At 72.8% G+C, this 57671-nt stretch carries 49 protein-coding genes and 2 rRNA genes (2 of these 51 cut by a window edge); 40 read left to right on the top strand and 11 right to left on the bottom strand.

The annotated features are described in order from the left end of the window. A 23S ribosomal RNA gene (locus FHX31_RS04375) occupies positions 1 to 1160 on the top strand (it extends 1950 nt beyond the left edge of the window). 75 nt (positions 1161 to 1235) lie between these two features. Continuing rightward, positions 1236 to 1352: ribosomal RNA gene (rrf, locus tag FHX31_RS04380) — 5S ribosomal RNA — on the top strand. A gap of 676 nt (positions 1353 to 2028) precedes the next feature. On the opposite strand, the gene FHX31_RS04385 is transcribed toward rrf, so the two are convergent. Next, positions 2029 to 2706 carry a hypothetical protein gene (locus tag FHX31_RS04385; RefSeq protein ID WP_184975163.1) on the bottom strand — a complete coding sequence of 226 codons (678 nt, stop codon included), beginning with the start codon at positions 2704 to 2706 and terminating at the stop codon, positions 2029 to 2031. 69 nt (positions 2707 to 2775) lie between these two features. Between FHX31_RS04385 and FHX31_RS04390 the strand changes: the two genes are divergently transcribed. From FHX31_RS04390 to FHX31_RS04400, 3 genes are all read left to right on the top strand, one after another. Continuing rightward, positions 2776 to 5394: a valine--tRNA ligase gene (locus tag FHX31_RS04390; RefSeq protein WP_013475493.1), complete on the top strand. Its 2619-nt coding sequence runs from the start codon at positions 2776 to 2778 to the stop codon at positions 5392 to 5394. Positions 5395 to 5462: 68 nt separating this feature from the next. Then, the gene (locus FHX31_RS04395) at positions 5463 to 6734 is read left to right on the top strand and encodes a bifunctional folylpolyglutamate synthase/dihydrofolate synthase (RefSeq protein WP_221488380.1); all 1272 of its coding nucleotides are present in this window, start codon (positions 5463 to 5465) and stop codon (positions 6732 to 6734) included. Then, positions 6731 to 7300 (top strand): DUF4233 domain-containing protein, encoded by a 570-nt coding sequence (locus FHX31_RS04400; protein WP_387033571.1) that lies wholly within the window; start codon positions 6731 to 6733, stop codon positions 7298 to 7300. Before FHX31_RS04395 ends, FHX31_RS04400 begins: the two co-directional genes overlap by 4 nt. Before the next feature lie 72 nt (positions 7301 to 7372). Here FHX31_RS04400 and FHX31_RS04405 read toward each other — a convergent pair whose 3' ends face one another. Beyond that, on the bottom strand, positions 7373 to 8752 hold the full coding sequence (locus FHX31_RS04405; RefSeq protein ID WP_184975169.1) for a VOC family protein: 1380 nt from the start codon (positions 8750 to 8752) through the stop codon (positions 7373 to 7375). A 145-nt stretch (positions 8753 to 8897) separates the two neighbouring features. Between FHX31_RS04405 and ndk the strand changes: the two genes are divergently transcribed. Next, the gene (gene ndk, locus FHX31_RS04410; protein WP_013475497.1) at positions 8898 to 9323 is read left to right on the top strand and encodes a nucleoside-diphosphate kinase; all 426 of its coding nucleotides are present in this window, start codon (positions 8898 to 8900) and stop codon (positions 9321 to 9323) included. A gap of 60 nt (positions 9324 to 9383) precedes the next feature. Here ndk and FHX31_RS04415 read toward each other — a convergent pair whose 3' ends face one another. Continuing rightward, complete coding sequence (locus tag FHX31_RS04415; RefSeq protein ID WP_013288022.1) at positions 9384 to 9824, bottom strand: carboxymuconolactone decarboxylase family protein; 441 nt, start codon at positions 9822 to 9824, stop codon at positions 9384 to 9386. A 195-nt stretch (positions 9825 to 10019) separates the two neighbouring features. Here FHX31_RS04415 and FHX31_RS04420 point away from each other — a divergent pair, with 195 nt between their 5' ends. The 3 genes from FHX31_RS04420 to FHX31_RS04430 all read left to right on the top strand — a co-directional run bounded on the left by FHX31_RS04420 (position 10020) and on the right by FHX31_RS04430 (position 16013). Then, on the top strand, positions 10020 to 11579 hold the full coding sequence (locus FHX31_RS04420; protein WP_013475498.1) for an alkaline phosphatase D family protein: 1560 nt from the start codon (positions 10020 to 10022) through the stop codon (positions 11577 to 11579). A 398-nt stretch (positions 11580 to 11977) separates the two neighbouring features. Next, positions 11978 to 15148: an isoleucine--tRNA ligase gene (gene ileS / locus FHX31_RS04425; RefSeq protein WP_184975172.1), complete on the top strand. Its 3171-nt coding sequence runs from the start codon at positions 11978 to 11980 to the stop codon at positions 15146 to 15148. Positions 15149 to 15305: 157 nt separating this feature from the next. Further along, complete coding sequence (locus FHX31_RS04430; protein WP_013288019.1) at positions 15306 to 16013, top strand: lysophospholipid acyltransferase family protein; 708 nt, start codon at positions 15306 to 15308, stop codon at positions 16011 to 16013. Between the two features lie 4 nt (positions 16014 to 16017). Here FHX31_RS04430 and FHX31_RS04435 read toward each other — a convergent pair whose 3' ends face one another. Next, the gene (locus FHX31_RS04435) at positions 16018 to 17886 is read right to left on the bottom strand and encodes a hypothetical protein (protein ID WP_184975175.1); all 1869 of its coding nucleotides are present in this window, start codon (positions 17884 to 17886) and stop codon (positions 16018 to 16020) included. Positions 17887 to 18091: 205 nt separating this feature from the next. Here FHX31_RS04435 and FHX31_RS04440 point away from each other — a divergent pair, with 205 nt between their 5' ends. The 10 genes from FHX31_RS04440 (at position 18092) to FHX31_RS04485 (ending at position 31011) form a co-directional block, all read left to right on the top strand. Continuing rightward, a complete protein-coding gene (locus FHX31_RS04440; protein ID WP_013288017.1) occupies positions 18092 to 20077 on the top strand; it encodes a TIGR03960 family B12-binding radical SAM protein in 1986 nt (661 codons plus the stop codon). Positions 20078 to 20246: 169 nt separating this feature from the next. Next, positions 20247 to 20684 carry a hypothetical protein gene (locus FHX31_RS04445; RefSeq protein WP_013288016.1) on the top strand — a complete coding sequence of 146 codons (438 nt, stop codon included), beginning with the start codon at positions 20247 to 20249 and terminating at the stop codon, positions 20682 to 20684. A 13-nt stretch (positions 20685 to 20697) separates the two neighbouring features. Further along, positions 20698 to 22173, top strand: coding sequence for a hypothetical protein (locus FHX31_RS04450; RefSeq protein ID WP_184975178.1), 1476 nt, complete (start codon positions 20698 to 20700; stop codon positions 22171 to 22173). Positions 22174 to 22183: 10 nt separating this feature from the next. Beyond that, complete coding sequence (gene mycP, locus FHX31_RS04455; protein ID WP_184975181.1) at positions 22184 to 23626, top strand: type VII secretion-associated serine protease mycosin; 1443 nt, start codon at positions 22184 to 22186, stop codon at positions 23624 to 23626. Positions 23627 to 23957: 331 nt separating this feature from the next. Beyond that, positions 23958 to 24677 (top strand): TIGR03936 family radical SAM-associated protein, encoded by a 720-nt coding sequence (locus FHX31_RS04460; protein ID WP_083395316.1) that lies wholly within the window; start codon positions 23958 to 23960, stop codon positions 24675 to 24677. Positions 24678 to 24807: 130 nt separating this feature from the next. Continuing rightward, complete coding sequence (locus tag FHX31_RS04465) at positions 24808 to 28077, top strand: Rne/Rng family ribonuclease (protein ID WP_184975184.1); 3270 nt, start codon at positions 24808 to 24810, stop codon at positions 28075 to 28077. A 302-nt stretch (positions 28078 to 28379) separates the two neighbouring features. Then, positions 28380 to 28694, top strand: a complete 315-nt coding sequence (rplU, locus tag FHX31_RS04470) for a 50S ribosomal protein L21 (RefSeq protein ID WP_013288011.1) — start codon at positions 28380 to 28382, stop codon at positions 28692 to 28694. Positions 28695 to 28705: 11 nt separating this feature from the next. Beyond that, positions 28706 to 28960 carry a 50S ribosomal protein L27 gene (gene rpmA, locus FHX31_RS04475; protein WP_013288010.1) on the top strand — a complete coding sequence of 85 codons (255 nt, stop codon included), beginning with the start codon at positions 28706 to 28708 and terminating at the stop codon, positions 28958 to 28960. Positions 28961 to 29050: 90 nt separating this feature from the next. Next, the gene (obgE, locus tag FHX31_RS04480) at positions 29051 to 30502 is read left to right on the top strand and encodes a GTPase ObgE (protein WP_013288009.1); all 1452 of its coding nucleotides are present in this window, start codon (positions 29051 to 29053) and stop codon (positions 30500 to 30502) included. A gap of 59 nt (positions 30503 to 30561) precedes the next feature. Next, positions 30562 to 31011 (top strand): GNAT family N-acetyltransferase, encoded by a 450-nt coding sequence (locus FHX31_RS04485; protein WP_184975187.1) that lies wholly within the window; start codon positions 30562 to 30564, stop codon positions 31009 to 31011. 3 nt (positions 31012 to 31014) lie between these two features. Here FHX31_RS04485 and FHX31_RS04490 read toward each other — a convergent pair whose 3' ends face one another. Beyond that, a complete protein-coding gene (locus tag FHX31_RS04490; protein ID WP_184975191.1) occupies positions 31015 to 31674 on the bottom strand; it encodes a DUF6766 family protein in 660 nt (219 codons plus the stop codon). A gap of 85 nt (positions 31675 to 31759) precedes the next feature. Continuing rightward, the gene (locus FHX31_RS04495; protein WP_184975194.1) at positions 31760 to 32236 is read right to left on the bottom strand and encodes a DUF4383 domain-containing protein; all 477 of its coding nucleotides are present in this window, start codon (positions 32234 to 32236) and stop codon (positions 31760 to 31762) included. A 196-nt stretch (positions 32237 to 32432) separates the two neighbouring features. On the opposite strand from FHX31_RS04495, the gene FHX31_RS04500 reads away from it, so the two are divergent. Genes FHX31_RS04500 through FHX31_RS04510 form a run of 3 tightly spaced genes read left to right on the top strand, consistent with a single transcriptional unit; the run spans position 32433 to position 34337 of the window. Beyond that, positions 32433 to 33218, top strand: coding sequence for a hypothetical protein (locus FHX31_RS04500; protein WP_013288005.1), 786 nt, complete (start codon positions 32433 to 32435; stop codon positions 33216 to 33218). Between the two features lie 31 nt (positions 33219 to 33249). After that, positions 33250 to 33702, top strand: coding sequence for a phage holin family protein (locus FHX31_RS04505; RefSeq protein WP_013288004.1), 453 nt, complete (start codon positions 33250 to 33252; stop codon positions 33700 to 33702). Then, the gene (locus FHX31_RS04510) at positions 33699 to 34337 is read left to right on the top strand and encodes a DUF3618 domain-containing protein (RefSeq protein ID WP_013288003.1); all 639 of its coding nucleotides are present in this window, start codon (positions 33699 to 33701) and stop codon (positions 34335 to 34337) included. Before FHX31_RS04505 ends, FHX31_RS04510 begins: the two co-directional genes overlap by 4 nt. 64 nt (positions 34338 to 34401) lie before the next feature. On the opposite strand, the gene FHX31_RS04515 is transcribed toward FHX31_RS04510, so the two are convergent. Then, positions 34402 to 35487: a glycosyltransferase family 2 protein gene (locus FHX31_RS04515; RefSeq protein ID WP_091330975.1), complete on the bottom strand. Its 1086-nt coding sequence runs from the start codon at positions 35485 to 35487 to the stop codon at positions 34402 to 34404. 129 nt (positions 35488 to 35616) lie between these two features. Next, positions 35617 to 36900, bottom strand: coding sequence for a cytochrome P450 (locus FHX31_RS04520; RefSeq protein WP_184975197.1), 1284 nt, complete (start codon positions 36898 to 36900; stop codon positions 35617 to 35619). 238 nt (positions 36901 to 37138) lie between these two features. Between FHX31_RS04520 and FHX31_RS04525 the strand changes: the two genes are divergently transcribed. After that, a complete protein-coding gene (locus FHX31_RS04525; RefSeq protein WP_013288000.1) occupies positions 37139 to 37525 on the top strand; it encodes a hypothetical protein in 387 nt (128 codons plus the stop codon). A 7-nt stretch (positions 37526 to 37532) separates the two neighbouring features. On the opposite strand, the gene FHX31_RS04530 is transcribed toward FHX31_RS04525, so the two are convergent. Next, entirely contained in the window at positions 37533 to 37751 is a 219-nt protein-coding gene (locus FHX31_RS04530; protein WP_013287999.1) for a DUF397 domain-containing protein, read from the bottom strand. 66 nt (positions 37752 to 37817) lie between these two features. On the opposite strand from FHX31_RS04530, the gene pepN reads away from it, so the two are divergent. From pepN to FHX31_RS04580, 10 genes are all read left to right on the top strand, one after another. Further along, a complete protein-coding gene (gene pepN, locus FHX31_RS04535; RefSeq protein ID WP_184975200.1) occupies positions 37818 to 40334 on the top strand; it encodes an aminopeptidase N in 2517 nt (838 codons plus the stop codon). Between the two features lie 82 nt (positions 40335 to 40416). Further along, the gene (gene nadD, locus FHX31_RS04540) at positions 40417 to 41013 is read left to right on the top strand and encodes a nicotinate-nucleotide adenylyltransferase (RefSeq protein ID WP_013475510.1); all 597 of its coding nucleotides are present in this window, start codon (positions 40417 to 40419) and stop codon (positions 41011 to 41013) included. 110 nt (positions 41014 to 41123) lie between these two features. Continuing rightward, entirely contained in the window at positions 41124 to 41528 is a 405-nt protein-coding gene (rsfS, locus tag FHX31_RS04545; RefSeq protein ID WP_013287996.1) for a ribosome silencing factor, read from the top strand. Next, complete coding sequence (locus tag FHX31_RS04550) at positions 41525 to 42172, top strand: histidine phosphatase family protein (protein ID WP_013287995.1); 648 nt, start codon at positions 41525 to 41527, stop codon at positions 42170 to 42172. The genes rsfS and FHX31_RS04550 overlap by 4 nt, the downstream gene beginning before the upstream one ends. Positions 42173 to 42220: 48 nt before the next feature. After that, on the top strand, positions 42221 to 43072 hold the full coding sequence (locus tag FHX31_RS04555; protein ID WP_184975202.1) for a DegV family protein: 852 nt from the start codon (positions 42221 to 42223) through the stop codon (positions 43070 to 43072). Between the two features lie 9 nt (positions 43073 to 43081). Next, positions 43082 to 43858, top strand: coding sequence for an SDR family NAD(P)-dependent oxidoreductase (locus FHX31_RS04560; protein WP_184975206.1), 777 nt, complete (start codon positions 43082 to 43084; stop codon positions 43856 to 43858). A 502-nt stretch (positions 43859 to 44360) separates the two neighbouring features. After that, on the top strand, positions 44361 to 45146 hold the full coding sequence (locus FHX31_RS04565) for a ComEA family DNA-binding protein (RefSeq protein ID WP_402884216.1): 786 nt from the start codon (positions 44361 to 44363) through the stop codon (positions 45144 to 45146). A gap of 188 nt (positions 45147 to 45334) precedes the next feature. After that, positions 45335 to 47686 (top strand): ComEC/Rec2 family competence protein, encoded by a 2352-nt coding sequence (locus FHX31_RS04570; protein WP_184977747.1) that lies wholly within the window; start codon positions 45335 to 45337, stop codon positions 47684 to 47686. A 123-nt stretch (positions 47687 to 47809) separates the two neighbouring features. Next, positions 47810 to 48790, top strand: coding sequence for a DNA polymerase III subunit delta (gene holA / locus FHX31_RS04575; RefSeq protein ID WP_013287990.1), 981 nt, complete (start codon positions 47810 to 47812; stop codon positions 48788 to 48790). Continuing rightward, complete coding sequence (locus FHX31_RS04580) at positions 48787 to 49284, top strand: hypothetical protein (protein ID WP_013287989.1); 498 nt, start codon at positions 48787 to 48789, stop codon at positions 49282 to 49284. Before holA ends, FHX31_RS04580 begins: the two co-directional genes overlap by 4 nt. 463 nt (positions 49285 to 49747) lie before the next feature. Here FHX31_RS04580 and rpsT read toward each other — a convergent pair whose 3' ends face one another. Together rpsT and FHX31_RS04590 are read right to left on the bottom strand one after the other, a co-directional pair. Beyond that, positions 49748 to 50014: a 30S ribosomal protein S20 gene (rpsT, locus tag FHX31_RS04585; protein WP_013287988.1), complete on the bottom strand. Its 267-nt coding sequence runs from the start codon at positions 50012 to 50014 to the stop codon at positions 49748 to 49750. A 205-nt stretch (positions 50015 to 50219) separates the two neighbouring features. Further along, on the bottom strand, positions 50220 to 51224 hold the full coding sequence (locus FHX31_RS04590) for an aminoglycoside phosphotransferase family protein (RefSeq protein ID WP_091330981.1): 1005 nt from the start codon (positions 51222 to 51224) through the stop codon (positions 50220 to 50222). Positions 51225 to 51320: 96 nt separating this feature from the next. Here FHX31_RS04590 and FHX31_RS04595 point away from each other — a divergent pair, with 96 nt between their 5' ends. From FHX31_RS04595 to FHX31_RS04625, 7 genes are all read left to right on the top strand, one after another. Beyond that, positions 51321 to 51857, top strand: coding sequence for a DUF4240 domain-containing protein (locus FHX31_RS04595; protein ID WP_013287986.1), 537 nt, complete (start codon positions 51321 to 51323; stop codon positions 51855 to 51857). A 126-nt stretch (positions 51858 to 51983) separates the two neighbouring features. Further along, a complete protein-coding gene (gene lepA / locus FHX31_RS04600; protein ID WP_013287985.1) occupies positions 51984 to 53861 on the top strand; it encodes a translation elongation factor 4 in 1878 nt (625 codons plus the stop codon). Between the two features lie 222 nt (positions 53862 to 54083). After that, positions 54084 to 54371, top strand: a complete 288-nt coding sequence (locus FHX31_RS04605; protein ID WP_013287984.1) for a GlsB/YeaQ/YmgE family stress response membrane protein — start codon at positions 54084 to 54086, stop codon at positions 54369 to 54371. Positions 54372 to 54625: 254 nt separating this feature from the next. Then, complete coding sequence (locus tag FHX31_RS04610; protein WP_013287983.1) at positions 54626 to 54910, top strand: GlsB/YeaQ/YmgE family stress response membrane protein; 285 nt, start codon at positions 54626 to 54628, stop codon at positions 54908 to 54910. A 223-nt stretch (positions 54911 to 55133) separates the two neighbouring features. Then, on the top strand, positions 55134 to 56426 hold the full coding sequence (locus FHX31_RS04615; RefSeq protein WP_013287982.1) for a sugar ABC transporter substrate-binding protein: 1293 nt from the start codon (positions 55134 to 55136) through the stop codon (positions 56424 to 56426). Then, a complete protein-coding gene (locus FHX31_RS04620; RefSeq protein ID WP_013287981.1) occupies positions 56423 to 57409 on the top strand; it encodes a carbohydrate ABC transporter permease in 987 nt (328 codons plus the stop codon). The genes FHX31_RS04615 and FHX31_RS04620 overlap by 4 nt, the downstream gene beginning before the upstream one ends. Continuing rightward, positions 57406 to 57671 carry the 5' portion of a carbohydrate ABC transporter permease gene (locus FHX31_RS04625; RefSeq protein ID WP_013287980.1) on the top strand. Its footprint extends 568 nt past the window's final position, so 266 of the gene's 834 nt are visible here — the first part of the coding sequence; it begins with the start codon at positions 57406 to 57408; the stop codon falls past the right edge of the window. The genes FHX31_RS04620 and FHX31_RS04625 overlap by 4 nt, the downstream gene beginning before the upstream one ends.

Consider the following 57671-nt stretch of genomic DNA (forward strand, 5'->3'; position numbering starts at 1 on the left):
TATGGCCGCAGAGAGCAGGGGGAAGCGACTGTTTACTAAAAACACAGGTCCATGCGAAGAAGTAATTCGATGTATATGGACTGACGCCTGCCCGGTGCTGGAACGTTAAGGGGACCTGTTAGCTCTCACGAGCGAAGCGGAGAACTTAAGCGCCAGTAAACGGCGGTGGTAACTATAACCATCCTAAGGTAGCGAAATTCCTTGTCGGGTAAGTTCCGACCTGCACGAATGGCGTAACGACTTCCCCACTGTCTCAACCACAGGCCCGGCGAAATTGCATTACGAGTAAAGATGCTCGTTACGCGCGGCAGGACGGAAAGACCCCGGGACCTTTACTATAGCTTGACATTGGTATCTGAATTAGCTTGTGTAGGATAGGTGGGAGCCGGTGAAGTCCATACGCCAGTATGGGTGGAGGCAATCTTGAAATACCACTCTGGTTGATTTGGGTATCTAACTTCGGACCGTTATCCGGTTCAGGGACAGTGTCTGGTGGGTAGTTTAACTGGGGCGGTTGCCTCCTAAAGGGTAACGGAGGCGCCCAAAGGTTCCCTCAGCCTGGTTGGCAATCAGGTGTTGAGTGCAAGTGCACAAGGGAGCTTGACTGTGAGACTGACAGGTCGAGCAGGGACGAAAGTCGGGACTAGTGATCCGGCACTGGCATGTGGAAGCGGTGTCGCTCAACGGATAAAAGGTACCCCGGGGATAACAGGCTGATCTTCCCCAAGAGTCCATATCGACGGGATGGTTTGGCACCTCGATGTCGGCTCGTCGCATCCTGGGGCTGTAGCAGGTCCCAAGGGTTGGGCTGTTCGCCCATTAAAGCGGTACGCGAGCTGGGTTTAGAACGTCGTGAGACAGTTCGGTCCCTATCCGCCGTGCGCGTAGGATACTTGAGAAGGGCTGTCCCTAGTACGAGAGGACCGGGACGGACGAACCTCTGGTGTGCCAGTTGTCCCGCCAGGGGCACGGCTGGTTAGCTACGTTCGGAAGGGATAACCGCTGAAAGCATCTAAGCGGGAAGCTCGCTTCAAGATGAGGTATCCCACCCACATTTGTGGGGTAAGGCCCCCAGCTAGACGACTGGGTTGATAGGCCGGAAATGTAAGCCCGGTAACGGGTTCAGTTGACCGGTACTAATAGGCCGAGGACTTGACTACTAAGCTGCTACGCGTCCACTGTGCAACTCTGAACAAACCACCACCCATCAGGGTTGGTTGACATGTTCATAGAGTTACGGCGGTCATGGCGGAGGGGAAACGCCCGGTCACATTCCGAACCCGGAAGCTAAGCCCTCCAGCGCCGATGGTACTGCACTCGGGAGGGTGTGGGAGAGTAGGACACCGCCGGACAATCTTCCAATTCAGGGCCACCCCCACGCGGGGTGGCCCTGAATTGCGTTGCCCCCCGGAAAAACACCACCAGACCGGCCGCAAAGCCGGCCCCGGACGCGCGTGAGCGATGGACTGCCCACCCCGTTGCCCGCACTGCACCGGCTAGCCGTACCGCCCGCTACTTCCCGGAAACGCCGAACCAGGCCGCCACTTCCCCGAAGTAGCGGTGGTGAGGTGCCCCGGATCCAGCCACTTCCCCGAGCTGGCGAACCGGCCCACCACTTCCCCGAAGTGGCGGCGACGGACTGCCCGGCATCCGGCTACCTCGCCGAGATGGCGAACCAGCAGCAGGTTCCCCCAGCTGGCGTCAACGGAGTACCCCGGACCTAGCCACTTCGCCGAACTGGTGTGCCGGTCAGCACTACGCCGAAGTGGCGGCAACGGAATACCCCGGATCCAGCCACTACCCCGAACTGGCGAACCGGCCCACCACTTCCCCGAAGTGGCGACAACGGGACTGCCCGGCATCAGGTCATCCCCCGGGGGACAGGGAGGGCTGGGAGCCATTGGCCCGGAACTGGTGGCATGGGAGGGGACAGGGGGTCGCCGACACCGCGACGTGGCGGGGACGGGGCAGGGCGTGTGTGGGCACCTCGCCGTACCGGCGTGGACGAGTGAGCGCCGAGGTCGCGGGTCAGCGGCTCTGGACGGACTCGCGGATGTCGCGGAACAGGGCCGCGGCGTCGTCGACCCGGCGGCCCGGGAACATGCCCATCACGACGCTGCCGTGGTCGGCCCACCCGCACACCGCGAAGTCGCCACCGTCGCCGCTCGTCGTACCGCACTTCATCACGCCGCCCAGGCGGCCCGCGTCCACCTCGCGCAGCCCTGCCACCCGGCCTGTCTCGTCGGCCATCAGGCCGAACAGGGTGTCCAGGTCACGCTCGGGCTGCCAGAGCAGCGTGGTGCCGCCGAACAGCAGCACCGAACGCTTGGCGTCCCCGCCGTCGGAGTAGACGGCGCCGTAGCCGCGGTCCAGCTCAATGTCCGCGGCCAGTCCGTCGCGCAGGTAGTCGGCGGTGCTGCGGGCCCGCTCGCTGTCGTCGCGTACCAGCCCGGCCACCTCGGCCGGCTGGCCGAGAGTCGTGTCCTTCTGCTGGAGCACCTGCCAGCCGCCCAGCCCGAGCGCCCCCGCGCCGGCGAGCCCGGCCGCGAGGAGAGCGGCCATGACGATCTTCCGGCGTCGGGAGACGGGACGGCGTTCGGGCTCCTGCGCGGGATCGCGGCGGCTCAGCTCGATCGGCTCTTCGGTCAGCTCGAACGGATCGGAACCCCCGTCGACCGGGCGCTCGGTGAGATGCGCGTCGGACATGACCGCCACCGTACGCGAATCACAGGTGGTGCACGTCGGGTCCCCGAAAGCGCTCCGTAGACTTTCAGGGTGACCGAGAGACTGGATGCCCGCCGCCCCGACGCCCCGACCCTCGCCGGCCAGTACCAGCCCGGCGAGGTAGAGCAGCGACGGTACGAGCAGTGGGTAGCCGGTGGGCACTTCCGGGCGTCGGCGGACAGCGAGAAGCCGCCGTTCACCATCGTCATCCCGCCGCCGAACGTCACCGGCTCGCTGCACATGGGTCACGCGTTCGAGCACACGCTCATGGACGCACTCACCCGGCGCAAGAAGATGCAGGGCTACGAGGCGCTCTGGCTCCCGGGCATGGACCACGCCGGCATCGCCACCCAGAACCTGGTCGAGCGGCAGCTCGCCGGTGAGGGGCTGTCCCGGCACGACCTCGGGCGGGAGAAGTTCGTCGAGCGGGTCTGGCAGTGGAAGGCCGAGTCCGGCGGCGCGATCCTCGGCCAGATGCGCCGGCTGGGCGACGCGGTCGACTGGGACCGCGAGCGGTTCACCATGGACGAGGGCCTGTCCCGGGCCGTGCAGACCATGTTCAAGAAGCTCTTCGACGACGGGCTGATCTACCGGGCCAACCGGATCATCAACTGGTGCCCGCGCTGCCTCACCGCGCTGTCCGACATCGAGGTGGAGCACACCGACGACGAGGGCGAGCTGGTCTCGATCCGCTACGGCGACGAGGTCGTGGTGGCGACCACCCGGGCGGAGACCATGCTCGGCGACACCGCGGTGGCGGTGCACCCGGACGACGAGCGCTACCGGCACCTGATCGGCACCGAGGTGGAGCTGCCGCTCACCGACCGGCGGATCCCGATCGTCGCCGACGAGCACGTCGACCCGAGCTTCGGCACCGGCATGGTCAAGGTGACCCCGGCGCATGACCCGAACGACTTCGAGATCGGCCAGCGGCACGACCTGCCGTCGCTGACGATCATGGACGAGCGCGGCGTCATCACCGCGCCCGGCCCGTTCCAGGGCCTGGACCGGTACGAGGCCCGCCCGGCGATCGTCGCGGCGCTGCGCGAGCAGGGCCGGATCGTGGCCGAGAAGCGGCCGTACCTGCACGCGGTGGGGCACTGCTCGCGGTGCAAGACGACTGTCGAGCCGCGCCTGTCGTTGCAGTGGTTCGTCAACACCGCCCCGCTCGCGAAGGCCGCAGGTGACGCGGTGCGCGACGGCCGGGTGAAGATCGAGCCGGCCGAGCTGGCCAAGCGTTACTTCGCCTGGGTCGACAACATGCACGACTGGTGCATCTCCCGCCAGCTGTGGTGGGGCCACCGCATCCCCGTCTGGTACGGCCCGGACGGCGAGATCGTCTGCGTCGGCCCGGACGAGGAGCCGCCGTCCGGCGAGGGCTGGCGGCAGGACGAGGACGTACTGGACACCTGGTTCTCCAGCGGGCTGTGGCCGTTCTCCACGCTCGGCTGGCCCGAGCGCACCCCGGACCTGGCGAAGTTCTACCCGACCAGCGTGCTGGTCACCGGCTACGACATCCTGTTCTTCTGGGTCGCCCGGATGATGATGTTCGGCCTGTACGCGATGGACGGCGTGCAGCCGTTCGACGTGGTGGCGCTGCACGGCATGGTCCGCGACGAGCACGGCAAGAAGATGTCGAAGTCGTTCGGCAACGTGGTCGACCCGCTGGACTGGATCGACCGGTTCGGCGCCGACGCCACCCGGTTCACGCTGGCCCGGGGCGCCAACCCCGGCCAGGACGTGCCGGTCAGCGAGGAGTGGTGCCAGGGCTCCCGCAACTTCTGCAACAAGCTCTGGAACGCCACCCGGTTCGCGCTGCTCAACGGCGCGCACACCGACGGACCGCTGCCGGCCGCCGGTGACCTCTCCACCGTCGACAGGTGGATCCTGTCCCGGCTGGCGCACGTCACCGCCGAGGTCGACGAGCAGTTCGAGGCGTACGAGTTCGCGAAGGTCTGCGACCTGCTCTACCACTTCGCGTGGGACGACGTCTGCGACTGGTACGTGGAGCTGAGCAAGCCGGTGCTGGCCGAGGGTGGCCCCGCCGCCGACGCCACCCGCCGCGTGCTGGGCCACGTGCTGGACCAGCTCCTGCGGCTGCTCCACCCGGTCATCCCGTTCGTCACCGACGAGCTGTGGGCCGCGCTGAGCGGCGGCGAGACCGTACTGACGGCGTCCTGGCCGGTCGCCGACCGTACCCTGATCGACGACGCCGCGGAGGGCGAAGTCGGCACCCTCCAGCGGGTGGTGACCGAGGTCCGGCGGTTCCGGTCGGACCAGGGGCTGCGGCCGACCCAGCGGGTCGCCGCGCGCCTCGACGGCCTGGCCGGCGCGGGCATCGCGGCGCACGAGCCGCTGGTGCGCTCGCTGGCCCGGCTCGACGCGCCCGGCGACGACTTCCAGGCCGGCGCCACGCTGGCCATGCCCGGCGCGGTGAGCGTCGCGCTCGACACCCGCGGCTCGATCGACGTGGCCGCCGAGCGCGCCCGGCTCACCAAGGACCGGGCGGCGGCCGAGAAGGAGGCCACCCAGGCGCGGGCGAAGCTGGACAACCCGGCGTTCGTCGGCAAGGCGCCCGAGCCGGTGGTGGCGAAGATCCGCGAACGGCTGGCGGTGGCCGAGGCGGATCTGGTCCGGATCGACGCCGCCCTGGAGGCGTTGCCCTCGTGAGTGACCGCACCGACCGCACCGCGTTCGCCGAGGTGGAGGCCGCGCTCAACGCGCGCGGCTTCACCCGGATGCACTTCGAGCTGGAGAAGATCGAGACTCTGCTCGACCTGCTGGGCAGCCCGCAGCGGGCGTACCCGTCGATCCACCTGACCGGCACCAACGGCAAGACCTCGACGGCCCGGATGATCGACTCGCTGCTGCGGGCGTTCGGGCTGCACACCGGCCGCTACACCAGCCCGCACCTGGAGACCGTCCGGGAGCGGATCAGCCTGGACGGCGAGCCGGTGGGCGAGGAGCGGTTCGTGTCCACGTACCGTGAGATCGCGCCGCTGGCCGAGCTGGTCGACCAGCGGTTCGCCGAGCCGCTGACGTACTTCGACATGACCACGGCGCTGGCGTTCGCCACGTTCGCCGACGCCCCGGTCGACGTGGCGGTGGTGGAGGTCGGGCTCGGCGGCGCGGAGGACGCGACGAACGTGATCCAGGCCGGCGTCGCCGTGATCACCCCGATCGGGCTGGACCACACCGAGTGGCTCGGCGACACGATCGAGGACATCGCGCTGCACAAGGCGGGCATCATCCACCCCGGCGCCACCGTGATCGCGGCGGCGCAGGAGGAGGAGGCGGCCCGACCGATCCTGGAACGCTGCGCCGAGGTCAACGCCACCGTCGCGCGCGAGGGCGCCGAGTTCGGCGTGCTGCGCCGCGCGGTCGCGGTCGGCGGCCAGGTGCTGACCATCCAGGGCCTGGGCGGGGTGTACGAGGAGATCTTCATCCCGCTGCACGGCGCGCACCAGGCGCAGAACGCGGCGGTCGCGCTGGCAGCCGTGGAGGCGTTCCTCGGTGCCGGCGCCCGGCGGCAGCTCGACATCGAGGCGGTCCGTGAGGGATTCGCCGCGACCAGTTCGCCGGGCCGGCTGGAGCGGGTGCGTAGCGCCCCGACGGTGCTGCTCGACGGCGCGCACAACCCGCACGGGATGGCCGCGACGGTCGCCGCCGTGCAGGAGGAGTTCGCGTTCAGCAAGCTCGTCGGCGTGCTGGCGGTGCTCGGCGACAAGGACGCGGCGAGCCTGCTGGAACTGCTCGAACCGGTGCTCGACTCGATCGTGGTGGCGGAGAACAGCTCGGCCCGGGCGATGCCGGTGGACGAGCTGGCCGCGCTGGCGCGGGAGATCTTCGGGCCGGAGCGGGTGCAGGTTGCCCGGGACATGCCGGACGCCATCGAGGCGGCAGTGGCGGAGACCGAGTCGGACGTGCCGGGCGAACTGTCCGGGGTGGGCGTGCTGATCACCGGATCGGTGGTGACAGTGGCCGACGCCCGCCGGCTGCTCAAGCGATGACCGGCCCGCAGCAGCGCCCGACCGGGGCTGAGCGGCCGACCGGCGCTGAGCGGCCGACCGGCGCTGAGCAGGCGACGGGGCCGGAGCAGCTGTCCGGTCCGGAGCAGGCGGGCGGCGTTGAGCGGCCGGTCGGTCCGGAACAGGCGGCCGGTTCGGAGCAGGCAGGCGGCTCGGAGCCGGTGGGCGGCTCGGAGCCGGTGGGCGGCTCGGAGCCGCTGGGCGGCGTGCGGCGGTCCGGGCTGCGGAACCCGGACAAGGCAGTGCGCGGACTCGGCGCCGGCACGATGTCGCTGGAGGCGCTGGTGCTGCTGCTGGCCATCCAGCCGATCCGGGTGGTCGGCGGTGACCTGAGCGGCGCGGCGATCGGCGCGATCGTGGCGCTGGCGGTCGCGTGTGTGGTGCTCGCCGGCATGATGCGCCGCCCGTGGGCGTGGCACGCCGGCACCGTGATCCAGGGACTGCTGCTGCTCTCCGGGCTGCTGCACTGGTCGCTGTTCGCGCTGGGTGTGATGTTCGCGCTGGTGTGGGCGTACGCGCTGCACGTGCGGCGGGTCATCCTCGGCTGAGCGCCGTCGCGCGGTTGCGCGTGTTAAGAGGGGCCCCTTCCTCTACCTGAGGCGTTAAGAAGGGGCCCTTCCTTACACCTGGGCGAGCGTGCGCCACTGCGTCAGCGCGACGCCGTGGCCGTCGGGGTCGCGGAAGGCAGCCGCCCACACCTCCAGCTTGGTGCCGCGGTTGACGACGCGCGGGGCGTACGTGAACCGGACGCCGGAGTCGCGCAACCGCTCGTACGCCCCCTGGATGTCGTCCACCTCCAGGTTCACGTGCACCAGGCGACGGCTGATCGGGGCGGCGCCGGTCACCCGGCGCAGCACCAGCCGGGTCGGCCCGGAGGAGAGCACGGCGTTGCCCTCGCCCCGGTCCAGCTCGTCGAAGCCGAGTTCCCGGTAGAAGTCGAGGGACCGGTCCAGGTCGGTGACGAGCAGCGTGATGCCGACGCCGCTGATCGGGCTGGCCAGCTCGTCCGGCTCGGCCGCGCCGGACGGGCCGAAGATCGCCTCGTCCAGTTCCTCGGCGGTCGGCGGCGCGTCGGAGCGCCGCGGCGCGTCCGAGGGGTCGTCCAGCGGCACGTCGATCGGGTCGGGCACGGTGTCGGCCGGTCCGGATCCGGCCGGTCCGGAGTCGGACCGTCCGGAGTCGGCCGGTCCGGAGTCGGCCGGTCCGGAGTCGACGAACACGGTCTCGACCGGCACGGTGTCGACCGGCTCCTCGGCCGGCGTGCGGGGGGCCGGGGCGCGGCGGGGGAGCGGGCCGGGGCCGGCCGCGCGCTCGGCACGCTCGACGAGCTGCCCCTCCAGCACCACCGGGCCGCCGGGGCTCTGGTGCAGCACCACCGGCTCGCGTTCCTCGGCCCGGGGCGGGACGTCGTCCAGGTACGGGTCCGGCGCCGGCGGGTAGTCGTCGCGGAAGTCGTCCTCCGGCGCGCGCCCGGCCCACGGCGGCGCCTCCTGCGCGATCAGCGGCTCGTCCAGCGGGTCCGGCTCGGCGGCGTACTCGGGCGGCAGGTCGGCCACCGCGGCGGCGCTCTCCGCGTGCGTGGGCACCTCGTCCCAGAGCACGCGTACGTGCCGCTGGTCGTCCAGCGCCACCCGGACCGGCAGCGCCTGGCCCAGCGAGGGCCACTTGGCGACCGGCACCCGAGGCTCGATGATCTTCTTGGAGCGGGGCGGCAGCCCCGGCGCGTCGATGACCAGTTGCAGCTCGCACCGGCCGAACGCGTACTGGGTGGGCGGCTCGGAGGCGCTGTGCACGTGCCCGAGGCCGATCACCCAGGTGCGGCCGCCGCCGCGTACCGTGGCCAGGGCGATCGCCAGCACCAGCAGCGCGACGCCGAGGGCCACGATGGCCCAGCTGGTCATGCCGAGCCCGAACACGGTCACGAAGGTGGCGACGGTGCCCAGCACCGCGCCGATCAGTTTGCGTACCGGCGCGATCGTGCGGTTCCCGCCATTCGCCACAGTGGACCTCCCAGGGGTTCCAGGGCCAGGCTAGGCCGCCGCGGCGGGCCAGGGAAGACGCAGCCGCCGCGCCGGCGCCGGGACCGGGTCGCTACGCTGACCGTACCCAGCCGAACCCCGTTTGAGTGCGCAGGAGGAACCCAGCGTGTCCAGCAGCAGCCCGGACGAGCGGTCGCTCGTACTGATCAAGCCCGACGCGGTGCGCCGCGGTCTGGTGGGCGAGATCCTGTCCCGTTTCGAGCGCAAGGGCCTGCGGATCGACGCGATGGTGAGCCGGACCATGGACGGCGGCTTCGCCGACCAGCACTACGCCGAGCACGTCGACAAGCCGTTCTACCCGCCGCTGAAGACGTTCATGACCAGCGGCCCGCTGGTGGCGCTGGTGCTCTCCGGCGACCAGGTGGTCGAGGTGGTACGCGCGATGATCGGCAGCACCGACGGCCGCAAGGCCGCCGCCGGCACCATCCGCGGTGACCTGTCGCTGTCGAACCGGGAGAACCTGGTGCACGCCTCCGACTCGGCGGACAGCGCCAAGCGCGAGATCGCGCTCTGGTTCCCCGAGCTGGCCTGACCGACGCGCCGACGGCCCCGGCCCGCTCCTGGCGGGACCGGGGCCGTCGTGTGTCAGCGATCAGACCTGCGCCGGCGGCTGCGTCCGGCAGGTCACCGCGACGCGGTTCCACACGTTGATGGTGGCGATCGCCATCACCAGGTCCGCCAGCTCCTTCTCCGACCACACCTTCGCCGCGGCGTCCCAGACGTCGTCCGGCACGCCGTGCTCGCCGAGCCGGGTCACCGCGTCGGTGAGGGCCAGTGCGGCCCGCTCCCGCTCGTCGAAGAACGGCGCCTCGCGCCACGCCGCGACAGCGAACAGCCGGCGGCTGTCCTCCCCGGCCGCCAGCGCCTCGCGGCTGTGCATGTCGACGCAGAACGCGCAGCCGTTGCGCATCGACGCCCGCAGCTTCACCAGCTCCAGCACGGTGTGGTCCACGTTCGCCCGGACGTACTTCTCCAGGCCCAGCACGGCCTGGTACGCCTCGGGCGCCACTGCCGCCATGTCCATCCGGCTCATCGCCGCCTCCTTGAGGGTTCGGGTACGCGCACAGGACGGGGCACGGCGGGCGCGGTGTGACGGCCCGGCGGTGTGACGGTGGTCATGCCGGGGCGCTGGACAGCAGTCGTTGACGTGCCGGTCACCTCGACCGGAGTTCCCGGCCACCTGCGGCCGGTAGACCGGCTGGCGACACTGCCGAGACCGGGAGAACCCATGACGCACTTCGATCGACGTACCCTGCTCCGCGCCGGCCTGGTCGCCGGTGCCGGAGTCGCCGGCGGCGCGCTGCTCGGCGCGCCCGGCGCGCCCGCCGCACCCGGCCTGCGGCGCAGCGGCCGGCCGCTGCTCACCCACGGCGTGCAGAGCGGCGACGTGACCGCCGACTCGGCGCTGGTCTGGACCCGCGCGGACCGGCCCGGCCGGATGCTGGTCGAGGTCAGCCGCCGGCCGGACCTGCGCGGCGCCCGCCTGGTGCGCGGCCCGGTGGTCGACCCCACCGGCGACCTCACCGGCAAGGTCCGCCTGCGCGGCCTGCCCGCGGGGGAGCGGCTGCACTACCGGGTACGGGTGGAGAGCCTGGACCGGCACGGCCTGTGCAGCGAGCCGCTGACCGGTTCGTTCGCCACCGCCCCCGGGCGGCACCAGCGGCGTGACGTGCGGTTCGTGTGGACCGGCGACATCGTCGGGCAGGGCTGGGGGATCAGCCCTGACTTCGACGGCCTGGCGATCTTCCGGGCCATGCGGGAGCGCCGCCCGGACTTCTTCCTGTGCAGCGGCGACACCGTGTACGCCGACGGGCCGCTGACCGAGAGCGTGGTCCTGCCCGACGGCCGGACCTGGCGCAACCTGGTGACGCCGGAGAAGAGCAAGGTGGCCGAGACGCTCGCCGAGTACCGGGGGCAGTTCGCGTACAACCTGCTCGACGAGCACCTGCGGGCGTTCGCCGCCCAGGTGCCGCAGATCAACCAGTGGGACGACCACGAGGTGGTGAACAACTGGTACCCGGGGGAGATCCTGACCGACGAGCGGTACGGCGAGAAGCGCGTGGACGTGCTCGCCGCCCGGGCCCGGCAGGCGTTCCACGAGTGGCTGCCGGTGCCGTCGGGCGGGCCGATGTACCGCAAGCTGTCGTACGGGCCGCTGCTGGACGTGTTCGTGCTGGACATGCGCACCTACAAGGACCCCAACGACGGCAACACGTACGCCGACCGCAACCGGGGCCTGCTCGGCAAGGCGCAGCGGGAGTGGCTGATCCGGGAGCTGCGCGCGTCCCGGGCCACCTGGAAGGTGATCGCCAACGACCTGCCGATCGGCCTGGTGGTGCCGGACGGTTCCGCCGCGCAGGAGGGCGTCGCGCAGGGCGACCACGGCGCGCCGGCCGGCCGGGAGTTGGAGTTCGCCGAGGTGCTGCGCGCCTCGCACCGGGCCGGGGTGACCGGGCTGGTGTTCCTCACCGCCGACGTGCACTACACCGCCGCCCACCACTACGACCCGGCGCGCGCCGCGGTGCGGGACTTCAGCCCGTTCTGGGAGTTCGTCTCCGGCCCGGCGCACGCCGGCGCGTTCGGCCCGAACGCGCTGGACGGCACGTTCGGCCCGAAGGCGGTGTTCGTGCACGCCCCGCCGCGCGCGAACACCTCCCCGGCCGAGGGCTTCCAGCACTTCGGCGAGGTGACCATCGACGGCCCGTCGCGGGCCCTCACGGTCCACCTCCGCGACCGCACCGGCGCCTCCCTCTGGACCACCACCCTCCCCGCCCCCACCTCCCGCTGACCCCACCCCGCCCTGGATGCGTTGATCATGAAGTTGGCGGCGATGTGGATCTCGGATCTGGCCGTCAACTTCATGATCGACGGGGCAGGGGCGGGGCGGGGAGAGGCGGGGCGGGTGATACTCGGCGGCGCGGTGGGTGGGGGGTCGAGTACGCTTGACGGGCACAGGCGACGACCCGGCCATCACCGGCGAGCCTCCGGAAGAACGGCCGGGTCACCGGCTCAGTAGAACCGGACGGGACCGGCCCGTCACAGCCGGCCAACGAGCGGGCGGTCGCACCTCGGCCGCCAAGCGGGGTGGTACCGCGGGCCACACCCGGGCGCCGGTCACGGCGTACCGGATTCGGCTCGTCCTCGCAGACCACGGACGAGTGAGCTGCTGAGGGAGAGCGACAGGCGATGGCCTATCCGTTGCACGACCCGACCGGCGCCGGTGTACCGGCGAGCCCGGACCTGCCCGCGGTCGAGCGCCGGGTGCTGGAGCACTGGACGGCCGACAAGACCTTCGAGGCGTCAGTCGAGGCCCGCGACGCCGGCCGGGACGGCGAGAACGAGTACGTCTTCTACGACGGCCCGCCGTTCGCCAACGGCCTGCCGCACTACGGCCACCTGTTCACCGGCTACGTCAAGGACGTGGTGCCGCGCTACCAGACCATGCGTGGCAGGCACGTCGAGCGCCGGTTCGGCTGGGACTGCCACGGCCTGCCCGCCGAGGTGGTGGCCGAGAAGCAGCTCGGCATCACCACCAAGGCGGAGATCCTCGACCTCGGCGTGGCCCGGTTCAACGACGCCTGCCGCACGTCGGTGCTGGAGTTCACCCACGACTGGGAGCGGTACGTCACCCGGCAGGCCCGCTGGGTCGACTTCGCCAACGACTACAAGACGCTCGATCTGGACTACATGGAAAGCGTCATGTGGGCCTTCAAGACCCTGCACGACAAGGGTCTGGTCTACGAGGGCTTCCGGGTGCTCGCGTACTGCTGGCGGTGCGAGACGCCGCTGTCGAACACCGAGACCCGGATGGACGACGTCTACCGGGACCGGCACGACCCGACGCTCACCGTCTGGTTCGAGCTGACCGCCGACGAGAACGCGCCGGAGCCGCTGCGCGGGCCGGTCAAGCTGGGCGTCTGGACGACCACGCCGTGGACGCTGCCGTCGAACCTGGCGCTCGCCGTCGGCCCCGACATCGAGTACGCGCTGCTGGAACACCGGGGCTCCCCCGACAGCGAGCGCAGTGGTGAGCGCTACGTCGTCGGCGCCGCGCGGCTCGGCGCGTACGCCAAGGAGCTGGAAGGGTACGAGCAGGTCGGCACCGTGTACGGCCGCGACCTGGTCGGACGCCGCTACACGCCGCTGTACGACTTCCTCGTCGAGCCGGCCGGCCCGAACGCGTACCAGGTGCTCGGCGCGGACTTCGTGACCACCGAGGACGGCACCGGGATCGTCCACCTGGCGCCCGCCTTCGGTGAGGACGACCAGAACACCTGCAACGCCGCCGGCATCCCCACCGTCGTGACGGTGGACGACCACACCCGGTTCACCGCGCTGGTGCCGCCGTACCAGGGCGAGCAGGTTTTCGACGTGAACAAGCCGGTGATCCGGGAGCTGAAGGAGCGGGGGGTGGTGCTGCGGCAGGACACCTACACCCACTCCTACCCGCACTGCTGGCGCTGCGACACCCCGCTGGTCTACAAGGCGGTGTCGTCGTGGTTCGTCGCCGTGTCGACGTTCAAGGACCGGATGGTCGAGCTGAACCAGCAGATCAACTGGACCCCCGGGCACATCAAGGACGGCTCGTTCGGCAAGTGGCTGGCGAACGCCCGGGACTGGTCGATCAGCCGGAACCGGTTCTGGGGCTCGCCGATCCCGGTGTGGAAGTCCGACGACCCGAACTTCCCGCGGGTGGACGTGTACGGCTCGCTGGAGCAGATCGAGCGGGACTTCGGCGTACGCCTGACCGACCTGCACCGGCCGGCGGTGGACGACCTGGTCCGCCCCAACCCGGACGACCCGACGGGCAAGTCGATGATGCGCCGGGTGCCGGAGGTGCTGGACTGCTGGTTCGAGTCCGGCTCGATGCCGTTCGCCCAGGTGCACTACCCGTTCGAGAACCGCGAGTGGTTCGAGCACCACTACCCGGGTGACTTCATCGTCGAGTACATCGGGCAGACCCGCGGCTGGTTCTACACCATGCACGTGCTGGCCACCGCGCTGTTCGACAGGCCGGCGTTCCGCAACTGCCTGAGCCACGGCATCCTGCTCGGCTCGGACGGGCGCAAGATGTCCAAGAGCCTGCGCAACTACCCGGACGTCTACCACGTGTTCGACTCCTACGGGTCGGACGCGATGCGGTGGATGCTGATGTCCTCGCCGGTGCTGCGCGGCGGCGACATGGCGGTCACCGAGTCGGGCATCCGGGACGCGGTGCGCCAGGTGCTGCTGCCGCTGTGGAACGTCTGGTACTTCTTCTCGCTGTACGCCAACGCCGACGGCCACACCGCGCGTCGTCGTACCGACTCCACGAACGTGCTCGACCGGTACGTGCTGGCGAAGACGAACGAGCTGGTGGCGACCGTCGGCGCGCAGATGGACGCGTACGACATCTCCGGCGCGTGCGCCACCGTGCGGTCCTACCTGGACGCGCTGACGAACTGGTACGTGCGCCGGTCCCGGGACCGGTTCTGGGCCGGCGACGCGGACGCGTTCGACACGCTCTGGACCGTGCTGGAGACGCTCTGCCGGGTGGTGGCGCCGCTGGCGCCGCTGACCGCCGAGGAGATCTGGCGCGGGCTGACCGGCGAGCGGTCGGTGCACTTGACCGACTGGCCGCAGGCGGAGGAGTTCCCGGCCGACCACGAGCTGGTCTCCGCGATGGACAACGTCCGGGCGGTCGCCTCGGCGGCGCTGTCGCTGCGCAAGGCCAAGGGCCTGCGGGTACGGCTGCCGCTGGCGAAGCTCACAGTGGCGTCGCCCGTCGCCGCCCAGCTGCGGCCCTTCGCCGACCTGGTCGCCGACGAGGTGAACGTCAAGGAGGTCGTGCTCACCGACGAGGTGTCCGCGTACTGCCAGCAGGTGCTCACCGTGGTGCCGCGGGCGCTCGGCCCGCGCGTCGGCAAGGCCGTCCAGCAGGTCATCAAGGCGGTCAAGGCGGGGGAGTGGGAGCTGCGCGACGGCGCCCCGGTCGCCGCCGGGGTCACGCTCGCCGAGGGCGAGTACGAGCTGCGCCTGGTCGCCGCCGACGCCGAGCACTCCGCGCCGCTGCCCGGCGGTGAGGGAGTGGTCGTGCTGGACACCGAGGTCACGCCGGAACTCGCAGCCGAAGGGCTGGCCCGGGACGTGGTCCGGGTCGTGCAGCAGGCCCGCCGGGAGGCCGACCTCGACGTGTCGGACCGGATCACGGTGGCCGTCTCCGCCTCGGAGGAGGTGCGCGCGGCCGTCGCCGCGTACACCGGGTTCGTGGCCCGGGAGGTGCTCGCCGACAGCATCGACTTCGCCGAGGGCCTCGACGGCTTCGACGGCGAGGCCGGCGAGGGCGAGCGCGTGACAGTGACGGTCCGCAAGGTGTGATGTAAGGCGGGGGCCCTTCTTAACGCCTCAGGTAGAGGAGGGGCCCCTGCTTAACACCCGCACCCAGCGAGTGGACTGCGGACCACCCGCTCGGTGGCGGACGGCCGCGTCGGCTACCGTGACAGCGCCTGTTTCACGTACGACCGCCGGAGGACCCGTGCCCCTGCTCTACACCATCGGCAAGCTCACCGTGGCGCCCGCGCTCCGGTTGGCCTTCCGTCCGCACGTGGAGGGTTTGGAGCACATCCCGGCGACCGGCGGCGCGATCTTCGCCAGCAACCACCTCTCCGTCGCCGACGAACTGCTCCTCGGCACCGTGGTGCCCCGCCACCTGGCGTTCTGGGCCAAGTCGGAGTACTTCAAGGGCACCGGGCTCAAGGGCGGCTTCTCCAAGTTCGTGCTCACCGGGCTGGGCGCGATCCCGGTCGAGCGGGCCGGCGGCCGGGCCGCGCTGACCGCGTTCGACGCGGCGATCCCGGTGCTCAAGGCCGGTGACCTGGTCGCCGTCTACCCGGAGGGCACCCGCTCCCCGGACGGGCGTCTCTACCGCGGGCGCACCGGCACCGTCCGGCTGGCGATCGCCGCCGGCGTGCCGATCATCCCGGTCGGCGTGACCGGCACCGACAAGGCCCAGCCGATCGGTACGCGGATCCCGCGACCGGGCCGCGCCAAGATCACCATCAAGTTCGGCAAGCCGCTGGACTTCACCGGCCGCCCCGACGACCGCACCTCGCTGCGCGCGATGACCGACGAGATGATGGCCGAGATCCAGAAGCTCAGCGGCCAGGAGTACGTCCCGCGCTACGCCCCGAAGCGCGCCGACCAGACCGCAGGCGACCAGGCCGGCGGCGAGCAGACCGCCTGAGCGGTCAGGACTTCGGCACCACCACGCGCTGGCGCAGGTCGTTCAGCAGCCGCCCGCTGTCGTCCACCGACAGCCGGGTGAACACGCCCGTGGTGAGGCTGCCGTGGTCGGCCGAGACGCAGACCACCACCGAGTCGCCGTCCGCCCGGCCCACGGCGCAGCGCTCGTGGCGCCCCCGTACGCCGGTGTCCACGGCCACCGACTCCTTCAGGGCGTAGTCCCCGGCGAGGCGGTCGAGTTCCGCCTTGGCGTCCGACTCCGGGCTGAACCGCAGCCCGGTGCTGCCGAACAACGTCACCCGCTTGCCGTCGCTCGTGCTGTAGATGCCGGCGAACGTGTCCTCGGCGAGCAGGTTCGCCTCGCGTACCTGGGATTTCAGCTCCTCGGCGGCGCTCCGGCTGCTCTCGTCCTGGCGCAGCCGCATCGAGTCGATCTGGTCCGGGAGGGTGGCGCTGGCCGGGTACTGGCTGGAGATCGGCTGGAACCACCAGAGCGGGAGGCCGCAGCAGCAGGCGACGGAGAGCAGCAGCACCCAGGGCCAGCGGCGCCGGCGGCGGGTCCGCTTGGGCGGCTGCTGCCAGCCCGGCGGCGGTGCGACAGGCGGCCCGGCCTTGCCCCGGCGCTGCTTCGGCGGCCGTCCGGGCTTCGCCGGCGGCGCGACGGGCGCCGCGGGCGGCAGCGGCCGGGCGGCGGGCGGACCGGGGTGGTGCGGCGGCGAGACCGGCCGGGCCGGTCCGGGGTACGGCGGGCTGTGCGGCGGTGGTGAGACCGGCCGGGCTGCGGGCGGCGCAGGGCGGGCCGGTGACGCCGGTTGCGGGGCGGGGTGGGCCGCCGGTGGCGCCGGATGGGCCGGGTGGGGGTTGTCCGGCGCGGCCCAGGGCGCGGTGTAGGGCAGCGTCGGCGTCGGCGGCGGCAGTTCGGGGGCGTGCAGCTCCCAGCCGGTGGTGTCCACCCCGGCCCACGGGTCGACCGGCGTGGCGTGCTCCGGCGATGCCAGCGGCGGCACCGGCGTGGGCTCGGCGGACTCGCCCCAGGCGGGCCGTCGCGGCGGCGGTGGCGGGACGGCGGCGGAACCGCTCCAGCGGGGCGCGGGCGCGTCGATCCGGGTCGGATCGGGGGTGTTCTCCACGCGGGTCGGGTCCGGCGTGTTCGCCGACGGCATGCGGTCTTGGGCGTTCTCGACCTTGGTGGGGTCAGGCGTGGCCGCGGCCCGGGGCGGCTGTGGCGCGATGTCGATCAGGGTCGGATCCGGCTGCCGCCCGGTCCGGGGAGTGGGTACGGGTGTGGTGCGGCCCGGAACCGCCGCGGATCCCCGAGCCCGGGTGACCGGTACGGGCGGAGTGCCGCCCGGCGCTCCGGCGTCGGCAGTCGGAGCCTCGTCGCCGGTAGGCGCGTCGGCCGGCATTCCGGCGTTGCCGGAGATGGCGTCGGCGGTCGTCGCGCTCGCCTGGGGGCCGGCCCTGCCGGTGGGGGCGGCGGCGTCGTCGGCCGGTGGGTGCGGGCTCGCGCTGTCGAGCGGGGCGGTGCTGGCCGGGTCCGCCGGTTCGGCTGCTTGGTCCCGCCGTGCCGGTTCAGCCTGCTCGGACGTTTCCGGGTGGTCGTCCCGCAGCGCCGGCTCGGCCGGCTCGTCCAGCCGCGCGGTTCCGGCCTGCTCCGACTGCTCGCTGGGCTCGCTGTCGGCGGCGCCGGACGGCTGGTCGGCCGCCGTCGCGCCGGATGTCCGGTCGTCGGCGGCCTCCGGTGTGCCGGACGGGGACGCCGGAGCCGAGGCGCCCGTGGCGTCCTCGGTGTCGGCGGCGGTCGCCGGCTCGGTGACGGACGGCATCTCGGCCCCGTCGGCCGGCCGGTCCGCCCCCGGCTGCGGCTGCGGCATCGCGGCAATCTCCTCTCGGCCCGTTGCGAGGTTAGTACCGCCCCGCCACCCGGGACGAATTCCGCCCCGGTCCCCGGCCCCACTCCGGTGATCAAGGAGTTCGTGCCCGTGGAAGCGCCGGACAGCACACAAACTCCTTGATCAACGCGGCGGACACGGGCGCGGGCGCGGGAGAAGGCGGGGGCACCGCGTACGCTTGGGCATCATGAGTGCCCCGTCCACGACCCCGCGTCCCGCCGCCGCCAACTCGGTCTGGCCCCGGCTGGAGCCGTTGCTGCCGCAGGTGACCAAGCCCATCCAGTACGTGGGTGGAGAGCTGGGAGCGGTGGTCAAGGACTGGGACGCCGCGACCGTCCGGTGGGCGCTGATGTACCCGGACGCGTACGAGGTGGGCCTGCCCAACCAGGGCGTGCAGATCCTGTACGAGGTGCTCAACGAGCTGCCCGACGTGCTGGCCGAGCGGACGTACGCGGTCTGGCCCGACCTGGAGAAGCTGATGCGCGCCCACGGCGTGCCGCAGTTCACCGTCGACGCCCACCGCCCGGTGCGTGACTTCGACGTGTTCGGCGTCTCGTTCTCCACCGAGCTGGGCTACACCAACCTGCTCACCGCGATCGACCTGGCCGGCATCCCGCTGCTCGCCGCCGACCGCACCGACGCCGACCCGGTGATCGTGGCCGGCGGGCACGCCGCGTTCAACCCGGAGCCGATCGCCGACTTCGTCGACGCCGCGGTGCTCGGCGACGGCGAGGAGGCGGTGCTGGAGATCACCGCCATCGTCCGGGAGTGGAAGACGGAGGGCTCCCCGGGCGGCCGCGACGAGCTGCTGCTGCGGCTGGCCCGCACCGAGAGCGTGTACGTGCCGCGCTTCTACGACGTCGACTACCTGCCCGACGGCCGGATCCAGCGGGTCGTGCCGAACCGGCCGGACGTGCCGTTCCGGGTGCACAAGCGCACCACCATGGACCTGGACGCCTGGCCGTACCCGAAGAAGCCCCTGGTGCCGCTCGCCGAGACGGTCCACGAGCGGTACGCGGTGGAGATCTTCCGGGGCTGCACCCGCGGCTGCCGCTTCTGCCAGGCCGGCATGATCACCCGCCCGGTGCGGGAGCGGTCGATCACCACCGTCGGCCAGATGGTCAAGGAAGGGCTGGAGTTCTCCGGCTTCCACGAGGTGGGCCTGCTGTCGCTGTCGTCGGCCGATCACTCCGAGATCGGCGACATGTGCTCCGGCCTGGCCGAGCAGTACGCGGGCACGAACGTCTCGCTGTCGCTGCCGTCGACCCGGGTGGACGCGTTCAACATCGACCTGGCCCAGGAGCTGTCCCGCAACGGGCGGCGGACCGGTCTGACCTTCGCGCCCGAGGGCGGGTCGGAGCGGATCCGCAAGGTGATCAACAAGATGGTGTCGAAGGAAGACCTCATCCGTACGGTGGTCACCGCGTACTCCAACGGCTGGCGGCAGGTGAAGCTCTACTTCATGTGCGGCCTGCCCACCGAGACCGACGAGGACGTCCTCGAGATCGCCGACATGGCGCACGAGGTGATCCGGGCCGGCCGCGCGGCCACCGGGTCGAAGGACATCCGCTGCACGGTCTCCATCGGCGGGTTCGTGCCGAAGCCGCACACCCCGTTCCAGTGGGCCTCGATGGAGCGGCCGGAGGTCATCGACGGCCGGCTCAAGCTGCTCAAGCAGGCGATCAACAGCGACCGGTCGCTGGGCCGGGCGATCGGCTTCCGCTACCACGACGGCGAGCCGTCGCTGATCGAGGGCCTGCTCTCCCGGGGCGACCGCCGGGTCGGCGCGGTGATCCGCAAGGTCTGGGAGAACGGCGGCCGGTTCGACGGCTGGAGCGAGCACTTCTCCTACCAGCGGTGGGTGGACGCCGCCACCGAGGTACTGCCGGCGTACGGCGTGGACCTCGACTGGTACACCACCCGGCAGCGCGAGGAGCTGGAGGTCCTGCCCTGGGACCACCTCGACTCCGGCCTGGACAAGGACTGGCTCTGGCAGGACTGGCAGGACTCGCTGTCGGAGTACGAGCAGGACGACTGCCGCTGGACGCCCTGCTTCGACTGCGGCGTCTGCCCGTCCATGGACACCGAGATCCAGATCGGCCCGACCGGCCGCAAGCTGCTGCCGCTCACCCCGGTCAACGGGCTGAAGCTGCCCGCAGCCGCCCAGGGCTGACGCCGCCCGCACTCACCGGAGCGCGGGAACCCGCCCGGGTTCCCGCGCTCCGTCGTCCTTCCCGGTGACCGTCGCGGTACGCGGGGTGGGGGTGCCCCGACTGGTCCTTCCTCGATACGCTGCGTCCGTAATGGACCGGCCGGGGCCGGCAGCGGGGAGGACAGGCAGCATGGGCATCAATCCGCCGGACACCGGCGATCTGCACGTCAGCGTCGAGGACCTGGATGCGGCGGCCGAGTACATCGAGCGCCTCAAGCAGTACGTCGAGGACACCATCTCCTGGGAGATGGAGCGCATCAAGGAGCGGATGAAGGGCGACAGCGGCAACGCGCAGACGGTGCCCAACGGCACCCCGTTCGGCGCGTACGAGGACGCCCGGATGCAATGGCAGGCGCTGACCACGTCCACCGCCAGCATGGAGGCCCACCTCAAGGCCATCTCCATGAAGCTGGCCGGCCTGAAGCAGGGCACACAGGACATCGCCAAGGCGTTCCGCGACGCCGAGGCCCGCAACGCGGCCAACGGCAAGGACATCGAGCGTCTGCTGGAGTCCGCGGCCCCGCCGCCGGACGCCGGTCAGCAGCCCACCTACCCGTACACGGCCTGAGGGGGAGACGGTCATGGCAGGAGGCACCTGGGAGCGTTGCGTCCGTGAGGTGACGCTCTCGGCGGACCCGGAAACCGTCGGATCGGTCGGCGCGGGCTGGAAGAACCTCTCCACGGCGCTCGGCCACCTACGCGACTCGCTGGTGGGCCGTTCGTTCGTCGGCCCGATCGCGGCCGGCCAGGAGCGCCCGCACACCGGCGGCCTGCCCGGGATGCTCGCCGGCTGGAAGGGCAGCGGCGGCGACGCGTACCGCGAGCACCTGTCCGAGATCGGCAAGGACATCGAGGAACTCATCACGCACGCCAGCAACGTCAGCGGCGCGCTGTCGCGGATCGAGGGCGACATCCGTACGGCGGTGGCGAGCATCCCGATCCCGCTGATGGACAACTTCGGCTGGAACGAGTGGAGCCTGCCCGGCGGCACCGAGCTGGACGACGCGCGCGACGGTGAGAGCCAGTCCGGCTTCCTCGCCGCGCTGCGCAGCGACTACCAGGGCAACCAGGCGTTGTACGCCGACGGCGCGTTCCGCGACAAGGCCGACGACCTCGAAGCCACCATGAAGATCGACGGCAACGCCAGCGACCAGAAGCGGGGCGGCTGGTGGGACACCAAGTCGCACCTCGACAACTGGTACCGCGACAACCAGCAGGCGGCCAACAAGGCGATGTCGCCGCTGCCGGCAGCGGTCGAGGCCGAGCGCCCCAAGTTGGCCGTACCCCGCCCCACGGACAGCGAACTGGGCGACGGCTACCGCGGCGACCCGCGGGTTCCCCCGACGGGTGTGCCCGGCGGCGGCCTGCCGGGTGGCGGCGCGCCCGGCGGCGGCATGCCCGGCGGTGGCGGCCCCATGCCGTCCATCGGCAGCACCGGCATCGGTGGTGGCACGCCCGGCGGCGGTTCGTTCACGCCGCCCCCCGGTGGGCCCGGCAGCGGCATCCCCGGCGGCGGCACCTACACCCCGCCGACCGCCGGGGGGATCCCCGAGCTCGGTGGCGCGCCCGGCTCGGGCACCCCGGAGTACGGCAGTGGTCTGGCCGGCGCGGGCGGGCCCGGCACGATCACCGCAGGCGGGCCGGGCACGCTCGGTCTGGGCGGCGGTGGCGCGGGTGGACTGAGCGCCGGTGGCGGCGGCTTCGGCGGTGGTGGCGCCGGCCTGGGCTCGGCCGGCGGGATCGGCGGCGGTGGGATCGGCGCGGCCGGCGGCATGGCCATGGGCGGCCTGCCCGGCATGGTCGGCGGCGGCAACGGCAAGGTTCCGCCACTGACCAGCGCGGCCAGCGCGTTGAAGGCCGCGGCCGCGGCGGGACCGGGCGGCGCGGGCGGCGCGCGTGGCGGGATGGCCGGTGCCGGGATGATGGGCGGCGGAATGATGGGCGGTCACGGCGGCGCCGGTCACGGCGGCGACGCGGCGGGGCACTCGTCATGGTTGACTGAGGACGACGATCCGTGGGGTGCCGGTGACGGTGCGTCCCCGGGCATCCTGCGATGAGGACGGACGGATGAAGGTGCACGTCGGCGCGCTCCGGCCGGTGACGGCCGGTCTGCTTGCCGGACTGATGCTGCTGGGTGCCGCCCAGCCGGCGGTCGCCGCGCCGCGCCGCGCCGAGCAGTGGTATCTGGACGAGCTGCGGATCGACCGGGCGCATCAGATCTCCACCGGGCGGGGCGTCGTCGTCGGCGTGCTGGACACCGGTGTGGACGCCGGGCACCCCGACATGCGGGGCCAGGTCCTGGCCGGGGGCAGCACCCGTGACTCCGGCGACGGCCGGCGCGACCCGGACGGCCACGGCACCCACATGGCCGGGATCATCGCGGCCAACGGGACCGGGGTGGTCGGCATCGCGCCCGACGCCCGGATCCTGCCCATCCGGAAGCCCGTCGGCGCGGCGGCCACCAAGGACGACTCCGCGACCGGCATTCGGATGGCCGTCGACGGCGGTGCGAAGGTGCTCAACCTGTCGTACGGCGGCGCCGGGCCCGTGGAGGAGGTCGAGGAGGCCGCGATCCGGTACGCGCTGGAGCGCGACGTGGTCGTGGTGGCCGCCGCCGGCAACGTCCGGCAGGCCGGCCCGGACGTCGTCTCACCCGCCAAGATCCCCGGCGTGATCGCGGTGACCGGCACGGTCCGGGGCGGGGGTTTCTGGTCCGGATCGGCCCAGGGCCCGGAAGCGGTGATCGCCGCGCCCGGCGACGAGGTCTACAACATCGGCCCGGACCGGGGCTATGGCTGGGGGGACGGCACATCCGACGCCGCCGCCGTCGTCTCCGGCGTCGCGGCGCTGATCCGGTCGAAGCACCCGAAACTCTCCGCGCCCGACGTGATCAACCGGATGATCCGTACCGCCCGGGACGCCGGGCCGCCCGGCCGCGACCCGCGGTTCGGCTTCGGCCGGATCGACCCGGTGGCGGCGCTCACCGCAGACGTGCCGTCGGTGTCGGCGAACCCGCTGCTCGGGGCCGCCGCGCCGAGCGCGTCCGCGCCACCGGCCGCCGCCGAGGACGACAACTTCGACGTGACGAAGTACGGCGACCGGGGCGGCCCCACCGACCAGCAGGTGATGGTGATCGGCATCGGCATCGCCGTGGCGCTCGTGGTGCTGCTGGCGCTCGTGGTTTTCCTGATCTGGAACCGCCGCCGTCACCGGCGTGAGCTGGCGAAGGTCGGCTCGATCCCGGACGAGGCGCTGGACCGGATGGACGCCGGTGGGCAGGGCCCGCCGGTGCCCGCCGGTCACGCCGCCCCGCCGCCCGGCTACGGCCCACCCGGCGGCTACCCGCCACCCGGCGCGCACCCCCAGCCGGGCGGCTACCCCCAGCAGGGCGGATACCCGCAGCCGGGTGGGTACCCCCAGCCCGGCGCGGGCGCCTACCCGCCCCAGGGCCAGGCCCACACCCCACCCGGCCAGAGCCCGTACGCCCCACCCGGCGACCCCCGCCCCTGACCGACCCCGCACCCGACCCGCCCCACAAACCCCCACCTCCCCCACCCCCACCCCCACACCGCCCAACCCGACGATCATGAAGTTGACGCCCAAGTTGATCTCCGATTTCGCCGTTAACCTCATGATCGACCGGGTGGAGATGGGGTGGGGTGGGGTGGGGGCGGGGGTCGGGGTTTGTGGGGGTTTGGGGTGGGTGGGGTGGCCCCGGGTGTGGGGCGCGGTGGGCGCTGCGTCAGGATGAGACCGATACGCAGGCACAGCCGAGGAGCTCACGATCGCCAGAAAGCCTCAACCCGAGGGCGGCCAGGCCCCCGTCGTCCAGCGGGTCCGTATCCGGTACGCCAAGCGTGGGCCGCTGCGGTTCACCTCGCACCGGGACTTCGCCCGGGCCTTCGAGCGCGCGCTGCGCCGGGCCGGCGTGCCGATCGCCTTCTCTCAGGGGTTCACCCCGCACCCGAAGATCTCGTACGCCTCGGCCGCCCCGACGGGAGTGGCGAGCGAGGCCGAGTACCTGGAGATCGGGCTCCGTGAGCCGGTCGACCCGGCACGGCTGCGTGAGGCGCTCGACGCCGCTCTCTCGCCCGGGCTCGACGTGATCGACGCGGTGGAGGCCGTCGGCGGCAGCCTGGCGGACCGGATCGAGGCGTCGTACTGGCGAATCGAGCTGCCCGAGGTCGACCCGAAGGTGCTCGCGGAGGCCGTGGCTGCCTTCACGGCCGCCGAGGAGATCCAGGTCGAGCGGATGACCAAGCAGGGGCGGCGTACCTTCGACGCCCGTGCGGCAGTGGTGTCGATCGATGCCATGGCTCCGGCTGAGACGCCTTCCGGGGCGGCGGCCGTACCGTGTGCGATACTCGAACTGGTCGTGCGGCAGGTCACCCCGTCCGTTCGGCCCGATGACGTCCTCTCCGGCCTCCGTGCGGTGGCCGCCCTGGAGCCGCCGGTCACCCCGAAGGTGATCCGGCTGGCGCAGGGCACGCTGACCGCGCAGGGCGAGATCGTCGATCCGTTGGAAGCGGATCGCGACGGGGCAACCATCGGAGAGCGCTGACCGTCGGTCAACGCTCTGGCAGGCAGACTTCGGCGGTCGCGCGTTTGCGCGCCCGGCGGAAACACCTTTGCGGCAACCCTGCGTGGCAGCGCTCACCCGCGCCCGGGGCGGCCAGAACTGGAGAACGTCCATGCTCGAGAACGAGCCCGAGGGCGGCGAACGGACCGGCGCAGAGCCGGCCGGGATGACCGCCGACAGTGCCACCACCGCCTCCGGCAGCGCCGCGAGCGCGACCTCTGCCGGCGCCGGGGGAGCCACCACGGAAGGCACCGTGGAGGGCGTCGCGGAGACCAAGCCGCCGGCCCGTAAGCGGGCCAGCCGCCGCAAGGCCGCTCCGCTGAACCAGCCGGAGCAGACCGACGCGCCGGTCGAGGCGTCCACCACGGTGACCGGCAGCGGCGAGTCGCCGCAGGCCGAGGTGCTCGCGCCGGTGGCCGGTGAGTTGGACACCGCGCCGAAGACCACCCGGCGGCGTCGTAAGGCGACGCCGGCGAAGGCGATCGAGGAGCCGGTGGCCGCGGCCGGTGTGGAGGCCGCCTCGGAGGAGGTCGTGCCGCCGGTCAAGGTGACCCGGACCCGTCGTCGCAAGGCCACGCCGGCTGCCGAGACCGTCGCGCCGGACGAGACCACCGCCGCGGGGCAGGCGCCCGCGGACGGCGTGATCGACGGACCGGTCTCCGCGCCCGGTGGCGACCTGATCGCCGAGGGACGCGCCGACATCGACGGCGGCGAGACCGCCGCACCGGGCGAGGCCGTCACCGCGGGTACCGCCGCCGAGACTGCACCGCAGGCCCCCACCGGCCGGCGCAGGGCCACCACCAGCAGGACCAAGGCCGCCGGCGCCGGCAAGGCGAGCATCGGCGGCATCGGTGAGACCACCGGCGAGGACGTCGAGGACGCCGAGGCCGAGGCCGTTGCAGACGCGAGCGCCTCGGCTGCGCGTACCGAAGAGGTGAACCTGGCCCGCAGCGGCGGCCCGGCCGACGCGACGGGCGTCGTGTCGACGGGTGCCGCCGTGCCGCGCGCGGCCGAGGAGCCGGCCGAGACGCCGCCGGCCACCAGCCGCCGGCGTCGTGCCGCGCTCTCCGCGCCGACCGTCCTGTTCATGGCGCCGCAGCCCGACGAGGCGCCGGCCGTCCAGGTGACGTACCCGGCCGCCGAGGAGCCGATCGAGGAAGCGGTCGAGACCGGCCGGCGCCGCCGTCGCGGCCGCCGTGAGGTCGAGCCGGTCGAGGCCGAGGTCGAGCCGGAGGTCGCCGAGGAGGAGTTCGCCGCCGAGGCCGAGGAGACCGCCGAGGGGGACGAGGACGACGAGACGGCCGCGGGCCGGCGTCGCCGCCGCCGGGGCCGCCGGGGTCGTGGCCGGGGCAAGGGCGGCGCGGACGAGGTCGACGACGAGGACGTCGAGGAGCCCGCCGCGGCCGAGGCCGAGGGTGAGGCCGAGGAGCCGGCGGAGGACGAGGAGGCCGAGGGCGAGGGGATGACCCGTCGCCGTCGCCGTCGTCGCCGCCGGGGCGCCGGGGAGGCGGACACCGCCGCCGAGGACGGCGTGCCGACCGTCGTCAAGATCCGTGAGCCGCGCAAGCCGGTCGACGAGGTGCAGGGTGTCTCCGGCTCGACCCGGCTGGAGGCCAAGCGGCAGCGCCGGCGGGACGGCCGCGAGCAGCGGCGTACGCGGCCGCCGATCCTGAGCGAGTCGGAGTTCCTGGCCCGCCGCGAGGCGGTGGACCGGGTGATGGTGGTCCGCCAGCGCGGCGACCGCACCCAGATCGCGGTGCTCGAGGACGGCGTGCTCGTGGAGCACTACGTCACGCGGAACTCGTCCGGCACGATGGCCGGCAACGTCTACCTGGGCAAGGTCCAGAACGTCCTGCCGAGCATGGAGGCGGCCTTCGTCGACATCGGGCGCGGGCGCAACGCGGTCCTGTACGCCGGTGAGGTCAACTGGGACGCCACCGGCCTGGAGGGCCGGGCCCGCTCGATCGAGCAGGCGCTGCGCTCCGGCGACTCGGTCCTGGTGCAGGTCACCAAGGACCCGATCGGGCACAAGGGCGCGCGGCTGACCAGCCACATCGCGCTCTCCGGCCGGCACCTGGTCTACGTGCCCAACGGCAACGCCTCCGGGATCAGCCGCAAGCTGCCCGACACCGAGCGTAAGCGGCTGCGGGACGTGCTGAAGAAGCTGGTGCCGGACGGCGCCGGGGTGATCGTCCGGACCGCGGCCGAGGGCGCCAGCGAGGACGAGTTGGCGCGCGACGTCAAGCGGCTCCAGGCGCAGTGGGAGGACATCCAGGCCAAGGCGACCGAGGGCGGCGCTCCGGTGCTGCTCTACGAGGAGCCGGACCTGGTCATCCGCGTGGTCCGGGACCTCTTCAACGAGGACTTCCGCGAGCTGGTCATCGAGGGCGAGCCCGCGTACGACCTGGTCGAGTCGTACCTGTCGCACGTGTCGCCGGACCTGGTGGCGCGGCTGCGCCGGCACGCCGGGGTGGCGGACGTGTTCGCCGAGTACCGGATCGACGAGCAGATCCTCAAGGGGCTGGACCGGAAGGTCTTCCTCCCCTCGGGCGGCTCGCTGGTGATCGACCGTACCGAGGCGATGACTGTCGTCGACGTCAACACCGGCAAGTACACCGGCTCCGGTGGCAACCTGGAGGAGACGGTCACCCGCAACAACCTGGAGGCGGCCGAGGAGATCGTGCGCCAGCTGCGGCTGCGCGACCTCGGCGGCATCGTGGTGATCGACTTCATCGACATGGTGCTGGAGTCGAACCGGGAGCTGGTGCTGCGCCGGCTCACCGAGTGCCTCGGCCGGGACCGTACGAAGCACCAGGTCACCGAGATCACCTCGCTCGGCCTGGTGCAGATGACCCGTAAGCGCATCGGCGCGGGCCTGCTGGAGGCGTTCAGCGAGACCTGCGAGTGCTGCAAGGGCCGGGGCGTGATCATCCACACCGAGCCGGTGCCGGAGAAGCCGCGCGGCGGGGCGGGGGAGAAGGTCAAGGCGGTCGCCTCGGCGGTCGCCGCGCCGGCCGAGGAGAAGGGCCGCCGCCGGGGCCGCAAGGCCGCCGCGGAGAAGCCCGCGGTGGAGGCCGCGCCGGAGCAGCCCTCCGCGCAGCCGCAGGCAGTCACCGAGGCGCCGGCCGCCCCGGAGCGGACCGTCGCCGAGGTGGTCGAGACCGACGACGACTACTACGACACCCAGGGCTACGACCTGTCCCGGTTCGAGACGGACACGCCCGCCGCCCCGGCGATCGCGGACAGCCAGGAGGGCGACTCGGCCCGGCTGGCCGCCGCCGACGACCCGGACGCGATCGGTGACGGAGACAACGACGACGACAGCGGCGCCCCGCGCCGGCGGGCGCGCCGTGGTGGTGCCCGGCGGCGTACGCGGCCGTGAGGCTTTAGCGCGCTGACCTGCGCGAACAGGGCCCCCGATCCGCCGGGAAGAGGCGGGGCGGGGGCCCTGTCGTGTCCGCCGAGCAGGGCGGAGAGGCACCGACCGGCAGCCCGGTTTGGGGGGCGGGCCGGGTATGGCGTACGCTTGCCTGCGGCGCACTTTGGTGTGCCGAGTTCCCGCGTGCCCGCGCCGCCGGTGTCACGGCTCCCGGCGAGACGCCGTGGGAACGACCGTCGACGGTGTGACAGCCGGCAACGGTGCAATAGACGCCAGCAGCCTCAACGACAGGGAGTCCGCCTCCGATGTACGCGATCGTCAAGACCGGCGGCAAGCAGTACAAGGTCGCCGAGGGCGACGTGATCGAGGTCGAGAAGCTCGCCGGTGCCCCCGGCGACGCGGTGAAGCTCACCGCGGTGCTCCTCGTCGACGGTGACGACCTGGTGACCGAAGCGGCGAAGCTCGCCAAGGTCGCGGTGTCCGGCGAGATCGCCGCGCACACCAAGGGCCCGAAGATCCGGATCCACAAGTTCAAGAACAAGACCGGCTACCACAAGCGCCAGGGTCACCGCCAGCCGCTGACCCAGGTCAAGGTGACCGGCATCTCCAGCGGGAAGTAGGTCGTCCTCCAATGGCTCACAAAAAGGGTGCGTCCAGCTCGCGTAACGGCCGTGACTCCGCGGCCCAGCGGCTCGGCGTGAAGCGCTTCGGTGGTCAGGTCGTCAGCGCAGGTGAGATCCTCATCCGTCAGCGTGGCACCAAGTTCCACCCCGGTGACCTGGTCGGCCGTGGCGGCGACGACACGCTGTTCGCGCTGGCCGCCGGCTCGGTGCAGTTCGGCACCAAGCGCGGTCGCAAGACCGTCAGCATCGTGCCTCAGCAGTAGTTCTGTAAGCGTTGCGGGCCGCGGACCTCGAGTCCCGGCCCGCTTCGCTTTTCCCCGTGCGGGGCGGACCCCGCTGGAAGGATTGGCGTCGTGACGACGTTCGTTGACCGGGTCGTCCTGCACATGCAGGCCGGCGACGGCGGGCACGGCTGTGTCTCGATCCACCGGGAGAAGTTCAAGCCGTTCGGCGGGCCGGACGGCGGCAACGGCGGCCACGGCGGCAGCGTGTCGCTGGTGGTCGACCCGCAGGTCACCACGCTGCTCGACTTCCACTTCCGGCCGCACCTGAAGGCCGAGAACGGCAAGGGCGGCGCCGGCTCGAACCGGGACGGCGCCAACGGCCGTGACCTGGTCATCAAGGTGCCGAACGGCACCGTCGTGCAGAGCCTCGACGGCGAGGTGCTGGCCGACCTGGTCGGCGTCGGCACCACGTTCGAGGCGGCCCGGGGCGGCCGGGGCGGGCGCGGCAACGCCTCGCTGGCGAACGCCCGCCGCAAGGCGCCGGGCTTCGCCGAGCTGGGTGAGCCCGGCGACCGGCTGGACGTCGTGCTGGAGCTCAAGAGCGTCGCCGACGTGGGCCTGGTCGGCTTCCCGTCGGCGGGCAAGTCGTCGCTGATCTCGGTGATCTCCGCGGCCAAGCCGAAGATCGCCGACTACCCCTTCACCACGCTGGTGCCCAACCTGGGCGTGGTGCGGGTGGACAACCACACCTTCACCGTCGCCGACGTGCCGGGCCTGATCCCGGGCGCGGCCAGCGGCAAGGGCCTGGGCCTGGAGTTCCTCCGCCACGTCGAGCGCTGCGCCGTGCTGGTGCACGTGATCGACACCGCGACGCTGGAGCCCGGACGCGACCCGCTCGCCGACATCGACGCCATCGAGTCGGAGCTGTCCCAGTACGGCGGCCTGGCCGACCGGCCCCGGCTGGTCGCGCTCAACAAGGTCGACGTGCCGGACGGCAAGGATCTCGCCGACATCGTCCGCCCCGACCTGGAGGCGCGCGGCCTGCGCGTGTTCGACGTCTCGGCCGCCACCCGGGAGGGCCTGCGGGAGCTGACGTACGCGATGGCGGAGCTGGTCGACCAGGGCCGCCGCGCCGCCCCACCGGCCGAGCCGACCCGGATCGTGATCCGCCCGAAGGCGGTCGACGACGCCGGCTTCACCATCGAGGCCGAGCCGGACGGCTCGTACACGGTGCGCGGCAGCCGGCCGGAGCGCTGGGTGAAGCAGACCAACTTCGACAACGACGAGGCAGTGGGTTACCTGGCCGACCGGCTGGCCCGCCTCGGCGTCGAGGAGAAGCTCGCGAAGGCCGGCGCGCAGGCCGGTGACCTGGTGCGCATCGGCGACCGGGAGTTCGACTGGCAGCCGACGCTCTACGCCGGTGTCGACTTCGTGCCCGGTAACCGGGGCACCGACGTACGGCTGGAGGAGAAGTCGAACCGTCCGTCGGCGTCCGACCGGCTGGCGGCCCGCAAGGCCCGCCGGGTCCGGCCGGAGGACGAGGTCGAGGCCGCGCCCGCGGCGGAAGCGGACGCCGAGTAGCCGTTTGCGGGTCGGTGGCGGGAAACCTGCGCGAAATCCGGCCGATCTAGCGTACGGACATGTTGATCGAGTCCCGTCCCGCCACCGATCCGGAGATCGCCGCGCTCGTCGTCGCCCAGCAGCGTGAGCTGCGCGACGCGGACGGCGGGCTGGACGGGCAGGTCACAGTCGTGCACACCGACATCCACTACCTGGCCGCCGTGGTGGGCGGCCGGGCGGTCGGCTGCGGTGGGCTCCAGGCGCTCGACGCCGACACCGGCGAGCTGAAGCGGATGTACGTACGGCCGGCGTACCGGGGGCGGGGCATCGCCCGGCAGTTGCTCGTGGCGCTGGAGGAGCTGGCGTTCCAGCAGGGGCACCGCATTGTGTGCCTGGAGACGGGCACCTACCTGCCGGCCGCGATCGGGCTCTACCGGTCCAGCGGTTACGAGCCGATCCCGGTCTACGGCGAGTACGTGGACAACCCGTACAGCGTCTGCTTCGCGAAGCGGCTGCCGGTGGCGGCCTGACGCTCAGGCGCTCGTCTGCGCGTGCGGCGCGGTGACCGGCTTCGACTCGGGGCTGGCGTGCTGGCGCAGCACGATGCTGAGCAGGATCAGCACGCCCACGGCGAGGAACTCGCTCTGCCAGTTCTGCATCGACTGGAACCAGAAGTCGCTGGTGCCGAGGAACTGCCACGCGCTGATCGGGGCGGCGCCGCTCTCCAGCGCCTGCTCCTGGTTGTAGGCGGCCACACCGCCGAACAGGTGCCCCAGGAACGCGCCGCCGAAGATCATCAGCAGTGCGATGGCGAGGCTGTTGCGGTAGACCACGAGCGGCAGCCCGCCGGCGCGTACCGGCCACGGTGAATCGGGGCGGGCGTGGTCGCGGTCGTCCTCCGGGCGGTCCGTCTGGTCCTCCGGCTTCGACTCGGCCGAGCCCTTCTGCACCAGGTACGCGGTGAGCAGCACGTAGCCGCCCATCTGGAGGAACTCCGACTCCCAGTTCTCGAACACCGCCTCGGCGAAGTGCCCGGTGCCGAGATAGGCCCACCAGCTCAGCGGCTCGGCGCCGTACCGGCTCAGCTCCTCGTTGTGCACCTGCCAGCCGAACACGCTCTGGAGCAGCAGGAAGACCAGGAACGCGCCGAGCATGGCGACCGAGAGCATGTTGTCGCGCAACCACCGTGGCATCGCCGGACCTCCTCGACCCGCTCGCGATTGCCCTCCTGCCCGGCGTCGGGCCGGGGCAAACGCCGCACCGGCGTGTCGCGCCTGGTCAGGGGCGGTCGAAGGGGGCCTCCACCCGGGTGCCGGTGCCGAGGTTGTTGTTCAGCAGCAGGCCGGCGGCGAGCATGCCGAAACCGAGGACCAGGTGCAGCCAGTTGTCGGCATCGTTCACCGGTACGAAGTTGACCGACGTGTCCCGGTCGATGGCGAAGCCGTACAGCCACAGCACCAGGTAGAGCGCGCCGCCGACGGCCAGGAACACCCGTGCCCCGGCCAGCCGCCGGGCCATCACCAGACCGACCAGGCCGAACAGCAGGTGCACCAGGTTGTGCAGCACCGAGACCTGGAACACCCCGAGCAGCTTCGCCTCGGAGTGGTGCCCGGCGAACGTCATCTCGCCGTAGTGCGTGGTGATGCCGGGCACGAAGCCGAGCACGCCGATCAGCGCGAAGAGAGCCGCCGCCGCGAGGGCGACCTTCTGCACCGCAGGCCGGGCGGACGCGTGTTCGTGCAGGTCACGTGCCATCCCTGTCACCCCCGTGGAACTCGCCGCCGCCCGGGCGGGCGGGCACCCCATTGTCTGACCGGGGTGGGGCGCTCCCGCAGAGAATTCACGAATCAGGCATGGAGCCGCCGACCTGGGGTAGGGCACTTGTCACGCGGAAACAAATCCGCGTACCCCCCGAAGACACCCGCTGGGAAGTACGAGCGGAAGGGACACCATGACTCAGGATCTTTCCCCCAGTTCGGCCACGTACCAGTCGACGAACGGTGGTGGCGGTGTGCGTGACCAGGCCCGCCAGGTCGGCTCCGACGCCGCGAACGCGGGCGGCGCCGTCGCGCAGACCGCCAAGGAGCAGGGCCGGGAGGTGGTGGGCGAGGCCAAGCGGCAGGCCCGCGACCTCTACGGCGAGACCCGCAGCCAGGTCACCGCGCAGGCCGGTCAGCAGCAGCAGCGCGCCGCCAGCGGACTGCGGTCGCTCGCCGACGAGATGCGCACCATGGCGCAGCAGGGTGGCGGCTCCGGACCGGTCACCGAGCTGGCCCACCAGGCGGCCGAGCGCGTGCACGGCGTGGCCGGCTGGCTGGAGCAGCGCGAGCCGGGCGACCTGCTCAACGAGGTGAAGACCTACGCCCGCCGCAACCCCGGCACGTTCCTCGTCGGGGCGGCGCTGCTCGGCGTGGTCGCCGGGCGGCTCACCCGCAACATCGCCGCGATCGGCGACGACAGCACGGCGCGGCCGGCGTACGACCCGGACCGCACCGCCGTCATCCCGACCGCCCGTGAGGTGCCGGACCAGGTCCCGCCGGGCGGCTACCTCGACCCGACGCCGGGCAGCTACGCCGAGCCGGACCCGGGCTACTCCGCGCCGGGCGCGACCTACCCGGCCGGCGGCGCCCCGAACACCTGGGCCGACCCGGCGGGTGGCACCGGTCAGCCGCTGCCGCCGCCGGAGCGCACCGACCCGCTGCCGGGTGTCCCGTCGACCGGCGCTCCCCGCCCGTGACCGGCCGCACCGGCAGAAGGGAGGCGACGGCATGACCGTACCCACGCAGGACCCCGGCTATCAGGCGGCTGGTGCCCCGCCCCACGCCGACGAGGTGCGCGGCAGCTCGCTCGGCGACCTGATGCGCCAGGTCACCACCGACCTGTCCACGCTGATGCGCCAGGAGGTCGAGCTGGCCAAGGCGGAGATCCGCCAGGAGGGCAAGAAGGCGGGCAAGGCTGCCGGACTGTTCGGCGGCGCCGGCTTCGGCGGCTACATGGTGGCGCTCTTCGTCTCGATCGCGATCTGGCAGTTCCTCGACAACGTCATGGACTCCGGGCTGGCCGCGTTGATCGTGGCCGTCATCTGGGCCGCTGTCGCGGCGGTCCTGTACTCGATGGGCAAGAAGAACGCCGAGCGGATCCGCGGCCTGAAGCAGACCAACGACAGCGTGCAGCGCATCCCCGACGCGCTCAAGCCGCACCCGGAGGGAGTCATCCGATGAGCACCGATCCCGAGCAGATCCGCCGCGAGATCGAAGCCACCCGCAACAACCTCAGCTCGGACGTGGACGCCCTGGCGTACAAGGTCAGCCCGAGCCGCATCGTCGACGACCGCAAGCAGCGTGTGCGCAGCGCGCTGACGAACGTGAAGGACAAGGTGATGGGAACCGCTTCGGACCTCGGCCACAGCACCGGCCACGCCGCCCACTCGGTGGGCGACCACGCCTCCTCGATGGCCTCCTCCGTGGGCGACAAGGCGCAGTCCGCCGCCGCCACGGTGAGCGACGCCGCCCACCGGGCGCCGCAGGTGGTGCGGCGCAAGTCCGAGGGCAACCCGATCGCCGCCGGCGTGATCGCCTTCGGCGTCGGCATGCTGGTCTCCTCGCTGATCCCGGCCACCCGCCGTGAGCAGCAGGTCGCCGCGCAGGTCAAGGAGAAGGCCGCCGAGCACGGCGGGGTGGTGAAGGAGAAGCTGGGCGAGGTCGCCGGTGAGCTGAAGGAGGAGCTGCGCGAGCCGGCGCAGCACGCCGCCGAGTCGGTGAAGGCCACCGCGCAGGACGCCGCGCACACCGTCAAGGACGACGGCCGCGCCGCCGCCCACGACGTCCGGCACAGCGCCGAGCAGGTGCGGTCCTGAAGGTCCGCGCTCTCGGTTGGGAAGGGCCCCTTCTTATCGCCAGGCGATAAGAAGGGGCCCTTCCTTACACCTCGGCGCGCAACGGTGGGGGCAGCGTCCCGGTCTCCACCCAGAGCACCAGATCGTCGGGGCGGCGCCGCGTCATCCGCCGGCGCAGGACACGTGTGGGGTGGGCCGCCGTCCGCAGCCGGGCGCCCGCGTAGGGCACGCCGCCGCGCAGCCGCCGGCCCACCGCCAGCCACGCGCACAGGCCGCGTTCCAGCACCCAGGCGGGAGCCGCCAGGCTGGTGTGCGCCGGGAAGACCCGGGCGCCGCCGGCCCGTCGCCGGCCCAGCTCCGCCACTGCCACCGTCGCCAGCCCGGCGCGCAGCAGCAGCCCGGGCCGGCGGGTGGCGAGCGCGACAGCCGTCGCCGGCAGCACCGCCAGCGCGGCGAGCAGCCACACCGGCCGGGCCGTCTCGTCGTACGCCTGGCGGACGCGCTGCCCGAGGAAGTGCGCGGCGGCGGGCGGTAGCCGCCGCACGTACAGCCACGCCGGGGTGGCGGTGCTGCCGCCGTACGCGCGCACGGTGCGGACCAGCTCCAGGTTCTCGAAGAGCACGTCGGGGTCGTAGCCGCCCATCGCCAGGAACGTGCTCCGCCGCACCCCGAGCGTGCCCGGCCAGTCCCCGCCGAACACGCGGGCCAGCAGCGTCCGGCCGGTGTCCCACCAGGCGTGCCAGGGCAGCGGGTCGAAGTGGTTCTGCGGCCGGACCAGGTCCACCCCGTCCAGCAGCTGGTGCACCGCGCACAGGGCCGCCCGGTCGTACCGGACGTCGTCGTCGGCGATCACCACGTGCTCGTGCCGGGCCAGCGCGACGCCGGTGAGCACGCCGAGCACCTTGCCGTTGCGCCCGCGCAGCGCCGGATCGGGCGGCACGTGCCGGACCAGCCCGCGCCAGGCTTCGGCGTGCCGGGCGAACAGCTCCGGCGCCGATCCGTCGACCACCACCACGTCGACCCACCGGCTCAGCTCGCGCAGGTACCCGGTCAGCTCGTCCAGGCCGCCGTCGTCGTGGGCGCGCAGCGGCAGGACGTACGCCATCGGCAGCCGGACCGGCGCGGACGCGGCGCCCTCGTCGCGTGGCGGCGCGGCGGTCGGTCGGGTCATGTCGTCTCCCCTCGTGCCGGGTGACGCGACTTGCCCGGAATGCGGCTGCTGAAACCGTTTCGGGCGGGCTGTGTCGGGTAGCGCAGCCGGATATCGCGGCCGGCGAGATCGACCCCGGCTTGGCCCGGTTCAGCGCGGCGGGCGTACCCCACCGGCCGGGCGTACGCCGTCGGCCGGGCGTACCCCGTCGAGCACCAGCCCGGCGGGCGGCAACGCCGGCATGGAGCCGAGGTCGAGCGCCAGGTCCTGCGGCGGTACGCGGTAGCTCATCGCGCCGGTCAGGTTCGTCACCGCCCGCTTCATCAGCTCGATCGTGATCCACTCACCGGCGCAGCGGTGGCCGGTGTAGTGGTCGCCGCCGCCCTGCGGGACCAGGCCGAACGGGTCGTCGCGCCAGCCGGCGAAACGCTCCGGGCGGAACCGTTCCGGCTCGGGCCACACGTCGGGGTGGTGGTTCGTGCCGTACAGGTCGAGCAGCACCCGCCGGCCCTGCGGGAACGAGTACCCCCGCCACTGGAACGAGCGGCGTACCCGGGCCGCAGCGACCGGGAAGAACGGGTAGTAGCGGCGTACCTCCTGCACGAACTGCTCGGTCGCGGCGTCGTCGCCGGGTAGCCGGTCCCGCCAGTGCGGGTGGTCGTGCAGCGCCAGCGCGGCGAAGACCACGTACCGGTCGACCGCGACGGTGGGGCGCAGCACGTTCAGCAGCTCCACGGCGGCGATCCGGCGGGGGAGCGGGAGGCCCCGTTCGTCCCGGTGCCCGGCCACCACCGCCAGCGCGGTGCCCTCCGGTGCGGGCACCGCGCCCGCGCGCACCCGCTCGATCAGCTCGCCGGCCCAGCGTTGCGCGTGCCGGCGGCCGAGCCGTCCGCGCCAGTGCCGGGGGCCAAGCGCGGCCGGCGCCTCGATCATCGCGTGCATCTCGGCGGTGCGGCGCGGCACGTCGGCCTCGGCCAGCGGCACCCCGGCCCAGGCCCAGACCGTACGGGTCAGGATCTTTCCCACCTCGTCGTAGAGCACCACCGGGCCGCCCTCGGCCCAGTCGCGGATCCGGGCCCGCCACTGCTCGTCGAAGATCTCCCCGAGGCGGCGGATCGCGGCCGGCGTCATGATCGACATGAACATCGCCTTGCGGACCAGGTGGGCCTGCCCGTTGAGGCCCTGCACGCCGCCGACGCCGGTGAGCGTGCGCTGCCCGCGCATCGGCATGGCGCCGCGCCGGACGAACCGCTCCTCGTCGTAGAACAGCTCGGCGGCCTCCCGGCCGCGCAGGCAGATCGTCGGCTCCAGCAGCAGCCGGGTCTGGAAGACGTCGGTGCCGAGGCGGTCGCAGCGGTCGCCGACGAAGCGGTAGCCCTCCCGGAGGAACGCCAGCGTGCTGTCCGGGCTCCGGTCGCTCGGCATGGTGCTCATCTCGGCTGCTCCTGACGCGGTTCGGCGGCGCTGCCTACCTACCCGGGTCGGCGCGGCCGAACCCTCCATTCCAGCAGCTCCGGCCCCGTGGGGGAGGGGCCGGCCACGCGAGCCGGTGCTGGCCCCTCCCTGGGCACGGAAAAGCTGGTTGGCTCGGGTTCGCGGACCGGCGGCGACCGGCCCGCCGCCCGCCGCCGCGACGTCCGGCGGGCGTCACCGACCACGGGGGAGGGCACCGATGCGTGACGACAGGGCGGCACGACGGCACCGCGAGGCACCGGCCCGGCTGCGCGGCGACGGCCGCGACGGGCCGCTGATCGGCACGCCCCGGCGCGCCGCCGGCCGCCCGCCGCGTTACTTCACCGTGCACCTGGGCTTCGCCGCCACCGATCCCGCCGTCGCGCGGGAGCACGCCGTGGCGTACGCCGAAGCACTCGGCCTGCTCCGCCCGGAGCTGGCGCTCGGCGCGGCGGCGCTGTCCCCGGCGGACGCCTGGCACCGCGCCGAGCGGCTGTTCTGCGACGCCGCCGGGCCCGACGGCGAGCGCTGCGCCGACGTGGCCGGTCACCCCGGCTTCCACCACGCGCCCGGTCCGGGCGGCCTCGGCTGGGGCGACGGTGACTGAGGTGCGCTCAGTCCAGGTCGAACTCGCCGTCCTGGGCGCCCGCGACGAACGCGTCCCACTCGGCCTGGGTGAAGACCAGCACCGGCCCGTCCGGCTCGGCGGAGTTGCGCATGCCGATCAGGTCGTCGACGAAGGCCACTTCGACCGCTCCCTCGGAGGTGTCGCCCTCAGCCCGCTGCCAAACCGCCCGGGAGAGGTCGAAATCGCCCTTGGGGTGCTGACCCATCGCTGTTCCTCCATCGCCATGCGTAACGAGACGGCCCGAGCGGACCTCATCGGGCAGGATAAGCGGATGCCGAGCCTCACCCGTGCAGAGGCGACCGCGCGCCGCGCGTCGATCACCGTCGAGTCCTACGATGTGGACCTCGATCTGACCGGCGACGCCGAGCGGTTCCGCTCCGCCGTCACCATCCGGTTCCGGGCCACCCCCGGAGCCGAGACCTTCGTCGACGTCAAGCCGCGCCGACTCCTCGCCGCCCGCCTCAACGGCCGCGCCCTCGACCCGGCCCTGCTGGCCGGCGACCGGCTGCCGCTGACCGGCCTGGCCGCGACGAACACGCTCACAGTCGAGGCCGAGATGGCCTACTCCAACACGGGCGAAGGGCTGCACCGTTTCGTCGACCCGGCCGACGGCGAGACCTACCTCTACGCGATGTCCTTCCTGGACGACGGGCCGCGCATCTTCGCCGCGTTCGACCAGCCCGACCTGAAGGCGCCGGTGACGCTGACGGTCACCGCGCCGCCGGAGTGGACTGTCGCCGCCAACGGGCCGCTCGCCGACCGCCCCGCGCCCGGGCGCTGGGAGTTCGCCACCACCGAGCCGCTGGCCACCTACTTCGTCTCGCTGATCGCCGGGCCCTGGCACGTGCTGCGCGCCGAGCACGACGGTATCCCGCTCGGCCTCTACTGCCGGCGTTCGCTCGCGGCCCACCTGGACGCCGACGCCGAGGAGATCTTCACCGTCACCCGGCAGTGCTTCGACCGCTTCCACGAGCTGTTCGCCGAGCGCTACCCGTTCGGCAAGTACGACCAGGCGTTCGTGCCCGAGTTCAACGCCGGCGCGATGGAGAATCCGGGCCTGGTCACGATCCGCGACGACTACGTCTTCCGCTCCGCCGTCACGGACACCCAGCGGGAGCTGCGCGCCACCACCATCGCCCACGAGATGGCGCACATGTGGTTCGGCGACCTGGTCACCATGAGCTGGTGGGACGACCTGTGGCTCAACGAGTCCTTCGCCGAATACCTGGGCACCCGGGTCACCGCCGAGGCGACCCGGTTCGACCGGGCGTGGACCACGTTCGCGAGCCGCCGCAAGGCGTGGGGCTACACCGCCGACCAGCGTCCCTCCACCCACCCGGTGGCACCGGAGGAGGTGGCCGACGCCGCGCAGGCGCTGCTCAACTTCGACGGCATCTCGTACGCCAAGGGCGCCAGCGTGCTGCGCCAGCTCGTCGCCTGGCTCGGTGACGAGGCGTTCCTGGCCGGGCTGAACGCACACTTCGCGGCGCACCGGTTCGGCAACGCCACGCTCGCCGACCTGCTGGCCGCCCTGGGTACGGCGAGCGGCCGTGACCTGGACGGCTGGGCGGAACGCTGGCTGCGCCGCGCGCAGGTGAACACGCTGCGGGTCGACACCGCTGTGGACGCCGACGGGCGGTGGACCGAGGTGGCGATCGTGCAGACCGCTCCGGCGAGCCACCCGGTGCAGCGGCCGCACCGCATCGGGGTGGCCCACCACACCGCCGACGGCCCGGCGTACCGGTTCGAGGTCGACCTCGACCCCGACGCCGACGGCGGTCGCACGCCGCTGCCGGAGCTGGTCGGGCGGCCCGCCACCGGGCTCGTGCTGCCGAACGCCGGTGACCTGACGTTCGCCAAGATCCGCCTCGACCCGGCCTCGGCGGACGCGGTGCCGCTGCTGCTGCCGGGGCTCGACGACCCGCTGGCCCGGGCGCTGCTCTGGGCCGAGACGCTGGACGCGGTCACCGACGGGGAACGGCCGGCCGGCGCGCTCGCCGGGCTGATCGCGGCGGCGCTGCCCGCCGAGACCGAGGTGACGATCGTCGAGGACGTGCTGCTGCTCAGCCGCCGGCTGATCGACCGCTACCTCGGCCCGCTCGCCCGGGACGCGGCGCTGCTGCGGGTGGCGACCGCCTGCGGGGCGCTGCTCGACTCGGCGCCCGCTGGCGGCTCCCTGCAACTGGCGGCGGTGCGGGGTCTGATCGGCGCCACCACCGACACGGCCATGCTGACCGGCTGGCTCGCCGGCAAGGACGTGCCGCCGGGGCTCGCGGTCGACGCCGACCTGCGCTGGGCGGTGCTGCGCCGGCTCGTGGTGCTCGGTGCCGCCGGTGCGCCGGAGATCGACGCCGAGGCGGACGGCGACCGCAGCGCCACCGGCGCCGAGCAGGCCGCCGCGTGCCGGGCCGCGCTGCCCGACGCCGACGCGAAACGTGCCGCCTGGGAGATCGTCACCCGCAGCACCGAGCTGTCCAACCGGCTCGTCGAGGCGACCGCCGAGGGCTTCTGGCAGCCCGAGCAGGCCGAGCTGACCGCCGGGTACGTGGAGCGCTACTTCACCGACATGCCGGCGGCGGCGCGTCTGCGTACGGCGTGGGTGGCCGACGCGGTCACGGTGGCCGCGTACCCCCGCTACGCCGTGTCGCAACCCACCCGGGAGATGGCCGCGGCGCTGCTGGCCCGCGACGACCTCACGCCCGGCCTGCGGCGATGGGTGACCGACCTGGACGACGACATGCGCCGGGCGCTCGTGGCCCGGACGGCTGTGGCCGCCGCGTCGGCCTGACCGGGGCACGCCGGGCGGGCTGATCCGCCCGGCGTGGCCGACCCCGCCCGGGCCCGTCCGGCGCGCGGCCTACGATCGCTGGGTGGAGGAAGACATCCGGCGGGTCGGCATCATGGGCGGCACGTTCGACCCGATCCACCACGGGCACCTGGTGGCGGCGAGCGAGGTGGCCGACCGGTTCGGCCTGGACGAGGTCGTCTTCGTGCCGACCGGGCAACCGTGGCAGAAGGCGGAGGAAGCGGTCACCCCGGCCGAGGACCGCTACCTCATGACGGTGATCGCCACCGCCTCCAACCCGCGTTTCCAGGTGAGCCGGGTCGACATCGACCGGGGCGGTCCCACCTACACCGTCGACACGCTGCGCGACCTGCACGCCGAGTACGGCCCGAAGGCGCAGCTGTTCTTCATCACCGGCGCGGACGCCCTGGAGCGCATCCTCTCCTGGAAGGACCTGGACGAGGCGCTCGAACTGGCCCACTTCATCGGCGTGACCCGGCCCGGCTTCGAACTCACCGACAAGCACCTCCCGGCCGACTCGGTGAGCCTGGTGCAGGTGCCCGCGATGGCCATCTCCTCGACCGACTGCCGCGCGCGGGTCGCCCGCGGGGAGCCGGTGTGGTACCTGGTGCCCGACGGTGTGGTGCAGTACATCGCGAAACGGCGCCTCTACCAGCGATGATTCGCCCCCTTGCATCCCGGTTCATGCCTGAAATCGACCAGAACTGACAAGTCGCCGCACCGCCGGGTGTGAGAGGCTTGGAGGGTCGCATGGTTGATCGAAGGAGAACGGTGACAGTTTCCGAACGCGCGCACGAGCTGGCGATGGCCGCCGCCCAGGCCGCGGCCGACAAGAAGGCACAGGACATCGTCATCATCGACGTGGGCGACCAGCTCGCGATCACCGACGCGTTCCTGCTGGCCGCCGCTCCGAACGAGCGTCAGGTGCTCGCCATCGTCGACGCCATCGAGGAGCGCCTGCTGGAGCTGCCGGAGAAGGCCAAGCCGGTGCGCCGCGAGGGCGAGCGGGGTGGCCGCTGGGTGCTGCTCGACTACGTCGACATCGTGGTCCATGTCCAGCACACCGAGGAGCGCGAGTTCTACGCGCTCGACCGGCTCTGGAAGGACTGCCCGCAGATCCCGTTCACCGATCGCGACCTGGCCGACTCGGCCGCCGGCACCGCCACCGCGGAATGACCCGCCTGATCATCTGGCGGCACGGCAACACCGACTGGAACGCCGCGAGCCGGGTCCAGGGTCAGACCGACGTGCCGCTCAACGACCTCGGCCGGGAGCAGGCCCGCGCCGCGGCGCCGGTGCTGGCCGCGCTGCGCCCGGACGCGATCGTCGCCAGCGACCTGCGCCGGGCCGCCGACACCGCCGCCGCGCTCGCGGCGCTGACCGGGCTGCCGGTCCGCTCCGACGCCCGGCTGCGCGAACGGCACTTCGGCCAGTGGCAGGGCCTCACCCTGACCGAGGTGGCCGAGCGGTTCCCCGACGAGTACGCCCGCTGGCGGGCCGGCGACCCCGACCCCGGCGCCGGCATCGAGCCCCTGGGCGACCTGGGCGCCCGACTCGGCGCCGGGTTCCAGGACGCGGCCGACCTCGCCACCGGCGGCACCGTCGTGGTGACCACCCACGGCGGCGGCGCCCGGCAGGGCGTCGGGCACCTGCTCGGCTGGGACCACACGGTGCTGCGCAGCCTCGGCTCGCTGGCGAACTGCCACTGGACCGAGCTGCGCCACAACGACGGCGTGGAGCGGCGCACCCGCCCGGGCTGGCACCTGCGCGCACACAACGTCGGCCTGATCACCCAGCCGGCGCTCACCGACGCGGTCTGACACCTCCGGCCCCGGCACGTCACAGCGCCATCGGCTAGCGTGCCGGTCATGCCCGTCGCGGTCGTCACCGACTCCACCGCCTACCTGCCCCCCGACCTGGTCCGCGCACGCGGGCTCACAGTCGTCCCGCTCACAGTCGTCCTCAACGGCGCAGAAGGGCTGGAGGGCGTCGAGACCTCCCCGGCCGACGCCACCCGCGCGCTGAGCGGCCGGCGGGTCTCGGTGAGCACGTCCCGGCCCGCGCCCGAACAGTTCGCGCAGGTCTACCGCGCGCTGCTCGCCGAGGGCGCCGACGGCGTGGTGTCGGTGCACCTGTCCGCCGAACTGTCCGGCACCGTCGAAGCCGCCCGGCTGGCCGCCGCCGAGGTCGGCGACGACCGCGTCACAGTCGTGGACAGCCGATCCACAGGCATGGGCCTCGGCTTCCCGGCGCTCGCCGCCGCGGCCGCCGCGCGGGGCGCCGACCTGACCGGGGTACGCGACGCGGCGCTCGACGCGGTCGCCCGGACCACCATCTACTTCTACGTCGACACCCTGGAGTTCCTGCGCCGGGGCGGCCGGATCAACGCGGCCGAGGCGCTGCTCGGCACCGCCCTCTCGGTCAAGCCGATCATGCACATGCCGGACGGCGCGATCGTGGTCAAGGACAAGGTCCGTACCGCCAGCCGGGGCGTGGCACGCCTGGTCGACCTCGCAGTCGAGGCGGCAGGGGACGCCCCTGTGGACATCGCGGTGCACCACCTCGCCGCGCCGCAGCGGGCCGAGCAGTTGCTGGCGGCGCTGACCGAGCGGCTGGGCGACCGCCTGCGCGACACGTACGTCACCGAGGCCGGAGCCGTCGTCGCCGCCCACGCCGGACCCGGGCTGGCCTGCGTGGTGGTTCACCGCCGCACGCCCTAGGGTGGCCGGATGAGCCCCCTGTCGTACGTCGTCACCGGCGGCGGGCGCGGCGTCGGGCGGGCCGTCGTCGAACGGCTGGCCGCCGACGGCGGCACAGTGGTCGTGATCGAGCGGGACACCGGCGCGCTGGACTGGCTGGCCCGGCATCCGCTCGCCGACCGGCTGCACGCCGTCACCGGGGACGCCGGCGACGAGACGGTCACCGGCCGGGCCGCCGACCGCGCCGAGGCGTACGCGCCGCTGACCGGCTGGGTCAACAACGCCGCCGTCTTCCGCGACGCCGACCTGCACCGCGAGCCCGCGGGCGAGGTCGTCGACCTGATCGCGCTCAACCTGCGCCCCGCCGTCGCGGGAGCCGGCACCGCCGTACGCCGGTTCCTTGCGGCCGGGACCGGCGGCGCGATCGTCAACGTCTCCTCCCACCAGGCCCGCCGGGCGGTGCCGGGCGCCCTGCCGTACGCCACCGCGAAGGCCGCGCTGGAGGGGCTGACCCGGGCGCTCGCCGTCGACTACGCTCCCCGCGGAATCCGCGCCAACGCGGTCGCGCTCGGCTCCATCCACACCGAACGGCACGCCGCCTACCTCGCCGGACTCGACCCGGAGGAGGCGGCGCACGTCGACGCGGAGGTGGCCCGGCTGCACCCGGCCGGCCGGATCGGGCGTACCGACGAGGTGGCCGAGGTGGTCGCGTTCCTGCTCTCCGACCGCGCCTCGTTCGTCAACGGCGCGACGGTGCCGGTCGACGGGGGACGGGCGGTGCTCGGGCTGGACCCGGAGGCACGTTGACATGACCACGCCCGCCGCCGGCGATCCGTCACCCGGGCACACCTAGCAGAGCCGGGGCTTGATCGGGTGCCTGTCCACAGTGCCCGTGCTGTCCACAGGCGAGGACTCACCGGCCGATGCGGGGCGAGCCGTCGCCGTAGCGTCCCGAGCCGTGCCAGACGACGAGGAGACGACGGTACGGCGGCGGCTCGCCCGGCTGTTCGGGTTCACGGATGCCGCTGCTGTTCCGCCGATCCCCGCTGACCGCTTGGGCGAGTCGGGCAGGGCGGAGCGGTCCTCGCGGCGGCCGGGGCCGTCCCTGTCCGGGCCCGGCACCGTGTCCGGGTCCGGCAGCGTGTCCGGTCTCGGCCGCGTCTCCGGGCCCGGTCGCGTGTCCGGTCTCGGGGAAGCCGGGCCGGTCTTCGGGGCCGGTGCCGGTGCCGGGCCCGCCCTCGGCGTCCCCTGGCCCGATCTCCGAGCTCGGCCCGGGCCTGCTACGGACGAGATCGAGCCGGTTCCCGGCCTGCGCCCCGGATTTCCAGAGCACGACAGCGGGCGGGAGCATTCGTTCGGGTCGGAGCCAGCCTCCGCCGATCCGGACGCCGACGGCATAGGCGACGCTCCGGCGACCGAGCGTGGGCTCGCGTCGCGGCTGCCCGGCCCCGGGGCGTTCGATCCCGGCCGCCGGGGCGTACGCGCGCTCGCGGCGGTGGCCGTAGTGGTGGTCGTGGCGGCTGCCGTCTGGGCGTGGCGCGCGCGTCCCAGCGCCGAGCCCGTCCAGCCGGTCGCGGCCTCCTCCGAGGCGCCGGTGAGTGCCACGACCGGCGCGGTGCCCGGAGCGCCGATGTCGGCGGGCTCACCCGGTCAGGTGGTCGTCGCGCTGGCCGGCAAGGTCCGGCGCCCCGGCCTCGTCCGCCTCCCGGCCGGCGCGCGGGTGGCCGACGCGATCGAGGCGGCGGGCGGTGCGCTGCCCGGCGTCGACGTGGCGCTGCTCAATCCCGCCCGCAAGGTCACGGACGGGGAGCTGATCCTGGTCGGCGTCACCGCCCCACCCGGGCAGGCCGCACCCGGCCCGGCGGCGGGCGGCGGTGCGCCGGGCGGCTCGGCGGCACCCGCCGGCCCGGTCAACCTCAACACCGCGACGCTGGCCCAGCTCGACGCGCTACCGGGCGTCGGCCCGGTGCTCGCCCAGCGGATCCTCGACCACCGGGACCGCAACGGCGGGTTCCGGTCCGTGTCCGATCTGCGGCAGGTCGACGGCATCGGCGACGCCCGGTACGAGCAGCTCAAGGAACTGGTGACGGTGTGACCGCCCGTCGCGGACCGCGCCGGGCGCCGGATCGCCCCGGCCTCGCCGGTGAGCGCGTCCCGGATCGAGTGGGTGCTGCGGCGATCGGGGCGGAGCGGGTGTTGCCCGGCGCTGCGGAGGGTGGTGAGCGTGGCCGGGTCGTTTCCGCAGCCTCCGGCACCACCGACGGTACGGCGCCGGACCGCGACGTGCCCGACCTGCGGCTGGCCGGACTGGCGGTGGCTGCGTGGCTCGCCGCGTTGGCCGGGCTGGACCTGAGTGTCCGGTCGACCGTGGGGGTGGCCGCTGTCGCCGCCGCGCTGGCTCTGCTCACGGGCCTGCACCTGGGCGGCGTGCTGGGCCGGCCGAGCGCGACTGCCCGCCGCTACGGCTGGATCGCGGTCGCCGTACTGCTCGGTGTGCTCTGCGGCGCGGCGGCCACCGGCGCGCGGGTCGCGGTCCGCGACGCCGCCCCGATCCGCGCGCTCGTCACCGACAGTGCCCCGGTCACCGCCGAGCTGGTGCTGCGCGACGATCCCCGCCCGGTACGCGGCGCGCCCGGCCGCCCGCCGATGCTGCTGGTCCGAGTGGATCTGATCCGGCTCACCGGACCCGACGGCGTCCGGGTCACCGGCCCCGTACGCGCGCTGGTGCTCGCCACCGACCCGGCCTGGCGTCCACTGCTCCCCGGGCAGCGGGTCACCAGCCGGGGGAGGCTGGCCGCCCCGCGCGGCGGTGACCTGACTGCCGCCGTGCTCTCCACCGCCGACCCGCCCACGCTGCGCGGCGACGCGTCGTGGCCGCAACGAGCGGCAGGGGTGCTGCGGGCCGGGCTGCAACGGGCCTGCGAGCCGCTGCCCGACGCGCCGGGCGGGCTGCTGCCGGGTCTGGTGGTGGGCGACACCAGCCGGCTGCTGCCGGAAGTGGAGGAGGACTTCCGGGCCACCGGGATGACGCATCTCAACGCGGTGTCCGGCTCCAACGTGGCGATCGTCGTCGGGGCGGTGCTGCTGCTGGCCCGCTGGGCGCGCGCCGGTCCGCGTACCGCCGCCGTGCTCTGCGTCCTCGCGCTCGTCGGGTTCGTCATCCTGGTGCGGCCCTCGCCGAGCGTGGTGCGTGCCGCCGCGATGGGCGCGATCGGGCTCGCCGCGCTCGCCGCCGGGCGGTCCCGGTCGGCGCTGCCTGCGCTCGCCACCGCTGTCACCGGGCTGGTCCTGTACGACCCGGACCTCGCGGGCGACCCGGGTTTCGCGTTGTCGGTCTGCGCCACCGGGGGACTGCTGCTGCTCGCGCCGGGATGGCGGGACGCGTTGCGGCGCCGGGGCGTACCGGCCGGGCTCGCCGAGGCGCTCGCGGTGCCGGCCGCCGCGCAACTGGCCTGCGGCCCGGTGATCGCCGGACTGTCCGCGACGGTGAGCCTGGTGGCGGTACCGGCGAACCTGCTCGCGGTGCCGGCCGTCGCGCCGGCCACCGTGCTCGGCGTGCTGGCGGCGGTGCTGTCGCCGCTGTGGCCACGCGGCGCGGAGTTCCTCGCCTGGCTGGCGAGCTGGCCGGCGCGCTGGCTGGTGGCGGTGGCCGCGTACGGCGCGGACCTGCCGGCCGGGAACCTACCGTGGGCGGGTGGGGTGGCAGGGGCCCTGCTGCTGGCGGCGGTGAGCGTGGCGCTGCTGCTCGCCTTCCGGCGACGCCGGGCGCGGCGGCTGATCGCTGTCGTCGTGGTGGCGGTGGTGCTCGGCGCGGTACCGATCCGGCTGCTCGCCTCGGGCTGGCCGCCGCGCGGCTGGGTGGTGGTGGCGTGCGCGGTGGGGCAGGGGGATGCGGTGGTGCTGCCGGTCGCCGCCGGCCGGGCCGTGGTGGTGGACGCCGGCCCGGAGCCGTCCGGCGTGGACGCCTGCCTGCGCCGACTTCGCGTACGCGAGGTGCCGTTGCTGGTGGTCAGCCACTTCCACGTCGACCACGTCGGCGGCGTGGCCGGGGTGTTCCGGGGCCGGCGGGTGGGCGCGGTGGTGGGTCCGTCCTGGTCCGAGCCACCCTACGGGTCCGCCCAGGTACGCGAGGCGGCCCAGCGGGCCGGTGCGCCGCTGGCCCCGGTGCAGGCGGGCTGGCGGTGGCGGGCGGGCGCGGTGGACCTGGTCGCGGTCGGGCCGCCGTACCCGCTGCGGGGCAGCCGGTCGGATCCGAACAACAACTCGCTGGTGCTGGCCGCCACTGTGGGCGGGGTACGGATCCTGCTCACCGGTGACGCCGAGACGGAGGAGCAGCGGGCGATGCTGGAGACCACACCGGCCGCCGCGATCCGCGCCGACGTGCTGAAGGTCGCCCACCACGGGTCGGCGTACCAGGCGCCGGAGTTCCTGGCCGCGGTACGCCCGGCGGTGGCTCTCGTGTGCGTGGGCGTCGACAACGACTACGGGCACCCCAACGCCGGGCTGCTGGACCGGCTGACCCGGGGCGGTGCGCGGGTGCTGCGTACCGACACCGACGGGGACGTCGCGGCGGTCCAGGCGGGTGGCGGTCTCGCGGTGGTGAGGCGCGGCGCCGAGTCGGGAGCGCCACGCTGAACCGGGGGGATCTTGTTGCGGTAGATGGGGAATCAAGTCAAATGTCTGGATTTGCGCTGTGTGCGGGCTGCGCCGTCACAGTCCCCGATGAGCAGGCCCGGCCGGGTCGGAGGGCGTGCGAGTATGGGCGACGTGACCCCCGCCGACCTGCCTCCTATTGTGCTCGTCCTCGGCGACGAGGAGCTGCTCGCCACGCGAGCGGTCACCGAAGCCGTCGCCCGGGCCCGCGAGGTCGACCCCGACGTGGACGTGCGGGAATACCAGGCCGGGACGCTCACCGTCGGCGAGATCGCCGAGATGCTCAGCCCGTCGCTGTTCGGCGGTCGCCGGGTGCTCGTGCTCCGCTCCGGCCAGGACGCCCGCAAGGACCTGTCCACCGCGCTGCTGGCGTACGCGAAGAATCCCGACCCGGACGTCCAGCTCGTGGTGCTGCACCTGGGCGGGGCCAAGGGCAAGGCGTTCGCCGACGGTCTGCGGGCGGCGGGCGCCACTGTGGTGCCGGCGGTGAAGCTCAAGGGTGACCGCGAGCGGGCCGCCTTCGTGCGGGACGAGATCCGCCGCATCGGCGGCAAGTGCACGCCCGACGCGGCCGACGCCCTGGTCGCGGCCGTCGGGAACGACATGCGTGAGCTGGCCGCCGCCTGCTCGCAGCTGGTCGCCGACACCGACGGGCGGATCGGCGCTGACACTGTCGCCCGCTACTACCGGGGACGGGCCGAGGTGACAGGCTTCACCGTCGCCGACGCGACGATGGTCGGTGACGTGCCGGGCGCGCTGGAGGCGCTGCGGTGGGCGCTGCACGTCGGCGTGGACCCGGTGCCGATCGCCGATGCGCTGGCCGACGGCGTACGGACCGTCGCCCGGGTCGCCGCCGCCGGCCGGGGCAGCGCGTTCCAGCTGGCCAAGACGCTCGGCATGCCGGCCTGGAAGATCGAGAAGGCCCAGGTGCGCGCCCGGGGCTGGACGCCGGAGGGCCTGGTCGAGGCGATGCGGGTGGCAGCCGAGTGCAACGCGGCGGTCAAAGGTGGCGCCGACGACCGGGCGTACGCGCTGGAGCGGGCCGTGTTCTCGGTGGCCGCGGCCCGGCAGGGCGGCGCCCGGTGACCCGAGCGTGGTCGACTGTGGCCACGGACGAGGAGCGGTACCGTCCGCTCTACGCCCGGGTGCTGGGACTGCGCTTCGTCAACCCGGGTGGGGTGCTCTGCTTCCTCTTCTTCGAGGGCGCGGTGGCGCTGGCCGTGCTGCTCGCGCTCGCCGAACTGGTGAGCTGGTGGGCGGTGCTGGTGCTGCCGATCGCGGTGGCGGCGATGGTCAAGCTCAACGACGTGGTGGCCGAGATGGTCGTCCGCACCGCCGCGCAGGTGCCCGAGCAGGAACGAGACCGCTTCCGCCGCCAGATGGAGCCGGTGATCGGGCGAGCCCGGGTGCCCACGAGCGCCCGCGCACTCCCGGGCGGCGCAGCGAGCGTCGGGTCGCTGCCGCGCGGCGCGGTGCCGCCGAGCGCCCGCGCGTGGCCGGGCGGCGCGACCACAGACTCCCGGGGCGTCCGCTACCACCACCCGCAACGCGCGACATTCGACCACCCGAACGAGCAGTAGCGGCCCCGCGCGGCGCCCTCTCGGCGCCCTCGTTGCGCCCTCCGGAGGACGCCCGGCGCTGCGCCTCCCGACACCGCGCCTCCCGACACCGCGCCCCGCGCTCTCCCGGATGCCTCGCGTCGTGCCTTGCCCCGCAGGGTGCAGCTTTCGCACCTCGTCGCCCGACACCGCGCACCGCGCCCTCCGGACGCCCCGTCCTGTCCCGCCGGAGCGACCGACCGCCGAAGACACCACCGGGGCCGGATCACCCCGAGATCTTGGTACGAAATGGCCCCCAGAGGGGCCGAAATCGTCCAAGATCTCCGCGCGCCGCGCGCCGCGCGCCGCGCGCCGCGCGCCGCGCGCCGCGCGCCGCGCGCCACGCAGCGCGCGGTGCCGCAGCACCGCGCGCTGGGGGGAGCGGACAGGCGGAAGCCCCGTGGGCTCGTGGCCCCGGGGCTTCCGGTGAAATCTGTAGCGCTGGTCAGGCAGAGAACGAGGCGACGCGCTTGGCGATCGCCGACTTCCGGTTGGCCGCCTGGTTCGAGTGGATGACACCCTTGCTGGCAGCCTTGTCCAGCTTGCGGGTGGCCTCACGCATGAGCACGGTGGCCTTCTCGGTGTCGCCCGCCTCGGCAGCCTCGTGGAACTTCCGGATGGCGGTCTTCAGCGACGACTTGACCGACTTGTTACGCAGCCGGCGCTTCTCGTTCTGCCGGTTGCGCTTGATCTGGGACTTGATGTTCGCCACGCGACAGCCTCGTCTTGATAGCTCGGGTTGGTCTGCTTACGCGCACGACGAGCATGCGTCATCGCCGCGCGAAAAGCCAGGCTACCAGGTCGGCCCCGGACGAGCCAAAACGCCTCCGCCCAGCCTGGTCGAGCGGCGCGCCACGTCGGGGAGGTGGTGGGGTCAGGGCCCGTGGGATGCCGCCACCTCGCCGAACTGGTGTGGATCAAGGGGCAGGGGTGGGGCGTGCCCAGGACCAGCCCCGGCGCTCGGCCAGCCAGCCGAGCGCCTGCTCCCCGCTCCAGCGCTGATGGGCGCGCAGATGCGGGGAGGCGGTGGACGGTCCGGCGGCGGCGCCGGTGAGGAAGTAGCCGGCCAGCGCGGCGAGCGTCACGTCCAGCGCATCAGCGGGCGCACCTGCCGCCGCCGGGTGGCAGGCGAACGCGGCGTCCGCGTCCAGGCCGCCGGCGTACGCGGTGAGCAGCAGCCCGGCCAGGTCGAACCAGGCCGGCCCGTGGCAGAGCCAGGGCCAGTCGCACAGCCAGGCCCGCCCGTCGGAGTCGATCAGGAGGTTGTCCACCCGCAGGTCGCCGTGGGCCAGTCCGGGGGCGGCGTCGGCGTACCCGGGCAGGCGCGACTCCAGCGCGACCAGCTCGGCCAGCGGGGCGCCGGCGGCCTGCTCGGGCAGCGGCTCGCGCCGGGCGGCCACCTCGCCCCACCAGAGGATGTCGTCGCGGGCCAGGTCCGCGAGGCGGGGGAGCCGGAGCGCGGCCAACTCCGCGGGCGGTTCGGCGAGCGCGGCGGCCACCTGGGCGTACGTGGCGAGGGCGGCGTCCAGCTCGGCCGGCGCCCAGGGCAGCCGGGGGGTGTGACCGTCGATCGCGTCGAGCGCGAGTGCGTACCAGCCGGACTCGGTGAGCGCCCAGCGCGGCCGGGGCACCGGCAGACCGGCCGGGAGCCGGGCCAGGATCGCCGCCTCGTGGGCGTACCAGTCGACCAGGTGCCGCTGCCCGTCGAGTGCCGCTGCCTTGACGAACACGCTCTCCCCGGCAGGGCCGGTCAGCACGGCGGCGAAGCCGCTGGTGAACCCGCCGCCTGCCACCCGGACCGCCGCCGGCGGGCCGCCGATCCGGGCGGCCAGCGCGTCCCGCAGCCCGGCCGGCAGGTCGGCCCAGCCGGGCCGTACGGCTGTCGACCCGTACGGAACGGGCGGTAGGGAGATCGCGCGCACCGCACCATGCTGCCGCACCGCCGCACCGCCGCACCGCCGCACCGCCGCACCGCCGCACGTCGCACCGGCACGTCGGGCTCTGCCAGACTGCCCACCATGAGGACCGACGAGTTCTGGCAGTTGATCGACGAGGCCCGCGCCGGCGCCGGGGGAGAGCCCGACGCGGTCGCCGCCCGGGCGGTCGCGCTGCTGGCCGAGTGCGACCCGGAGGAGATCGTCGGATACGCCCACCACCAGCGGCGGGTGCTCGCCGCCTCCTACAAGGTCGACCTCTGGGGCGCGGCCTACCTGATCAACGGGGGCGCCTCGGACGACGGCTTCGAGTACTTCCGGGGCTGGCTGATGACCCAGGGGCGGGCGGTGTTCGCGCGGGCGGTCGGCGACCCGGACGCGCTGGCCGAGCTGCCGCAGGTCCGGGCCGCCGCGCTCAGCGGCGAGGAGTTCGAGTGCGAGCAGATGCTGGCGGTGCCGTGGGACGCGTACCGGAAGGCCACCGCGTCCGACCTGCCGGCCGAGCGTGACCCGGTCCCGGTGCCCGATCTGAACGACTTCTGGGACTTCGACGACGAGGAGGAGGCCCGCCGCCGCCTGCCGAGGCTGGCCGCGCTGTTTGTCGAGCCACCCGCGGAATAGTCGGGCCACCCCTGGAATAGCGGTGGAGTGAAGGGGGAGCCCGGGCGCGCCCCGGGCGACGTGGGACCATGGAGGGGGCCGGCGACGCGCCGGCCCGCTCACGTCAGCCGACCAGAACGGACCGCTGTGCCACCGACGCTCGATCCCGGCGCGAACGCTCCTGGTGCCACCGACCCGGCGCGCATCCGGAACTTCTGCATCATCGCCCACATCGACCACGGGAAGTCGACCCTGGCCGACCGGATGTTGCAGCTCACCGGTGTGGTCGACCCGCGGCAGATGCGCGCCCAGTACCTGGACCGGATGGACATCGAGCGCGAGCGCGGCATCACCATCAAGAGCCAGGCCGTGCGGATGCCGTGGACGATCCGCGAGGGCGACCGGGCCGGTGAGACCGCCGTGCTCAACATGATCGACACCCCGGGCCACGTGGACTTCACCTACGAGGTGTCCCGTTCGCTCGCCGCCTGCGAGGGCGCGATCCTGCTGGTCGACGCCGCGCAGGGCATCGAGGCGCAGACGCTCGCAAACCTCTATCTGGCGCTCGAGAACGACCTGCACATCATCCCGGTGCTCAACAAGATCGACCTGCCGGCCGCCCAGCCGGAGAAGTACGCCGAGGAGCTGGCCCACCTGATCGGCGGCGACCCGGCGGACTGCATCAGGGTCTCCGGCAAGACCGGCGAGGGCGTGCCCTACCTCCTGGACGAGATCGTCAGGCAGTTCGTGCCGCCGGTGGGCGAGGCCGAGTCGCCGGCCCGCGCGATGATCTTCGACTCGGTGTACGACGTCTACCGGGGCGTGGTCACGTACGTCCGGGTGATCGACGGCCGGATCTCCGCCCGGGACCGGATCAAGATGATGTCCACCGGCGCCGTCCACGAGCTGCTGGAGATCGGCGTCATCTCGCCCGAGATGGTCAAGGCCGACGCGCTCGGTGTCGGCGAGGTGGGCTACCTGATCACCGGCGTGAAGGACGTGCGCCAGTCCCGGGTCGGTGACACGGTCACCATCAACAACAACCCGGCCAAGGAGGCCCTCGGCGGTTACAAGGACCCGAAGCCGATGGTCTACTCGGGGCTCTACCCGATCGACGGCTCGGACTACCCGAACCTGCGTGAGGCGCTGGACAAGCTCAAGCTCAACGACGCCGCGCTGGTCTACGAGCCGGAGACCTCCGGCGCGCTGGGCTTCGGCTTCCGCTGCGGCTTCCTCGGCCTGCTGCACCTGGAGATCATCCGGGAGCGGCTGGAGCGGGAGTTCAACCTCGACCTGATCTCCACCGCGCCGAACGTGGTCTACCGTGCCATCCAGGAGGACGGCGAGGAGATCGTGGTCACCAACCCGAGCGAGTACCCGACCGGCAAGATCGCCGAGGTGTACGAGCCGACGGTGCGGGCCACGGTGCTGACCCCGAACGACTACGTCGGCGCCGTGATGGAGCTGTGCCAGGGTCGCCGGGGCAGCCTGCTCGGCATGGACTACCTCTCCGCCGACCGGGTGGAGCTGCGCTACACGCTGCCGCTGGCCGAGATCATCTTCGACTTCTTCGACCAGCTCAAGAGCCGCACCAAGGGCTACGCCTCGCTCGACTACGAGCCCTCCGGCGAGCAGGCGTCCGACCTGGTGAAGGTCGACATCCTGCTGCACGGCGAGCCGGTCGACGCGTTCAGCGCGATCGTGCACAAGGACAAGGCGTACACGTACGGCACGACGATCGCGGCGAAGCTGCGCACGCTGATCCCGCGCCAGCAGTTCGAGGTGCCGATCCAGGCGGCCATCGGCAGCCGGGTGATCGCCCGGGAGACCATCCGCGCGATCCGCAAGGACGTGCTCGCCAAGTGCTACGGCGGTGACATCAGCCGGAAGCGCAAGCTGCTGGAGAAGCAGAAGGAGGGCAAGAAGCGGATGAAGATGGTGGGCCGGGTGGAGGTCCCTCAGGAGGCGTTCATCGCGGCGCTCTCGTCCGACTCCGGCGACGGCAAGCCCGCCGGCAAGAAGTAGCCGCCAGAGCCCACGAACCGGCCGGCGTCCTCCTCTTCAGGGCGCCGGCCGTTCGCGTACCCAGGAAATTTTCAGCTGCTGGCAGCGCTCCCACCTGCGGGTTCGTCCCGGCCGGGGGAGCGGCGGCCGATGCCGCCGGTTTCGGTTTTCGATGCGTCGGGCACTTAGCGGGCACGACAGCAAACGCACAGAACGTGCGAAATCGCTTTAGGAGGACCGACCGTGGAGTTCACCGTCTGGGGCATCATCACCGCGCTCGTCGTGGGTCTGATCGTCGGCGCGCTGGGCCGGCTGGTCGTGCCGGGCCGGCAGAACATGCCGATGTGGCTGCACATGGTGATCGGTGTCGGCGCGGCGCTGCTGGGCACCGTCCTGGCCCGCGCGCTCGGCATCGCCACGCAGACCGCCGGCATCGACTGGGCCGAGCTGGCCGTGCAGGTCGTGCTCGCCGCCATCGCTGTGGCCCTGGTGGCCGGCGTCGGCCGCCGCCGCAGCGTCTCGCGTTACTGATCGACGCACCACGCGCTCTCGACGGGCGCCCGGCCTCACCGGCCGGGCGCCCGTCGGCGTATTCGGGGCATTGAACCCCGTCGGTGTGCCGGGGCTGCCCGCCGCGCCGGGTTTCGGGGAGAAGCAGCAGGTCAGGGTACGTCTGCACAATTCGTCATCGGAGTCGGTTTGGATTTCCGGGCGGTCGGGAACTTAGCGATCACGACAGTGAACACACAAAAACGTGTGACCGGATCTTAAGGAGGAGGGCGACCATGGAGCTCACCGTTTGGGGCATCATCACCGCGCTGGTCGTTGGTCTGATCGTCGGCGCGCTGGGCCGGCTGGTCGTGCCGGGCCGTCAGAACATGCCGATCTGGCTGCACATGCTGATCGGTGTCGGCGCCGCGCTTCTGGGCACGATCGTGGCCCGGGCCTCCGGCTTCGCCGAGACCGCCGGTATCGACTGGCGCGAGCTGATGCTGCAGGTGCTCTTCGCCGCGATCGGCGTGGCCCTGGTGGCCGGCGTCGGCCGTCGCCGCGGCGTCTCGCGCTACTGACCCCGCACCACGCGCCTCGACGGGCGCCCGGCCTCACCGGCCGGGCGCCCGTCGGCGTATGTGAGCCCTGAACTGCCCGGACGGCATCGATGTCGGCCGGGCCTCCGGCTGCGATACGGTCGCCTGTGCCCTCCGTCACGAACACCCCCTGTTGTAAAGGAAATTTTCCTACTAAGGTGCGGCGGAGAAGGTTAGTGCCAAACGGCCCTGAGGGAGATATGGCGTGAACAGGTGGAAGCGGCTGGCTCCGGTCACCGCCATCGTGGCGTCGGCCGCGTTGGTGCTGACCGCATGCGGTGGCTCCGGCGACGACGACAAGGCCGCCGACAACAGCAAGCTCACTGTGTGGATGATGGGTGAGGGCGGCGACGCCCAGACCAAGTTCCTCGACAGCGTCGAGGCGGAGTTCAAGAAGAAGCACCCCGAGACCGACGTCGTGGTGCAGTACATCCCCTGGCTCGAGGCGCCGAAGAAGTTCCAGGCCGCGCTCGCCGGCGGGGAGGGCCCGGACGTCACCGAGCTGGGCAACACCGAGACCCAGGGCTGGGCCGCGCAGGAGGCCCTGGCCGACGTCTCGGACAAGTTCAACGGCTGGTCCGAGGGCAAGGACATCCTGCCCGACCTGGTCAAGAACGCCCAGCTCGACGGCAAGCAGTACGGCGTGCCGTGGTACGCCGGCGTCCGCGCCGTCTACTACCGCACCGACTGGTTCGCCGAGGCGGGCGTGAAGACGCCGACGAACTGGGACGAGATGGTCGCCGCCGCGAAGGCCGTGCAGGCCAAGAAGCCGGGCACCTACGGCATCGCCCTGCCCGGCAACTCCGAGCTGCCGTTCTACTCCTTCCTCTGGGGTGCCGGCGGGGAGATCGCGACCAAGGAGGGCGACAGCTGGAAGTCCGGCTACAACACCCCCGAGGCGCAGAAGGCGGTCAAGTTCTGGACCGACCTGGTGACAGTGCACAAGGTCGCCCCGCCGGCCGCCGCCGGGTGGAACGAGGTCGACGCCCGTACCCAGTTCGCCACCGGCAAGGCCGCCATGGCGTTCGCCGGTAGCTGGCAGGGCGGCGCGATGAAGAAGGACAACCCCGACATCGAGAAGGTGTGGGGCACGTTCCCGATCCCCGGCCCGGACGGCAAGCCCGCCCCGGCGTTCGCCGGCGGCTCCGACATCGCCATCTGGAAGGACAGCGAGCGGCAGGCGCTGGCCTGGGACTACATGACCGTGCTGCTGAGCAAGCAGAAGGACAAGGAGTTCGCCAGCAGCCTCGGCTTCTTCCCGGTCTACCAGGATCTGGTGAGCAGCGGCGACTACGCCAGTGACAAGGTGATGGCCGCGTTCGCCACCGCCATCCAGAACACCAAGCTGACCCCGCTCACCCCGAAGTGGGTCGAGGTCAGCCGGACCAAGACGGTGACCCAGGCGATGAACAGCTCGGTCATCAAGGGCCAGAAGACGGTCGAGAAGGCCACCGCCGACGCGGCCACCGAGATGGAAAGCATCCTCAACGCCAAGTGACCACGCTGACCGAGGCCACCGGCGAGGCCGCCGCGCGGGAGACCCCCGCGCGGCGGCGCCGTCGCCGGGTGGACCACCTTCCGTACCTGCTCCTCCTGCCCTGCCTGGCGATCATCGCCGTGTTGCTGCTCTGGCCGCTCGGCCAGGTCGTGTGGATGTCCTTCCACAAGCTGGACAGCGTCCGGCAGCTGCGCGGCGACCGCGAGTGGCCGTGGGTCGGCCTGGCCAACTACGCGCAGATCCTCGGCGACCCGTTCTTCCGTACGGTGCTGCGCAACACGGTGCTGTTCGCGCTCGCCAACGTGGCGCTCACGATGATCCTCGGCACGCTGGTCGGGCTGCTGCTCAACCGCCTGGGCAAGAAGATGGCCACGTTCGTGGCGAGCTGCGTGATGCTCGCCTGGGCCACCCCGGCGCTGACCGGCACCATCGTCTGGAAGTGGATCTTCGACGACACGAGCGGCCTGGTCACCTGGCTGTTCAACAAGCTCCCGGACGGGCTCTCGACGGCGCTGTTCGGGCGCAGCGACTGGACCGGGTACGGCTGGTTCAACGACCCGCTGCTGTTCTTCGCCATCCTGACGCTCGTGGTGGTCTGGCACTCGTTCCCGTTCATCGCGGTGAGCGTCCTGGCCGGGCTCAAGAGCGTGCCGACGGAGTTGCAGGAGGCGGCCCGGGTCGACGGCGCCGGGCCGTGGAAGGTCTTCTGGTCGGTGACGTTCCCGGTCCTGCGGCCGGTCTTCGGCATCCTCGTGGTGCTCTCCACGATCTGGGACTTCAAGGTCTTCACCCAGCAGTTCGTGCTGGCCGGCGGCACCCAGGACCGGTCCACGTTCATGCTGTCGATCTACTCGTACGCGGAGGCGTTCTCACCACCGCCCAAGTACGGCCTCGGCTCGGCCATCGCGGTCATCCTCACCGTGATCCTGCTCGTGGTGACCGCCCTGTACGTCCGCATGGTGCTGCGGCAGGAGGACGAATGATGAAGAAGATCGCCCTCAACGGCGCGGGCCTGCTGGTCGCGCTCTTCGCCGCGTTCCCGGTCTACTGGATGGTGGCGACCTCGCTGAAGCCCAACCGGGAGATCTTCTCGTCCACGCCCCGGCCGGTGCCGGCGGAGCCGACGCTGGAGCACTACCGGGAGATCCTCACCGGCAATCTGATCCCGGGCGTCACGTTCGCCGACTTCTTCCTCAACAGCGCCCTCGTCGCGCTGGCGACGGTGCTGCTGAGCGGGCTGGTCGC

This window comes from Micromonospora sp. CNZ286 (assembly GCF_014207755.1).

What these genes read in the sequence shown, in the direction of transcription:
- FHX31_RS04420 (WP_013475498.1), top strand. Translation starts at nt 10,020, where the DNA reads ATGACGCACTTCGATCGACGTACCCTGCTCCGCGCCGGCCTGGTCGCC.
- FHX31_RS04385 (WP_184975163.1), bottom strand. Translation starts at nt 2,706, where the DNA reads ATGTCCGACGCGCATCTCACCGAGCGCCCGGTCGACGGGGGTTCCGAT.
- FHX31_RS04515 (WP_091330975.1), bottom strand. Translation starts at nt 35,487, where the DNA reads ATGACCCGACCGACCGCCGCGCCGCCACGCGACGAGGGCGCCGCGTCC.
- FHX31_RS04595 (WP_013287986.1), top strand. Translation starts at nt 51,321, where the DNA reads ATGAGGACCGACGAGTTCTGGCAGTTGATCGACGAGGCCCGCGCCGGC.
- rpmA (WP_013288010.1), top strand. Translation starts at nt 28,706, where the DNA reads ATGGCTCACAAAAAGGGTGCGTCCAGCTCGCGTAACGGCCGTGACTCC.
- mycP (WP_184975181.1), top strand. Translation starts at nt 22,184, where the DNA reads ATGAAGGTGCACGTCGGCGCGCTCCGGCCGGTGACGGCCGGTCTGCTT.
- FHX31_RS04520 (WP_184975197.1), bottom strand. Translation starts at nt 36,900, where the DNA reads ATGAGCACCATGCCGAGCGACCGGAGCCCGGACAGCACGCTGGCGTTC.
- FHX31_RS04555 (WP_184975202.1), top strand. Translation starts at nt 42,221, where the DNA reads ATGCCCGTCGCGGTCGTCACCGACTCCACCGCCTACCTGCCCCCCGAC.
- FHX31_RS04490 (WP_184975191.1), bottom strand. Translation starts at nt 31,674, where the DNA reads ATGCCACGGTGGTTGCGCGACAACATGCTCTCGGTCGCCATGCTCGGC.
- pepN (WP_184975200.1), top strand. Translation starts at nt 37,818, where the DNA reads ATGCCGAGCCTCACCCGTGCAGAGGCGACCGCGCGCCGCGCGTCGATC.
- FHX31_RS04530 (WP_013287999.1), bottom strand. Translation starts at nt 37,751, where the DNA reads ATGGGTCAGCACCCCAAGGGCGATTTCGACCTCTCCCGGGCGGTTTGG.
- FHX31_RS04400 (WP_387033571.1), top strand. Translation starts at nt 6,731, where the DNA reads ATGACCGGCCCGCAGCAGCGCCCGACCGGGGCTGAGCGGCCGACCGGC.
- holA (WP_013287990.1), top strand. Translation starts at nt 47,810, where the DNA reads ATGGGCGACGTGACCCCCGCCGACCTGCCTCCTATTGTGCTCGTCCTC.
- FHX31_RS04500 (WP_013288005.1), top strand. Translation starts at nt 32,433, where the DNA reads ATGACTCAGGATCTTTCCCCCAGTTCGGCCACGTACCAGTCGACGAAC.
- FHX31_RS04505 (WP_013288004.1), top strand. Translation starts at nt 33,250, where the DNA reads ATGACCGTACCCACGCAGGACCCCGGCTATCAGGCGGCTGGTGCCCCG.
- FHX31_RS04550 (WP_013287995.1), top strand. Translation starts at nt 41,525, where the DNA reads ATGACCCGCCTGATCATCTGGCGGCACGGCAACACCGACTGGAACGCC.
- FHX31_RS04610 (WP_013287983.1), top strand. Translation starts at nt 54,626, where the DNA reads ATGGAGCTCACCGTTTGGGGCATCATCACCGCGCTGGTCGTTGGTCTG.
- FHX31_RS04450 (WP_184975178.1), top strand. Translation starts at nt 20,698, where the DNA reads ATGGCAGGAGGCACCTGGGAGCGTTGCGTCCGTGAGGTGACGCTCTCG.
- ileS (WP_184975172.1), top strand. Translation starts at nt 11,978, where the DNA reads ATGGCCTATCCGTTGCACGACCCGACCGGCGCCGGTGTACCGGCGAGC.
- FHX31_RS04440 (WP_013288017.1), top strand. Translation starts at nt 18,092, where the DNA reads ATGAGTGCCCCGTCCACGACCCCGCGTCCCGCCGCCGCCAACTCGGTC.
- FHX31_RS04525 (WP_013288000.1), top strand. Translation starts at nt 37,139, where the DNA reads ATGCGTGACGACAGGGCGGCACGACGGCACCGCGAGGCACCGGCCCGG.
- FHX31_RS04415 (WP_013288022.1), bottom strand. Translation starts at nt 9,824, where the DNA reads ATGAGCCGGATGGACATGGCGGCAGTGGCGCCCGAGGCGTACCAGGCC.
- FHX31_RS04395 (WP_221488380.1), top strand. Translation starts at nt 5,463, where the DNA reads ATGCACTTCGAGCTGGAGAAGATCGAGACTCTGCTCGACCTGCTGGGC.
- FHX31_RS04445 (WP_013288016.1), top strand. Translation starts at nt 20,247, where the DNA reads ATGGGCATCAATCCGCCGGACACCGGCGATCTGCACGTCAGCGTCGAG.
- rplU (WP_013288011.1), top strand. Translation starts at nt 28,380, where the DNA reads ATGTACGCGATCGTCAAGACCGGCGGCAAGCAGTACAAGGTCGCCGAG.
- FHX31_RS04560 (WP_184975206.1), top strand. Translation starts at nt 43,082, where the DNA reads ATGAGCCCCCTGTCGTACGTCGTCACCGGCGGCGGGCGCGGCGTCGGG.
- FHX31_RS04435 (WP_184975175.1), bottom strand. Translation starts at nt 17,886, where the DNA reads ATGCCGCAGCCGCAGCCGGGGGCGGACCGGCCGGCCGACGGGGCCGAG.
- FHX31_RS04465 (WP_184975184.1), top strand. Translation starts at nt 24,808, where the DNA reads ATGCTCGAGAACGAGCCCGAGGGCGGCGAACGGACCGGCGCAGAGCCG.
- FHX31_RS04510 (WP_013288003.1), top strand. Translation starts at nt 33,699, where the DNA reads ATGAGCACCGATCCCGAGCAGATCCGCCGCGAGATCGAAGCCACCCGC.
- FHX31_RS04495 (WP_184975194.1), bottom strand. Translation starts at nt 32,236, where the DNA reads ATGGCACGTGACCTGCACGAACACGCGTCCGCCCGGCCTGCGGTGCAG.
- FHX31_RS04485 (WP_184975187.1), top strand. Translation starts at nt 30,562, where the DNA reads ATGTTGATCGAGTCCCGTCCCGCCACCGATCCGGAGATCGCCGCGCTC.